Annotated in this window: 52 protein-coding genes and 1 other RNA gene (1 of these 53 cut by a window edge); 13 read left to right on the forward strand and 40 right to left on the reverse strand. The window is 67.0% G+C overall.

Features of this window, described 5'->3' with window-relative positions; genetic code table 11:
• Positions 1–127: 127 nt before the first annotated feature.
• Genes acnB through AC3A3Q_RS00255 form a run of 3 tightly spaced genes read right to left on the reverse strand, consistent with a single transcriptional unit; the run spans position 128 to position 3,481 of the window.
• Positions 128–2,728 (reverse strand): bifunctional aconitate hydratase 2/2-methylisocitrate dehydratase, encoded by a 2,601-nt coding sequence (gene acnB, locus AC3A3Q_RS00245; protein ID WP_487584361.1) that lies wholly within the window; start codon positions 2,726–2,728, stop codon positions 128–130.
• Positions 2,729–2,787: 59 nt separating this feature from the next.
• Positions 2,788–3,231, reverse strand: coding sequence for a type II toxin-antitoxin system VapC family toxin (locus AC3A3Q_RS00250; protein ID WP_487584362.1), 444 nt, complete (start codon positions 3,229–3,231; stop codon positions 2,788–2,790).
• Between the two features lie 4 nt (positions 3,232–3,235).
• Positions 3,236–3,481 (reverse strand): AbrB/MazE/SpoVT family DNA-binding domain-containing protein, encoded by a 246-nt coding sequence (locus AC3A3Q_RS00255; protein ID WP_158730873.1) that lies wholly within the window; start codon positions 3,479–3,481, stop codon positions 3,236–3,238.
• A 211-nt stretch (positions 3,482–3,692) separates the two neighbouring features.
• Here AC3A3Q_RS00255 and acnA point away from each other — a divergent pair, with 211 nt between their 5' ends.
• Complete coding sequence (gene acnA / locus AC3A3Q_RS00260; RefSeq protein WP_487584363.1) at positions 3,693–6,452, forward strand: aconitate hydratase AcnA; 2,760 nt, start codon at positions 3,693–3,695, stop codon at positions 6,450–6,452.
• A 143-nt stretch (positions 6,453–6,595) separates the two neighbouring features.
• On the opposite strand, the gene AC3A3Q_RS00265 is transcribed toward acnA, so the two are convergent.
• Positions 6,596–7,084 carry a nuclear transport factor 2 family protein gene (locus AC3A3Q_RS00265; RefSeq protein WP_487584364.1) on the reverse strand — a complete coding sequence of 163 codons (489 nt, stop codon included), beginning with the start codon at positions 7,082–7,084 and terminating at the stop codon, positions 6,596–6,598.
• A 154-nt stretch (positions 7,085–7,238) separates the two neighbouring features.
• Between AC3A3Q_RS00265 and AC3A3Q_RS00270 the strand changes: the two genes are divergently transcribed.
• Positions 7,239–8,927: a long-chain fatty acid--CoA ligase gene (locus AC3A3Q_RS00270; RefSeq protein ID WP_487584365.1), complete on the forward strand. Its 1,689-nt coding sequence runs from the start codon at positions 7,239–7,241 to the stop codon at positions 8,925–8,927.
• A 178-nt stretch (positions 8,928–9,105) separates the two neighbouring features.
• Positions 9,106–9,975 carry a crotonase/enoyl-CoA hydratase family protein gene (locus AC3A3Q_RS00275; RefSeq protein WP_200605137.1) on the forward strand — a complete coding sequence of 290 codons (870 nt, stop codon included), beginning with the start codon at positions 9,106–9,108 and terminating at the stop codon, positions 9,973–9,975.
• 169 nt (positions 9,976–10,144) lie between these two features.
• Here AC3A3Q_RS00275 and AC3A3Q_RS00280 read toward each other — a convergent pair whose 3' ends face one another.
• From AC3A3Q_RS00280 to dapB, 26 genes are all read right to left on the reverse strand, one after another.
• Complete coding sequence (locus tag AC3A3Q_RS00280) at positions 10,145–12,322, reverse strand: ATP-binding protein (protein WP_487584366.1); 2,178 nt, start codon at positions 12,320–12,322, stop codon at positions 10,145–10,147.
• Positions 12,323–12,324: 2 nt separating this feature from the next.
• The gene (rpfG, locus tag AC3A3Q_RS00285) at positions 12,325–13,392 is read right to left on the reverse strand and encodes a cyclic di-GMP phosphodiesterase response regulator RpfG (protein ID WP_200605135.1); all 1,068 of its coding nucleotides are present in this window, start codon (positions 13,390–13,392) and stop codon (positions 12,325–12,327) included.
• Positions 13,393–13,504: 112 nt separating this feature from the next.
• On the reverse strand, positions 13,505–15,055 hold the full coding sequence (gene lysS, locus AC3A3Q_RS00290) for a lysine--tRNA ligase (RefSeq protein WP_487584367.1): 1,551 nt from the start codon (positions 15,053–15,055) through the stop codon (positions 13,505–13,507).
• A gap of 162 nt (positions 15,056–15,217) precedes the next feature.
• Positions 15,218–16,346 (reverse strand): peptide chain release factor 2 gene (prfB, locus tag AC3A3Q_RS00295; RefSeq protein ID WP_158730866.1). Its coding sequence is split into 2 segments (ribosomal slippage): positions 15,218–16,270 and positions 16,272–16,346, totalling 1,128 coding nucleotides; the frame shifts between segments, so codons are not numbered across the junction.
• 109 nt (positions 16,347–16,455) lie between these two features.
• Positions 16,456–17,085, reverse strand: coding sequence for a YkvA family protein (locus tag AC3A3Q_RS00300; RefSeq protein ID WP_487584368.1), 630 nt, complete (start codon positions 17,083–17,085; stop codon positions 16,456–16,458).
• Between the two features lie 151 nt (positions 17,086–17,236).
• Positions 17,237–18,067, reverse strand: coding sequence for a 2OG-Fe(II) oxygenase (locus tag AC3A3Q_RS00305; protein WP_487584369.1), 831 nt, complete (start codon positions 18,065–18,067; stop codon positions 17,237–17,239).
• A gap of 11 nt (positions 18,068–18,078) precedes the next feature.
• The gene (locus tag AC3A3Q_RS00310; RefSeq protein ID WP_487584370.1) at positions 18,079–18,594 is read right to left on the reverse strand and encodes a hypothetical protein; all 516 of its coding nucleotides are present in this window, start codon (positions 18,592–18,594) and stop codon (positions 18,079–18,081) included.
• The gene (locus AC3A3Q_RS00315) at positions 18,569–18,937 is read right to left on the reverse strand and encodes a type II secretion system protein (RefSeq protein ID WP_487584371.1); all 369 of its coding nucleotides are present in this window, start codon (positions 18,935–18,937) and stop codon (positions 18,569–18,571) included. Before AC3A3Q_RS00315 ends, AC3A3Q_RS00310 begins: the two co-directional genes overlap by 26 nt.
• Before the next feature lie 7 nt (positions 18,938–18,944).
• Positions 18,945–19,412: a type II secretion system protein gene (locus AC3A3Q_RS00320; protein WP_487584372.1), complete on the reverse strand. Its 468-nt coding sequence runs from the start codon at positions 19,410–19,412 to the stop codon at positions 18,945–18,947.
• A gap of 8 nt (positions 19,413–19,420) precedes the next feature.
• Positions 19,421–21,343 carry a type II secretion system protein GspD gene (locus AC3A3Q_RS00325; protein ID WP_487584373.1) on the reverse strand — a complete coding sequence of 641 codons (1,923 nt, stop codon included), beginning with the start codon at positions 21,341–21,343 and terminating at the stop codon, positions 19,421–19,423.
• A 1-nt stretch (position 21,344) separates the two neighbouring features.
• The gene (locus AC3A3Q_RS00330) at positions 21,345–21,614 is read right to left on the reverse strand and encodes a hypothetical protein (protein ID WP_487584374.1); all 270 of its coding nucleotides are present in this window, start codon (positions 21,612–21,614) and stop codon (positions 21,345–21,347) included.
• 290 nt (positions 21,615–21,904) lie between these two features.
• A complete protein-coding gene (locus AC3A3Q_RS00335; protein WP_487584375.1) occupies positions 21,905–22,423 on the reverse strand; it encodes a hypothetical protein in 519 nt (172 codons plus the stop codon).
• A complete protein-coding gene (locus AC3A3Q_RS00340; RefSeq protein WP_487584376.1) occupies positions 22,420–23,007 on the reverse strand; it encodes a hypothetical protein in 588 nt (195 codons plus the stop codon). The genes AC3A3Q_RS00335 and AC3A3Q_RS00340 overlap by 4 nt, the downstream gene beginning before the upstream one ends.
• The gene (locus tag AC3A3Q_RS00345) at positions 23,004–23,810 is read right to left on the reverse strand and encodes a hypothetical protein (protein WP_487584377.1); all 807 of its coding nucleotides are present in this window, start codon (positions 23,808–23,810) and stop codon (positions 23,004–23,006) included. Before AC3A3Q_RS00345 ends, AC3A3Q_RS00340 begins: the two co-directional genes overlap by 4 nt.
• A gap of 10 nt (positions 23,811–23,820) precedes the next feature.
• Positions 23,821–25,482 (reverse strand): GspE/PulE family protein, encoded by a 1,662-nt coding sequence (locus AC3A3Q_RS00350; protein WP_487584378.1) that lies wholly within the window; start codon positions 25,480–25,482, stop codon positions 23,821–23,823.
• A 4-nt stretch (positions 25,483–25,486) separates the two neighbouring features.
• The gene (locus tag AC3A3Q_RS00355; protein WP_487584379.1) at positions 25,487–26,671 is read right to left on the reverse strand and encodes a type II secretion system F family protein; all 1,185 of its coding nucleotides are present in this window, start codon (positions 26,669–26,671) and stop codon (positions 25,487–25,489) included.
• Between the two features lie 10 nt (positions 26,672–26,681).
• Positions 26,682–27,125 carry a type II secretion system major pseudopilin GspG gene (gene gspG, locus AC3A3Q_RS00360; RefSeq protein WP_487584380.1) on the reverse strand — a complete coding sequence of 148 codons (444 nt, stop codon included), beginning with the start codon at positions 27,123–27,125 and terminating at the stop codon, positions 26,682–26,684.
• A gap of 67 nt (positions 27,126–27,192) precedes the next feature.
• Entirely contained in the window at positions 27,193–29,310 is a 2,118-nt protein-coding gene (locus AC3A3Q_RS00365; protein ID WP_487584381.1) for a glycosyl hydrolase family 18 protein, read from the reverse strand.
• A 158-nt stretch (positions 29,311–29,468) separates the two neighbouring features.
• Positions 29,469–31,184: a single-stranded-DNA-specific exonuclease RecJ gene (gene recJ / locus AC3A3Q_RS00370; RefSeq protein WP_487584382.1), complete on the reverse strand. Its 1,716-nt coding sequence runs from the start codon at positions 31,182–31,184 to the stop codon at positions 29,469–29,471.
• Positions 31,181–32,146 carry a phosphoglycerate mutase gene (locus AC3A3Q_RS00375; RefSeq protein WP_487584383.1) on the reverse strand — a complete coding sequence of 322 codons (966 nt, stop codon included), beginning with the start codon at positions 32,144–32,146 and terminating at the stop codon, positions 31,181–31,183. Before AC3A3Q_RS00375 ends, recJ begins: the two co-directional genes overlap by 4 nt.
• Positions 32,146–32,622 carry a transcription elongation factor GreA gene (gene greA / locus AC3A3Q_RS00380; RefSeq protein WP_441814564.1) on the reverse strand — a complete coding sequence of 159 codons (477 nt, stop codon included), beginning with the start codon at positions 32,620–32,622 and terminating at the stop codon, positions 32,146–32,148. Before greA ends, AC3A3Q_RS00375 begins: the two co-directional genes overlap by 1 nt.
• Before the next feature lie 216 nt (positions 32,623–32,838).
• On the reverse strand, positions 32,839–36,090 hold the full coding sequence (gene carB, locus AC3A3Q_RS00385; protein WP_487584384.1) for a carbamoyl-phosphate synthase large subunit: 3,252 nt from the start codon (positions 36,088–36,090) through the stop codon (positions 32,839–32,841).
• 7 nt (positions 36,091–36,097) lie between these two features.
• On the reverse strand, positions 36,098–36,553 hold the full coding sequence (locus AC3A3Q_RS00390) for a DUF6973 domain-containing protein (RefSeq protein WP_487584385.1): 456 nt from the start codon (positions 36,551–36,553) through the stop codon (positions 36,098–36,100).
• Positions 36,553–37,119: a hypothetical protein gene (locus tag AC3A3Q_RS00395; protein ID WP_487584386.1), complete on the reverse strand. Its 567-nt coding sequence runs from the start codon at positions 37,117–37,119 to the stop codon at positions 36,553–36,555. Before AC3A3Q_RS00395 ends, AC3A3Q_RS00390 begins: the two co-directional genes overlap by 1 nt.
• Positions 37,116–38,240, reverse strand: coding sequence for a glutamine-hydrolyzing carbamoyl-phosphate synthase small subunit (gene carA / locus AC3A3Q_RS00400; protein WP_487584387.1), 1,125 nt, complete (start codon positions 38,238–38,240; stop codon positions 37,116–37,118). The genes AC3A3Q_RS00395 and carA overlap by 4 nt, the downstream gene beginning before the upstream one ends.
• 280 nt (positions 38,241–38,520) lie before the next feature.
• Positions 38,521–39,240 (reverse strand): 4-hydroxy-tetrahydrodipicolinate reductase, encoded by a 720-nt coding sequence (dapB, locus tag AC3A3Q_RS00405; RefSeq protein WP_487584388.1) that lies wholly within the window; start codon positions 39,238–39,240, stop codon positions 38,521–38,523.
• Between the two features lie 101 nt (positions 39,241–39,341).
• On the opposite strand from dapB, the gene AC3A3Q_RS00410 reads away from it, so the two are divergent.
• Positions 39,342–40,073, forward strand: a complete 732-nt coding sequence (locus AC3A3Q_RS00410; protein WP_487584389.1) for a glutathione S-transferase N-terminal domain-containing protein — start codon at positions 39,342–39,344, stop codon at positions 40,071–40,073.
• On the opposite strand, the gene dnaJ is transcribed toward AC3A3Q_RS00410, so the two are convergent.
• The 4 genes from dnaJ to hrcA all read right to left on the reverse strand — a co-directional run bounded on the left by dnaJ (position 40,074) and on the right by hrcA (position 45,188).
• A complete protein-coding gene (gene dnaJ / locus AC3A3Q_RS00415) occupies positions 40,074–41,201 on the reverse strand; it encodes a molecular chaperone DnaJ (protein ID WP_487584390.1) in 1,128 nt (375 codons plus the stop codon).
• Between the two features lie 139 nt (positions 41,202–41,340).
• Positions 41,341–43,254 carry a molecular chaperone DnaK gene (dnaK, locus tag AC3A3Q_RS00420; RefSeq protein ID WP_487584391.1) on the reverse strand — a complete coding sequence of 638 codons (1,914 nt, stop codon included), beginning with the start codon at positions 43,252–43,254 and terminating at the stop codon, positions 41,341–41,343.
• A gap of 146 nt (positions 43,255–43,400) precedes the next feature.
• On the reverse strand, positions 43,401–43,931 hold the full coding sequence (gene grpE / locus AC3A3Q_RS00425) for a nucleotide exchange factor GrpE (RefSeq protein ID WP_487584392.1): 531 nt from the start codon (positions 43,929–43,931) through the stop codon (positions 43,401–43,403).
• A 201-nt stretch (positions 43,932–44,132) separates the two neighbouring features.
• Complete coding sequence (hrcA, locus tag AC3A3Q_RS00430; RefSeq protein ID WP_158730853.1) at positions 44,133–45,188, reverse strand: heat-inducible transcriptional repressor HrcA; 1,056 nt, start codon at positions 45,186–45,188, stop codon at positions 44,133–44,135.
• Between the two features lie 141 nt (positions 45,189–45,329).
• Here hrcA and recN point away from each other — a divergent pair, with 141 nt between their 5' ends.
• A complete protein-coding gene (recN, locus tag AC3A3Q_RS00435; RefSeq protein WP_487584393.1) occupies positions 45,330–46,994 on the forward strand; it encodes a DNA repair protein RecN in 1,665 nt (554 codons plus the stop codon).
• 16 nt (positions 46,995–47,010) lie between these two features.
• On the opposite strand, the gene AC3A3Q_RS00440 is transcribed toward recN, so the two are convergent.
• Together AC3A3Q_RS00440 and fur are read right to left on the reverse strand one after the other, a co-directional pair.
• Positions 47,011–47,445, reverse strand: a complete 435-nt coding sequence (locus AC3A3Q_RS00440; protein WP_487584394.1) for a potassium channel family protein — start codon at positions 47,443–47,445, stop codon at positions 47,011–47,013.
• Positions 47,446–47,524: 79 nt separating this feature from the next.
• Entirely contained in the window at positions 47,525–47,926 is a 402-nt protein-coding gene (fur, locus tag AC3A3Q_RS00445) for a ferric iron uptake transcriptional regulator (protein ID WP_200605112.1), read from the reverse strand.
• Between the two features lie 189 nt (positions 47,927–48,115).
• Here fur and AC3A3Q_RS00450 point away from each other — a divergent pair, with 189 nt between their 5' ends.
• The gene (locus AC3A3Q_RS00450; RefSeq protein ID WP_487584395.1) at positions 48,116–48,511 is read left to right on the forward strand and encodes an outer membrane protein assembly factor BamE; all 396 of its coding nucleotides are present in this window, start codon (positions 48,116–48,118) and stop codon (positions 48,509–48,511) included.
• Between the two features lie 50 nt (positions 48,512–48,561).
• On the opposite strand, the gene AC3A3Q_RS00455 is transcribed toward AC3A3Q_RS00450, so the two are convergent.
• Positions 48,562–48,825, reverse strand: a complete 264-nt coding sequence (locus AC3A3Q_RS00455) for an RnfH family protein (RefSeq protein WP_487584396.1) — start codon at positions 48,823–48,825, stop codon at positions 48,562–48,564.
• Positions 48,822–49,256 (reverse strand): type II toxin-antitoxin system RatA family toxin, encoded by a 435-nt coding sequence (locus AC3A3Q_RS00460; protein ID WP_487584397.1) that lies wholly within the window; start codon positions 49,254–49,256, stop codon positions 48,822–48,824. Before AC3A3Q_RS00460 ends, AC3A3Q_RS00455 begins: the two co-directional genes overlap by 4 nt.
• Before the next feature lie 73 nt (positions 49,257–49,329).
• Between AC3A3Q_RS00460 and smpB the strand changes: the two genes are divergently transcribed.
• Entirely contained in the window at positions 49,330–49,842 is a 513-nt protein-coding gene (smpB, locus tag AC3A3Q_RS00465) for an SsrA-binding protein SmpB (protein ID WP_487584398.1), read from the forward strand.
• Between the two features lie 100 nt (positions 49,843–49,942).
• Here the strand turns inward: smpB and AC3A3Q_RS00470 are convergent, their stop codons facing one another.
• On the reverse strand, positions 49,943–52,138 hold the full coding sequence (locus AC3A3Q_RS00470; RefSeq protein ID WP_487584399.1) for a CHASE domain-containing protein: 2,196 nt from the start codon (positions 52,136–52,138) through the stop codon (positions 49,943–49,945).
• Positions 52,139–52,307: 169 nt separating this feature from the next.
• Here AC3A3Q_RS00470 and ssrA point away from each other — a divergent pair.
• Positions 52,308–52,661: a transfer-messenger RNA gene (ssrA, locus tag AC3A3Q_RS00475) on the forward strand.
• Between the two features lie 45 nt (positions 52,662–52,706).
• On the opposite strand, the gene AC3A3Q_RS00480 is transcribed toward ssrA, so the two are convergent.
• Positions 52,707–53,525 carry an alpha/beta fold hydrolase gene (locus tag AC3A3Q_RS00480; protein ID WP_487584900.1) on the reverse strand — a complete coding sequence of 273 codons (819 nt, stop codon included), beginning with the start codon at positions 53,523–53,525 and terminating at the stop codon, positions 52,707–52,709.
• 177 nt (positions 53,526–53,702) lie between these two features.
• Here AC3A3Q_RS00480 and AC3A3Q_RS00485 point away from each other — a divergent pair, with 177 nt between their 5' ends.
• From AC3A3Q_RS00485 to AC3A3Q_RS00505, 5 genes are all read left to right on the forward strand, one after another.
• On the forward strand, positions 53,703–54,152 hold the full coding sequence (locus AC3A3Q_RS00485) for a helix-turn-helix transcriptional regulator (protein ID WP_200605093.1): 450 nt from the start codon (positions 53,703–53,705) through the stop codon (positions 54,150–54,152).
• 26 nt (positions 54,153–54,178) lie between these two features.
• Positions 54,179–54,589, forward strand: coding sequence for a VOC family protein (locus tag AC3A3Q_RS00490; protein WP_487584400.1), 411 nt, complete (start codon positions 54,179–54,181; stop codon positions 54,587–54,589).
• A 132-nt stretch (positions 54,590–54,721) separates the two neighbouring features.
• Positions 54,722–55,000, forward strand: a complete 279-nt coding sequence (locus tag AC3A3Q_RS00495; RefSeq protein WP_487584401.1) for a hypothetical protein — start codon at positions 54,722–54,724, stop codon at positions 54,998–55,000.
• An 18-nt stretch (positions 55,001–55,018) separates the two neighbouring features.
• On the forward strand, positions 55,019–55,828 hold the full coding sequence (gene ppk2 / locus AC3A3Q_RS00500) for a polyphosphate kinase 2 (RefSeq protein ID WP_487584402.1): 810 nt from the start codon (positions 55,019–55,021) through the stop codon (positions 55,826–55,828).
• A 61-nt stretch (positions 55,829–55,889) separates the two neighbouring features.
• Positions 55,890–56,058 carry the start of a SulP family inorganic anion transporter gene (locus tag AC3A3Q_RS00505; RefSeq protein WP_487584403.1) on the forward strand. 1,544 nt of this gene lie beyond the right edge of the window, so the window shows 169 of its 1,713 coding nt (coding positions 1–169); its start codon is at positions 55,890–55,892; its stop codon lies beyond the right edge, outside the window.

Genomic DNA, 56,058 nt, shown 5'->3' on the forward strand with positions numbered 1-56,058 from the left:
CGCGAACAGTAAACGGAGCGAAGCGGAGGTTCGCGGAATACACCCCACCTCCTCCCCCACTGACCCACGCACGCAAACAAAAACCCCGGCATGGCCGGGGTTCTTGTCCAACGCATTTCGCTACTGATCAGGCTGCGACGGTCTCCGCCACCTGGCGGTAATCCTCGATCTGGTCGAAGTTCATGTAGCGGTAGATCTCGGCGCCCTTGGCGTTGATCACGCCGATGTCCGCCATGTACTCCTCGCGGGTCGGGATGCGGCCCAGGCGCGAGCAGATCGCCGCCAGTTCCGCCGAACCCAGGTACACGTTGGTATTGCGGCCCAGGCGGTTGGGGAAGTTGCGGGTGCTGGTCGAGAACACCGTCGCGCCCTCGCGCGCCTGCGCCTGGTTGCCCATGCACAGCGAGCAGCCCGGCATTTCCATGCGCGCGCCGGCGGTGCCGAAGGTGCCGTAGTGGCCTTCCTTGGTCAGCTCGGACGCATCCATCTTGGTCGGCGGCGCGACCCACAGGCGGGTCGGGATGTCGCGCTTGCCTTCCAGCAGCTTGGCGGCGGCACGGAAGTGGCCGATGTTGGTCATGCACGAACCGATGAAGACCTCGTCGATGACCGCGCCGGCGACATCGGACAGCGTCTTCACGTCGTCCGGGTCGTTCGGGCAGGCCACGATCGGCTCGACGATCTGGTCGAGGTCGATGTCGATGACGGCGGCGTAGTCGGCGTCGGCATCGCCTTCCAGCAGCTGCGGGTTGGCCAGCCAGGCTTCCATCGCCTTGATGCGGCGCGCCAGCGAGCGCGGGTCGGCATAACCCTCGGCAATCATCCACTTCAGCAGCGTGATGTTGCTGGTGAGGTATTCGATGATCGGTTCCTTGTCGAGCTTGACCGTGCAGCCGGCCGCCGAACGCTCGGCCGAGGCGTCGGAAAGCTCGAATGCCTGCTCGACCTTGAGCTGCGGCAGGCCCTCGATCTCGAGGATGCGGCCGGAGAAGATGTTCTTCTTGCCCTGCTTGGCAACCGTCAGCATGCCCTGCTTGATTGCGGCCAGCGGGATCGCGTTGACGAGGTCACGCAGGGTCACGCCTGGCTGCATGGTGCCCTTGAAGCGCACCAGCACCGACTCGGGCATGTCCAGCGGCATCACGCCGGTGGCCGCGGCGAACGCAACCAGGCCGGAGCCTGCCGGGAACGAGATGCCCACCGGGAAGCGGGTGTGGCTGTCGCCGCCGGTGCCGACGGTGTCGGGCAGCAGCATGCGGTTGAGCCAGGAGTGGATCACGCCGTCGCCCGGACGCAGGGCGATGCCGCCGCGGTTGCTGATAAAGGCCGGCAGCTCGTGGTGGGTCTTGACGTCGACCGGCTTCGGGTACGCGGCGGTGTGGCAGAACGACTGCATCACCAGGTCGGCCGAGAAGCCCAGGCAGGCCAGATCCTTGAGCTCGTCGCGGGTCATCGGGCCGGTGGTGTCCTGCGAACCCACCGAGGTCATCTTCGGCTCGCAGTACGTGCCCGGGCGGATGCCGGTGCCGTCGGTCAAACCGCAGGCGCGGCCGACCATCTTCTGCGCCAGCGAGTAACCCTTGCCACTGTCGACCGGGTTGGACGGCAGGCGGAACAGGGTCGACGGCGCCAGGCCCAGCGCTTCACGCGCCTTCGCGGTCAGGCCGCGGCCGACGATCAGCGGGATGCGGCCGCCAGCGCGGACTTCGTCGAACAGCACGTCGGACTTCACCGAGAACTCGGCGATGACCTGGCCATCCTTGAGCGCCTTGCCTTCGTACGGACGCAGCTCGACCACGTCGCCCATGTTCATCTGCGACACGTCCAGCTCGATCGGCAGCGCGCCGGCGTCTTCCATCGTGTTGTAGAAGATCGGGGCGATCTTGCTGCCCAGGCAGACACCACCGAAACGCTTGTTCGGGATGAAGGGGATGTCCTCGCCGGTGAACCACAGCACCGAGTTGGTGGCCGACTTGCGCGAGGAACCGGTGCCGACGACGTCGCCGACGTAGGCGACCAGGTGGCCCTTGTCCTTCAGCGACTCGATGAACTTGACCGGGCCGCGCTTGCCGTCTTCTTCCGGCTCGATGCCGTCGCGGCGGTTCTTCAGCATCGCCAGGGCGTGCAGCGGGATGTCCGGGCGCGTGGTGGCATCGGGCGCCGGCGACAGGTCGTCGGTGTTGGTCTCGCCGGTCACCTTGAAAACGGTGATGGTCAGGCTGGCCGGAACTTCAGGACGGCTGGTGAACCATTCGGCGTCGGCCCAGCTCTGCAGCACGGCCTTGGCGTTGGCGTTGCCGGCCTCGGCCTTTTCCTGCACGTCGTGGAAGGCGTCGAACATCAGCAACGTCTTCTTAAGCGCTTCGGCGGCGATGACGCCGACCTGGGCGTCGTCGAGCAGGTCGACCAGCGGATGGATGTTGTAGCCGCCCAGCATGGTGCCGAGCAGTTCGGTAGCGCGCTCGCGGCTGATCAGCGCGTTGACTTCGGTACCGAAGGCCACTGCGGCCAGGTACGAGGCCTTGACCTTGGCAGCGTCGTCGACGCCTGCCGGCACGCGATTGGTGATCAGATCGATAAGGAAATTCCGTTCAGCGGCAGCACCCTCGCCCGCCGGCGGGTTCTTCAGCAGCTCGATGACGTCAGCGGTCTGCTGGGGGGTCAGCGGCAGCGGCGGGATGCCCAGCGCGGCGCGCTCGGCAACGTGGTGGCGGTAGGCTTCCAACATGGTTCTCTCCATAAAAACTGCGGCGTTGTGCTTGATTCGGTCAGACGAACTTGATGCCCCTACAAGGCTTTGGGCACGATGATCTTCAGACCCTTGAAGTAATCGCGGAAAAACCCGGCGTCGCGCGTGATCAGGCCGGCGCACTGCAGCAGTGCATGGGCGCCGACGATGAAGTCCGGTACGGTGCGCGGGGAAATCTGGGCGCCCTGCCCCGCGGCCCGACGCTGGTTGAAGCGGCGCTGCATTTCGCCGGCGCGGATGGCCGAACGGCGTTCGACGGGGAGGTAACGCATCCCCATTTCCTCGACCACGTCCATGATGTCGGTGCCATGGCCCAGTCCGGCGGTGATCTCGCTGACCACCACGTCGCACAGAACGACCGGCCCTTGCGCCAGGGCGTCGCGGACGCATTGTTCGGCGGCATCGGCCATGCTCGCGTCTTCGCCGAGCAGGTCGATCAGCACGGACGTGTCGATTGCGATGGTGTTGCCGGCGGGCGTCATGGCGTCAGACGTCCACCGGATCGCCCGGTGCGCGTCCGCGCAGCTCGCGCATGATGTCGTCGGTGGTCACGCCTTCCGGCAATTTGAAGCGGCCCCGGGCGCGCGAGATGGCGTCGTCCACGTTCTTGCGCAGGATGATGCGACCGCCTTCGAGCTCCACCTTGAGGTGGGTTCCCTTGGTGAGGCCCAGCGCATCGCGCACGGCCTTGGGCAGGGTGATCTGGCCTCGTTCGGCAACGATGGCTTCCATGGCGCACCTCCTCGGACGGACGGAACAGGTATGCATGAATGATACATACCTTCCCGCCCATACTCAATCGGACGGGACCGCACGGGCGCACAATGGGCCACGTATTCAGGTTCCGGACCATCGTCCGGTAGCCTTAACGCGAGCAGCGGATAATCGACCGGTCTCCCAGCCACATTCAGCCACAGCACGCAGCACGCCAGGAGCTTCCCCCATGTCCCATGACTCCTTCTCCACCCGCCGCCAGCTTGTCGTCAATGGCCGGACCCTCACCTACAACAGCCTGCCGGCGCTGGGTGAGAAGTTCGACATCCGCAAGCTGCCCTACTCGATGAAGATCCTGCTGGAGAACCTGTTGCGCCATGAAGACGGCGGCATCACGGTCGGCAAGGAGCACATCGAGGCGGTGGCGCGCTGGGACGCCAGCAAGGAACCCGACACAGAGATCGCCTTCATGCCCGCGCGAGTGGTGCTGCAGGACTTCACCGGCGTTCCCTGCGTGGTCGACCTGGCGGCGATGCGCGATGCGGTCAGCAAGCTCGGCGGCAACGCCGGCCAGATCAATCCGCTGATTCCCTCGGAACTGGTCATCGACCATTCGGTGCAGGTCGACGTGTTCGGTCGCGCCGACGCGCTGGACCTCAACGGCAAGATCGAGTTCGAGCGCAACATGGAGCGTTACAGCTTCCTGCGCTGGGGCCAGAAGGCCTTCCACAACTTCAAGGTGGTGCCCCCCAACACGGGCATCGTCCACCAGGTGAACCTGGAGAACCTGGCGCGCGTGGTGGTCGAACGCGAAGTCGATGGCGAGCTGCTGGCTTTCCCCGACACCGTCTTCGGCACCGACAGCCACACCACGATGATCAACGGCATCGGCGTGCTCGGCTGGGGCGTGGGCGGCATCGAGGCCGAGGCGGCGATGCTCGGCCAGCCCTCGTCGATGCTTATTCCGCAGGTGGTCGGCTTCAAGCTCACCGGCAAGCTGCCCGAGGGCACGACTGCCACCGACCTGGTGCTCACCGTCACCCAGATGCTGCGCAAGCTCGGCGTGGTCGGCAAGTTCGTCGAGTTCTTCGGCGAAGGCCTGCCGCACCTGCCACTGGCCGACCGCGCCACCATCGCCAACATGGCACCGGAGTACGGCGCGACCTGCGGAATCTTCCCGATCGATGCCGAGTCGCTGACCTACCTGCGCCTGTCCGGACGCAGCGACGAGCAGGTTGCACTGGTCGAGGCCTACGCCAGGGCACAGGGCCTGTGGCACGAGCCGGGCCAGGCCGAAGCCAACTACTCGGCCACGCTCGAACTCAACCTCGCCGACGTCAAACCGTCGCTGGCCGGCCCCAAGCGTCCGCAGGACCGGGTGCTGCTGAGCGACATGAAGTCCAACTTCACCGAGAACCTCGGCGACCTCACCGCCCACCGCGTCAACGGCAGCGTGCGGCGCATGGATGCCGAAGGCGGTCACCAGCCGCAGGCCGAGCACCTTGCGGCGCGGCCAAAATCGAAGATCCACATCCAGGACCAGGATGCGGAACTGAGCGATGGCTCGGTCGTGATCGCTGCCATCACCTCCTGCACCAATACTTCCAACCCCGCCGTCATGCTCGGCGCCGGCCTGCTCGCGCGCAACGCGGCAAAACTCGGCCTCAAGGCCAAGCCGTGGGTCAAGACCTCGCTCGGACCGGGCTCGCTGGTGGTCACCGATTACCTGAAGAAGGCCGGCGTGCTCGACGACCTGGAGAAGCTCGGCTTCTTCGTCGTCGGCTACGGCTGCACCACCTGCATCGGCAACTCCGGCCCGCTGCCGGATGAGGTGTCGCGCGGAATCGCCGAGAACGATCTCGCCGTCGCCTCGGTGCTCTCGGGCAATCGCAACTTCGAAGGCCGCGTCCACCCCGAAGTGAAGATGAACTACCTCGCCTCGCCGCCGCTGGTGGTGGCCTACGCCATCGCCGGCACGGTCGACATCGACCTGACCCGCGAACCGGTTGGTCATACGCCCGACGGCCGCGCCGTGCACCTGCGCGACATCTGGCCGAGCAACAAGGAGATCGGCGACGTCATCGCCGCCACGGTCGGGCCGGAGCTGTTCGCGCAGAACTACGCCGACGTGTTCAAGGGCGATTCGCGCTGGAACCAGATCGCCTCGCCGGAAGGCGAGTCGTTTGCCTGGGACGCTGCGTCGACCTACATCAAGAACCCGCCCTATTTCGACGGCATGAGCATGGCCGTGGGCACGATCAACGACGTCCACGGCGCACGCATCATGGGCCTGTTCGGCGACTCGATCACCACCGACCACATCTCGCCGGCGGGCAACATCAAGAAGGATTCGCCGGCGGGCCGCTTCCTGGTCTCGCGCGGCGTGCAGCCGGCCGACTTCAACAGCTACGGCAGCCGCCGCGGCAACGACGACGTCATGGTCCGCGGCACCTTCGCCAACATCCGCATCAAGAACCAGATGCTTGGCGGTGAGGAAGGCGGAAACACGCTGTACTTCGCCAAGGGCGGTGCGGCTCCGGAAAAGATGTCGATCTACGATGCGGCGATGAAGTACAAGGCCGACGGCGTGCCGCTGGTGGTGATGGCCGGCAAGGAATACGGCACCGGCTCTTCGCGCGACTGGGCAGCCAAGGGCACCAACCTGCTCGGGGTCAAGGCGGTGATCGCTGAAAGCTTCGAGCGCATCCACCGCTCCAACCTGGTCGGCATGGGCGTGTTGCCGCTGCAGTTCAAGGATGGCGAGAACGCGCGCACGCATGGCCTGGACGGCTCGGAGGAGATCAGCGTCACCGGCATCGACGATGGCCGCGCCCGCACCGCAACCGTAACCGCGCGGCGCCCTGACGGCAGCGAGAAGCGCTTCGAAGTGCGCGTGCTGTTGCTGACGCCGAAGGAAGTCGAGTACTTCCGCCACGGCGGCATCCTGCATTACGTGCTGCGGCAGCTGGCGGCGAAGAAGCCGGCGTAAGAGCGCCGACAACCCATGGGCCCGTCATCCCCGCGGAGGCGGGGATCCAGGGACGTTGCTACTCGCCGCCAAGGCGAACGTCCATGGATTCCCGCCTTCGCGGGAATGACGGACGTTTGCGATGCGCGACGTGATTGTCGTAGCTACAGCTTCGGCACCCACGCCGCACTGGTCAGCCGCCACTCCCCGCCCACTTCGCGCCAGCCGGTCTCCACCTCATAGAGTTGCGCAGCATCGGGCAGCACTTCGCCCGAACCACCCGTCAACGCCGCCGTGAATCGCGCCGTTGCATGGCCGGGCTGAAGCTGCACCGACACCGGCCCGAGCTTCACACCGATCTGGCGATGACGCAGGAACATCAGCCGCGCGATCCTGCCCGCGCCTTCGCGGTCGAGTGCATCGGGGCCGATGAAATCCTCGGCAAGCACCGCGTCCAGAGCCGAGGCATCGCGTTGCTCGATGCCCTGCTGCAACGACTCCACTGACTGACGAAGGCGTTGCTCCGGCGGCGTGCGGCTGCAACCGGACGCCAACACGACCACGAGCATCAGTGTCACGCTGCACCGCACAAACCAGTTTGTGGTCCCCATCCCCTGCCCCATGCCGATTGCCCACGCTGTCGTCGTGGCCATGCTGCCACGCCGATACGGCCGCCGTCGCCGCATCGGCACGCGCCTTGCCAGCCTTGGGGGCCTATGCTCCAATCGGTGGAAGCACCGTACGGCGGCGCATTCGCAACACGCGTCGCCGAAGGCTATCAACTGCGATTGGAGAGGGGATCGCGCGATGAGTTTTGAACGTCCTTGGCTTGCACAGTATCCGCAGGGGGTTGCGGCCGAGATCGATGTGGACGAATTCCCGTCCGTCGTCGCCGTGCTGGAAAACGCGATCGAGAAGTATCGCGATCGCCCGGCCTTCGCCAACCTCGGCAAGACCCTCACCTATGCCGAAATCGACCAGCTCAGCGCGCAGTTCGCGGCGTACCTGCTGGGCGAACTGAAGCTCAAGAAGGGCGATCGCGTCGCGATCATGATGCCCAACTGCCTGCAGTACCCGATCGCCACGTTCGGCGTGTTGCGTGCCGGCCTGACGGTGGTCAACACCAACCCGATGTACACCGCGCGCGAGCTGCGCCACCAGCTGGTCGACTCCGGCGCCAACGTGATCCTGGTGCTCGACAACTTCGCCCACACCGTCCAGGAAGTGATTGCCGACACGCAGGTCAAACAGGTAATCACCACCGGCCTGGGCGACATGCTCGGCCTCAAGGGCGCGGTGGTGAACTTCGTCCTGAAGTACGTCAAGAAGATGGTCCCGGACTACAACCTGCCCGGCGCGATCCGCTTCCGTGACGCACTGGCGCTGGGCCAGCGCCACACCCTGGCCGAGGTGGAAATTTCGCCACAGGACATCGCCTTCCTGCAGTACACCGGCGGCACCACCGGCGTTGCCAAGGGCGCGATGCTGACCCATCGCAACCTGGTCGCCAACATGCAGCAGGCGGCGATGTGGGTGGGCACCGGCGTCAAGTACGGCGAGGAAGTGATCATCACCGCGCTGCCGCTGTACCACATCTTCGCGTTGACGGCGAACGGCCTGGTCTTCATGAAGTTCGGCGGCCTGAACTACATGATCACCAACCCGCGCGACATGAAGGGCTTCGTCAAGGAGCTCAAGAGCGTGCCGTTCACCGCCATCACCGGCGTCAACACGCTGTTCAACGGCCTGCTCAACACGCCCGGCTTCGACCAGGTCGACTTCTCCAGGCTGCACCTGACCCTGGGCGGCGGCATGGCCGTGCAGCGCTCTGTCGCCGAGCGCTGGAAGCAGGTGACCGGCGTGACCCTAGTCGAGGCCTACGGCCTGACCGAGACCTCGCCGGCGGCCTGCATCAACCCGATGGACCTGAAGGACTACAACGGCTCGATCGGCCTGCCGATCTCGTCCACCGACGCCTGCGTCAAGGACGAGAACGGCGTGACGCTGCCGATGGGCGAAGTCGGCGAGCTGTGCATCAAGGGCCCGCAGGTCATGAAGGGCTACTGGCGCCGCCCGGAGGACACCGCCGCGGTGATCGATGCCGACGGCTGGCTGCACACCGGCGACATGGCGCGCATGGACGAGAACGGCTTCTTCTTCATCGTCGACCGCAAGAAGGACATGATCCTGGTCTCGGGCTTCAACGTGTACCCCAACGAGGTCGAGGACGTGATCGCGATGATGCCGGGGGTGCTGGAAGTGGCCGCCGTCGGTGTCCCGGACGAAAAGTCCGGCGAGGCGGTCAAGGTCGTCATCGTCAAGAAGGACCCGACCCTCACCGCCGAGCAGGTCAAGGCCCACGCCCGCGAGCACCTGACCGGCTACAAGCACCCGCGTTTCGTCGAGTTCCGGACCGAGCTGCCAAAGACCAATGTCGGCAAGATCCTGCGCCGCGAGCTGCGTGACAGCCCGGCCGCAAGCCCCGCCGCCCACTGATCCTGGCCGGGTTCCGGCCCGGCCAGCACCCGCCCCAGACGCCCGCAAGGCCCCACGGCCTTGCGGGCGTCTGCTTTTGTAGGCATAGAATCGAGCGGTCGGACGCACCCCCTTGATTCGCAATGCCGTCCCGAACAGCGCGACCGGCCGGACGGTTTTAATCCACGGAGGATTCGCAATGTCAGCTGTCTACCCGTTCCACCGCACTGCCACCGGCCGCAACCTGCGCGTCGTCGAAGAGACCGACCGCGGCGTTTACTGGTGCCACATGCACGCGGACGCCGTCCCGGGCCGTCGCGCCTGCTTCTCGATGGACCTGGTCGACGACATCATCCAGTACCAGCGCGGCCTGGCCGATCGCTTTCGCGCCGCCAAGGGCAGCACCCTGCCGCACGTGGTCCTGGCCTCCGACGCTGATGCCTTCAACCTTGGCGGCGACCTGGATCTGTTCTGCCGCCTGATCCGTGCCGGCGACCGCGACGGCCTGCTGACCTACGCCCGCCAGTGCGTGCGCGGCGTGCATGCCTTCCACGACGGACTCGGCGCCGGTGCGCACAGCATCGCCCTGCTCCAGGGTGACGCGCTGGGCGGAGGCTTCGAAGCGGCCCTGAGCTGCCACACCATCGTCGCCGAAGAAGATGTGCTGATGGGCCTGCCGGAAGTGCTGTTCGACCTGTTCCCGGGCATGGGCGCCTACTCGTTCCTGTGCAAGCGCGTCACTCCGCACGTGGCCGAGAAGCTGATGCTGGAAGGCAACATGTTCAGCAGCCAGGAAATGCACAAGATGGGCCTGGTCGACGTGCTGGTCCCGCGCGGTGAAGGCGTGGCGGCAGTCGAGGACGTGATCCGCGCCAACCGCCGCATCCCGCACGCACGCGCCGCGATGCACCAGGTGCGCCAGATGACCCAGGCAGTGACCCTGGACGAGATGATGCGCATTACCGAAGTCTGGGTGGACACCGCGCTGCAACTGGGCGACAAGTCGCTGCGCACGATGGACCGCCTGGTGCGGGCGCAGGAGCGACGTGCCGCGAACGGAGCTGCGTAAGCGGCAAGCAATGGCAAGGCAATGATTGACGGGGGAAACGCAGGAGCATCAGGCAGGTTCGCACCCGCCTGACAGGAAGTATCCGAAGCAATACCCGCAAGAGCCAAAGGGGAACCAGCGCCCGCAGGAGGGGAAATCCGGCGGGCCGGACCCTTTTCCGCCTGACCGTTTAGCGCTCGCCTTCTCCGCGGGAGGCCCGCTGCCGTTCGCGCGCGTCCAGCGCCGCCCTGCCCTGCGCCATGCGTTCGCCCAAGCCGTTGAGCCGGGCCTGCCATTCGCGCGCCAGCTGCCAGTCGGGCAGCCGCATGATCTCGCCGGAGACCGCGGCCAGCTTGTTCAGGCCCAGGTTGCTGGCCACGCCCTTGAGGGCGTGTGCCTGCTCGCGGGCATGGTCCCAGTCGGCCTGCTCGCCGGCCTGGCGCAACTCGACCATGCAGCCATCGGCGTCGCGCAGGCATTGGGCGATGAACTCGCGCTCGAAGCCCGCGCCCATGCCGAGTGCACCCAGTTCGTCCAGCACCGAGCTGTCGAAGGTGCCGTCGCCCGTGGGCAGCTCGCTGCGCAGCGCAACCAGCGGCGCGCCGATCCGGATGTTGGCCGCGATTTCGGCAAGCGTGTCGAGCAGCCGCACCGTCGACACCGGCTTGGCCAGGAACGCGCGCGCGCCGGCCTGCTCGCAGGCGCGGATCGACTCGGGCGTGACGTCGGCGCTGAGGATCAGCACCGGCGTGCGGCGCCCGCCGCCGGCTTCCATGACCCGCAACTGGCGCAGCAGGTCCAGGCCGCTGACGTCGGGCATGTGCAGATCGGCGATGACCGCATCGTAATCGGAGCCGGAAAGCGCATCGAGCGCATCGCCGCCGCCATCGACGCAGGTGACGCGATGGCCGGCTTTCTGCAGCAGACGCTGCAGCACCATCCGGTTGGCGACGTGATCGTCGGCGACCAGGATGCCGAGGCTGCGCACGCGGGCGCGGTGGCGCAGGAACGGATCGGAGAAGGCAATGACGTTGGGTGAGTTGCCACCCTCGGCGTCGGCCACCGCGTCGCCATCCAGCGCGACCGCACCGGCCGTGGTCGCTTCGTCGACGACACGCTCGAACGGCAGCTCCACCCAGAAGCGGCTGCCGCGCTGCTCGACGCTCTCGAAGCCGATGCTGCCGCCCATCGCCTCGGTCAGGCCCTTGGCAATCGTGGTGCCCAGTCCGGTGCCGCCATAGCGTCGGGCGAGGCTGACATCGGCCTGCTCGAAGGCCTCGAACAGGCGCTGGCGCATCGCCAGCGGCACGCCGATGCCGGTGTCGGTGACGGCAAAGCGCAGGCGCACCTTTGCCGAGCCCTGGTCGACGACGGTCACGTCGAGGCGGACCGAGCCCTTGTCGGTGAACTTGATCGCATTGCCGGCCAGGTTGATCAGCACCTGGCGCAGATGGACGACATCGCCGCACAGGCTGCCGGGCACGTCGGCGGCGATCACCGCCTCGTAGCGCAGTTCCTTGGCGCGAGCCTGCGGCTGCAGGATCAGGCCGATGCTGTCGACCAGTTCCTGCGGAATGAACTCGACCAGGTCCAGCTTGACCTTGCCGGCCTCGATCGCGGAAATGTCGAGCACGTCCTCGACCAGAGCCAGCAGGCTGCGCGTTGACGCCTGGATGGTGCTCAGGCACTCGCGCTGCTCGGCATCCAGGCGCGTGGTCGCCAGCAGCTCGGACATGCCGGCCAGGCCATTGAGCGGCGTGCGGAACTCGTGGCTCATGTTGGCCAGGAAGCGGCTCTTGGCCTCGTTGGCCTTGCGCGCGTCGTCGACCGCACGGGTCAGTGCGTTGAGCAGCGAATCGAAGTACAGCGGCACCGCGCCCAGGCCGAGCAGCAGGCCCCAGGCCAGGTACGGATTGTTGCGCCAGTACGGCGACAGCAGGATCACCGCCAGGAACGAGGCGCTGGCCAGCGCCGTGGCGATGCGCAGGTAACGGCTGCCATAGCGCATGCCGTTGCCGATCGTCACCCACAGGTACACGGCATACAGCGGCGCGGCGGGCTCGCCCTGGATGCACATGATCGCGCCCATCGCCGAGTAGTCGGTGAGCATGCCGATCCAGCGCCGCACGTGCGACACACCCGGTTCCAGCAGGATCGCAGCCAACAGGCCCAGCGCCACCAGCAGCTCGCCGAGCAGGATCATCCACGTCAGCGGCAGCGTGTTGTCGGCACCGTCCAGGTGCAGGAAACGCCAGCCCAGATACGTTGAGAACAGCGCCGTGATGACGATGCGGACCAGGTCCTGGGCGTGTTCGCTGTCGGGCCGGGTGGCCAGGCGCGTCTTCAGCTTGTTCAGGACCGAAACCATGGCTACTCCATGCCGGGGCGTGCGGAAACCGTAGAGAATCGGTTGCAGATATCCTCGAGCCGCTCGCGGGAGCGGATCAGGGCGTCGACGCAGCGCGGATCAAACAAGCGTCCACGCTGCGCGTACAGGTAGCCAAGCGCCGCATCCGCGTCCCAGGCCTTCTTGTAGGGCCGCGGCGAAATCAGCGCATCGAAGACATCCGCGACCGCCACTATCCTGGCTTCCAACGGAATTTCCTCGCCCACCAGGCCGTCAGGATAGCCGCTGCCGTCGTAACGTTCGTGATGACGCAGGGCGATCAGCGCGCCGGCCTGGATGAAACGGTTCTGGCTTCCGCTGAGCAGTTCGTAGCCGATGCGCGGGTGGCGGCGCATCACGGCGGTTTCGTCTTCCGTCAGCGGTCCGGATTTCATCAGCACGGCATCGGGGATCGCGATCTTGCCGATATCGTGCAGCGGCGCGGCCATTTCGATGACGCGAACCTCGTCCTCGAACATGCCCAGCTGTTCGGCGATCAGGCCGGCGACATGGGCCATGCGTTCCAGGTAGGCGCTCGTGCCGGCATCGCGGTACTCGATCGCGCGCGCCAGTCGCGACAGCGTCTCGCGCTCGCGTTCCTCGACCTCGTGCATGCTCGACAGCAGGCGCTGCTCCAGCGACAGCGCACGCTGCTTGACGTTCTCCGACTGTTGGCGCAGCTGCAACAGGTTGCGGCAACGCGCGCGCAGTTCGCGCGGTCGCACGGGCTTGACGAGGAAATCGATGACGCCCGCTTCCAGCGCGGCCTGGCGCACCGGCTCGTCGCCGACCACGGTCACCAGGATGATCGGGATGTCGCGGTGCATCGGCAGGCGGCGGAAGCGCCTGGCGAACTCGAGCCCGTCCAGGGCCGGCATGCGGTAGTCCAGCAGCAACAGGTCGGGCTGGTTGATTTCGCACCAGCCAAGGGCGGCTTCAGGGTCCCCGAAGTCGGAAACCCTCAGTTCGGAGGATATGTCCTCAATGATGTGGCGCAGCATGGTGCGCGCGGAGGTTTGATCATCAACGATGACGACGTTCACACCAGACATCCATTAGAGCCGCCACCCCCTGTGGTGGCCTCGGTACCGAGGATACCCCGCGGCGCGATTGTCCGCAGGGTCTGGCGCACCGGACCAGTAAGCCGACGTTGGCGGTTCAGGCTCAGCTGCCGGTCTCGGGACGCCCAGCTTCGGGACGCATGTACGGGAACAGCAGCACGTCGCGGATCGAGGTCGAGCCGGTCATCAGCATCACCAGGCGGTCGATGCCGATGCCCAGGCCGCCGGTGGGCGGCAGGCCGACCTCGAGCGCGCGGATGTAGTCGGCATCGAAGTGCATCGCCTCGTCGTCGCCGCCCTCCTTGGCCTCGACCTGGGCGCGGAAGCGCTCGGCCTGGTCCTCGGGGTCGTTGAGCTCGGAGAAGCCGTTGGCCAGCTCCTTGCCGTTGATGAACAGTTCGAAGCGGTCGGTCAGCTCCGGGTCGCGGTCGCTGGCGCGGGCCAGCGGGCTGACCTCGACCGGGTGGTCGACGATGAAGGTCGGCTGCACCAGGGTGTGCTCGACGGTCTTCTCGAAGATGTCCAGCAGCAGCTTGCCCCAGCCGTTGCCCGGCTTGGCCTGGATGCCCAGGCGGGCGCAATGCGCACGCATCTTCGCGACGTCGCGCAGGTCGTCGCGGGCGATTTCCGGGTTGTGCTCCAGCACGGCATCGGTCATCGACCAGCGACGGAAGGCCGGGCCGACGTCGATGTCGTGGCCTTCCCAGTTGAGCTTCGTGGTGCCCAGCACGCTCTGGGCGACGTCGCGGATCACGCCTTCGGTCAGGTCCATGATCTCGGTGTAGGTGGCATAGGCCTCGTACAGCTCGAGCATCGTGAACTCGGGGTTGTGACGGGTCGACACGCCCTCGTTGCGGAAGTTGCGGTTGATCTCGTAGACGCGCTCCAGGCCACCGACGACCAGGCGCTTGAGGTACAGCTCCGGCGCCACGCGCAGGTAGAGCTCCAGGTCGAGCGCGTTGTGGTGCGTGACGAACGGCTTGGCCGCGGCGCCGCCGGGGATGTAATGCATCATCGGCGTCTCGACCTCGAGGAAGCGTCGGGCGTCGAGCCAGGCGCGCATGGCGCGGATGATCTTGGAGCGCTTGACGAAGACGTCGCGTGCCTCGGGGGTCACGATCAGGTCGACATAGCGCTGGCGGTAGCGCTGCTCGACGTCGGCCATGCCGTGGAACTTGTCCGGCAGCGGGCGCAGCGCCTTGGTCAGCAGGCGCAGGCTTTCGGCCTTGAGCGACAGCTCGCCGGTGCGGGTGCGGGTGAGCTCGCCCTCGGCGGAGACGATGTCGCCCAGGTCGAGTTCCTTGAAGACCTCGTAGGCGTCGCCGAGCAGGTCCTTCTTCAGCCACAGCTGCAGGCGGCCCGACTCGTCCTGGATCTGCGCGAAACCGGCCTTGCCCATGTCGCGCTTGAGCAGCACGCGACCGGCCACGGCGACGCGGTGGCGCTTGCCGTCCAGCGCCTCGGCCGTCCACTGCTCGGCGTCGGCGTAGGCGTCCTGCAGGTCGCCGACAAAGTCGGCACGGCGGAAGTCATTGGGGAATGCGATGCCCTGCCCGCGCAGCGCCGTGAGTTTGGCGCGACGCTCGGCGATGAGCCGGTTCTCGTCCGGCGCGGTGCCGTCGGTGTGCGTCTGGGGCGTGGGCTGGTCGGTCATGGATTCTTGGTCTTGCTGAGGGTGGGAAGTCCGTCATTCCCGCGCAGGCGGGAACCCAGTGTCTTTGTTCTTTTCGGTGAAAGCAAAGTCGCTGGGTTCCCGCCTGCGCGGGAATGACGGGCAAGTGGTGCCCGGTTCCCGCTTGCGCGTTGAACCGGCGGATCAGACGGCGTCGGCGCGCTTGGAGCCTGCTTCCAGGCCCGATTTCAGGCTGGCCTCGACGAATTCGTCGAGGTCGCCGTCCAGGACCTTCTGCGTGTCGCTGCGCTCGATGCCGGTGCGCAGGTCCTTGATGCGGCTCTGGTCGAGCACGTAATTGCGGATCTGGCTGCCCCAGCCGATGTCGGACTTGGTCGCCTCGACCGCGTCGCGCTCGGCGTTGCGCTTCTGGATCTCCAGCTCATAGAGCTTTGCGGCCAGCATCTTCATCGCGTTGTCGCGGTTCTGGTGCTGGCTGCGGCCGGTCTGGCAGGCCACGACAATGCCGGACGGGATGTGCGTGATGCGCACCGCCGATTCGGTCTTGTTGACGTGCTGGCCACCGGCGCCGGAGGAGCGGTAGACGTCGGTGCGCAGGTCGGCCGGGTTGATGTCGATGTCGATGTTGTCGTCGACTTCCGGCGACACGAACACCGAGGTGAAACTGGTGTGGCGGCGGTTGTCGGAGTCGAACGGCGACTTGCGCACCAGGCGGTGCACGCCGGTTTCGGTCTTGAGCCAGCCGTAGGCGAAGTCGCCCTCGACGCGCAGCGTGGCCGACTTGATGCCGGCGACGTCGCCGCCGCTGACTTCCATCAGCTCGGTCTTCCAGCCGCGTGATTCGCACCAGCGCAGGTACATGCGCAGCAGGATCTCGGCCCAGTCCTGGGCCTCGGTGCCACCGGCGCCGGCCTGGATGTCGACGAAGGCGTTGGCCGCGTCCATCTTGCCGGAGAACATGCGACGGAACTCGAGCTTCTCGACTTCCTTGGCGTAGCGCTCGACGTCGTCGACCACCGCCAGCGCGGTGCCCTCGTCATCTTCCATTTCGGCCAGTTCCAGCAACTCGCCCGCGCCGACGAGACCGTCGGTGAGGTTACGGATGCCATCGACGACCTTTTCCAGCGAGGAGCGCTCACGGCCCAGGCCTTGGGCACGCTCGGAGTCGTTCCAGATATCGGGGCTTTCGAGTTCGCGGTTTACTTCTTCGAGACGTTCGACTTTGCTGTCGTAGTCAAAGATACCCCCTGAGCGAATCCAGCCGACCGGTGAGGTCGGCGATTCGCTGGCGGACGGGATTGAGTTCGATCATGTCCGTGCGGTGCGGTCAAAGGAACCGCAAATTGTAGCAGCCCCGGACAGGCCGGGGCCGGACCGGTCCCGCCAGGACCGACCCGCACCCTCTCCTGACGTCCCAGTGCTCAGCGGAACTTGAACGGACCCGGGCGCCAGCTGTCGTCCGAGTAGCGGCTGACCGGGCTGCCGTAGCCGCTGCTGGAGCCATAGCCCTGGCCGAAGCCACGCCCGGACTCGCGCCCGCGGCGGCGGTGCATGCGCTCCTGGAGCTCGTCCCGACGCCCCTGCAGCCAATCCGCACGGCCGACGGTTTCGGGCTTCAGGCCACGCCGCTCGGCCTCGCGCTCGCGGAAGTCGCAGAAGTCGTCATAGGCCTCGATCTCGTGCGACAACTTGCGCGCGCACAGCTCGATCATCACCGCATCGTCGAGGAAGCCGAACACCGGCACGTCGTCGGGGATGATGTCGATCGGCGCCGCCAGGTAGTTGAGGGCGGCACGCACGCGCAGCGAGTCCTCGTCCGACAGCGCCCAGGCCTCGTCGCGCAGCATCGCGATCAGCGTGCCCAGGGCCGGAAGTCGCTGTTTCACGAACGTGGGCGGATTGCCCTGCTGTGCCTTTTCCAGCAGCACGGTGGCGGCCGCCACGATCTCTTCGTTGCTTTTGCTTTCCGCGTCCTTCTTGGCGGCTTCGATCTGGCCGGTGAACCGCTCCAGGTCCTCGTCCGAGAAGTCGATCGAGAGGGTCAACGACATGGCTTGCTCCGTGGTCGGTGAAGGCGATCCAGTCAGCCTAGGGACTTGTTTGTTGAATCCGCGTCAATGCCCTCCCCGGCGGCGGCCTGTCGACGGCGCCGGCCGGCTCGGGCCGCCCCGCCCTGCTTCGCCGCCAGCGCGGACAGGGGCCTCACCGGTAAGTCTGCTGCCGCACCCATTTGGTCGCGATCCACTTCTCGCCCCGCGCCACAGGTGCACCACCGTGCAGGCTGGAGGCATCCAGTCCCCCCAGGCCATCGCAGTAGGCAAAGTACAGCGCGCTGCCACGACGCGGAACGAACGCGGCGCCCGCCAGCGGGAAAATCGTTTCGCCGCCGGCATCGGGTTCGTTGAGGTACATGATCAACGAGGCCGTCCGTTGCCCGCCGCGCGCCAGGTGCGGGGCGCTGCCGGACTGCTCCGGCGGGAAGTAGTCGTAGTGCGGCCGGTACTCGCCCCCGGCCCGGTAGTGCAGCACCTGCAGGCCTTCGCCGTGGTCGACCGGCACCTGCATCAGTTCCGCCAGCCGCGTTTCGATGGCGGCAATAGTCAGGTCATGCCCGCGGACGAACCAGGCGCCCTCGCTGCTGCGTTCTTCGATCCGGGCCATCTCGCCGGTGTCGGGCGAGACCACCGTGGACGGGCGCATCTGCTCCTTCGACAGCGTGATCAGGTAGTCGCACTCGTCCGACGACAGGACATTGTCCAGCAGCACCGCGGCAGGCCGTTGGAGCCGGGCGACCGCCTCCATCCGGCGGCCGCCGACCGTGGCCCGGTTGGCGACGCGGAACGCGAATCGATCGGGCCAGCACGACGCGCACGGGGTCTGCGCCGCGCCGATCTCCGCCAGCGCCCGGGCCACTGCCTGGCTTGCCACGGCGCCGTCGATGCGCCCGGCGAGCATCGTCCGCACCAGCGCGTCGGGAGCGCAGCCACGCTCGAGGTTCTCGCGCAGCCACGAGGTCCAGTCATCTGAAAGCATGGTCGGCACTCTCATCGTCGCATCCGTCCGGCGGACGGATAGTGGGTGAACTTCCATTCCTGGTAGCTGGACTTCATCGCGAAGCTGGCGTCCTGCGCCGGAAAACCGTGCTGCTTGAGCGGGATCCCGGGGGCCGCGCTGTTGACGCCATGGATCTCGCCTTGCGTGCCCTTGATCAGCACCCAGTCGCCACCGGTCATCGGATCGGGATGGAGCGCGCGCAGGTGACGGCGCGGATAGGGAACGCGCGGATCCGCCAGCAGATCCTGCAGGCTTGTCGGATAGACGCCGCCGCCGTCGGCCACCGCGTAGCTGCGGATCGCTTCGCGGATCGCATCGCCGTGGCGCAGCAGCTGCGCTTCCTTCGACCGTTGCACCTGCAGGCTCCAGATCGTCCCCACTTCCATCAGGTAGATCCCCACCAGCGCCACGCACAGCAGCGCGGCCAGGATGCCGAAGCCGCGTTGCGAAGCATGCCTGCCAGGGGCACGCGCGCCGGTCTTACCAGGAACTGTAGTCGCTGCCATCTTTCGACTTGCCACGGGCGCCACTGCGCACGTCGTAAATGCCTGCCTCTCCATTCGTGGGCGCCTCCAGCGTCCAGGTGGTGCGGCTGCCGGTGAGCGTGTCCATGGGGACCTCGCGCAGGTAGCGACGCTCGACCAGCTCCTGCAGCGTCTGCGGGTAGCGGCCGCGGTCGCCATGAAAGCGGTCGATCGACGCCCTGAGCACGGTCAGGTTCTCGCGCAGCACGGTTTCCTTGGCCCGCTCGGCCTGCTCGAAATAGCGCGGCACCACCAGCGTCAGCAGCGCGCCCATGATGGCCAGAACCACCAGGAGTTCGATCAGGGTGAAACCGCGTCGCTTCATCGCGTGCCTACCATTTGCGATACGCCGTGCCATCCAGCGCGGCGCCCTCCGACAGGGAGTACACGTCGTAGACGTCGAGGCCCTCGCTGGGCGCGTCCGGCGGACTGGCGTAACTGCGCAGCCCCCAGGTCTTGGCGTCGCCGCGACTCGGGCAATCGCAGGTCGGGTCGCGCGGAATGCGCCTGAGGAAGTAGATGCGCGCACCGCCCGCGCTGCCCTTGTCGACCGCGCCCTCCACCAGCACGTCCAGCGTCGGTGGGTAGCCGCTGTCGTCGACCGACTTGTCGACCCTGCCCTCGTCAGTGGCGGCCTTGTACTCGTCGATGGCATCGCGGATCTGCCACAGCGCACGCCGCAGTCCGTCCTCGCGCGAGCGCTGCGCCGCGACCTGGGTCAGCGGCAACGCCACCATCGCCAGGGTGGCCATGATCGAGAGCGTGACCAGCAGCTCGATCAACGTGAATCCACGCGGCATGGGCGGCCTCATCGGCGCCTGCCCTGTGGTGGTGACGCTTGCGGAGGTGGTGCCGGTGGTGACGACGGTGCCGGCTGAGCTGACCGTGGTGGCGCCGGTGGCAACGCAGGCGGTGGTACCACGACACTGCCGTGCGGCGCAGGCGCGGGGGCAGCACCTGCCGGCGCGTCGTCGCGCTGCGTGCCCAGGCGCGTCTCCGTGCCGGAATAGAAATCGGTGATGCTGTCGGCCGGTACGCCCTGGTTGCGCACGATGTGCGGAGTCAGCAGCAGAATCAGCTCGGTGCGTCGCTTGTCGCTGCCGCGCGTGCCGAAGATCCGGTCGAGGATGGGGATGCGGCTCAGGCCCGGCACGCCGGTGCCTCCGGCCTGCTCACTGCGCTGCAGCAGCCCGGCCAGCGCCTGGGTCTGGTTGTTGCGCACGCTCATCACCGTCTCGGCCGTGCGCGTGCCGATCTGGTAGGCGATCAGTCCGGTGCTGGTGCTGATCGTGTCGGTGACGCTCGACACCTCGAGCCGCAACTTGACCTGGACTTCGTCGTTGCTGCTGATGATCGGCTCGGCCTCCAGCGCCAGGCCGACGTCCTGGTAGTTGATGCTCTCGGTGCTGAAGTTGTCCGACAGCGTCGTCGTCACCACCGGCAGGCGATCGCCGATCAACACCTTGGCCTTCTCGCGATTGCGCACGCGGATGCGCGGATTGGCCAGCGTGTTGGTCCTGCCCTCGCGCTGGAGCATGTCCAGTGCCAGCGACGGGGCTCCCAGGCGCACCAGGATGTCGCCGCTGTTGATGCTCTTGAGCTCCTCCAGGGTCAGCAGCCCCGGCGTGTTCCGCCCCTGGCTGTCGGTGGCGGATGCGGGACTGGCGGTGAACTCGATGCGGTCCGGATACAGCAGCCCGAACTGCAACAGGTCGGTCGCCGATACTTCCAGCACCTCGGCCTCCAGCACCACTTCAGCCGGGGTCACGTCCATTGCCGCGACCAGTCGCTCGGCCACGCCGATGGCTTCGCGCGAGTCGCGCATGATGATCGCGTTGGTGCGCTCGTCCAGTACGACATCGCGGGTCTTCACCATCTGCTTGAGGGCGGCCAGCACCTGCGGCGCCTGCGCGTTCTGGAGATAGAACGTCCGTACCGCCAGGTCGCGGTACTCCATCTCCTTGTCCGGCCGGCGCGGGTAGATCAGCAGGGAGTTGCCGCTGACGACCTTGCTGGCCAGCTGGTTGGCCTCCAGCACCAGCGACAGCACCTGCTTGACCGGCGTGTTGGTGGCATAGATGGTCGTTGGCGTCGTCGTCGCCACTTCGCGATCGAAGGTGAAGTTCAGCCCGGTGATGTTGGACATCAGCTCCAGGATGCTGATCAGCGGCTGGTCGCGGAACTGCACCGTGATCGGCTGGTCGAGATCCCGCGACAGCGTCGGTCCGGCTTCTGCGCCGCCGGGCGATTGGATGGCGTCACGCAGGCGCCCGGCCCGCAGGTTGCCCGGTTGCCTGGCCAGTACCTCGGTGACGATCGCCAGCGCTTCCTTCGGCCGCTGCGCGCTGACCGACTCGGCATACTTCAGCTTCGAATCGATCTGCGCCTGGCGGTCGATCCAGTCCATCATCGCGCGCGGCGTTTCCTCCTCTGGCGCGATCGCCATGGCCTTGCCGACCCAGGCCTTTGCCTGCACCGCGTCGCCCGCTTCGTACGCGGCCACCGCCTTGCGCAGATGGTCATTGACCACTTCCCGCCGGACCTGCAGATGCCTGCTGCGCAATGCCAGGTCGTCGGGATGCGCCGCCGCCTGGCTCGACAGCCATTGCAGGGAGGTTTCCGGGGTCTGCTTGTCGAGCATCGAATCCATCTGCTGATGGCGCATGTCGCTGGCGCAGCCGATGAGCAATGCAAGTGAAGCGACGGCGACGAGTGCCCCGATCGCGCCCATGTCAGCCTCCCAGTGACATGTGCTGCCTACGCTTCATCGGCAGGTAGACGAACTGCACTTCGCGACTGGTCAGCTTCTCGATCCGGTAGGCCCCCATCAGGACATCGCCCTGCCGGTAGAAGCCGGCCTGCCGGCAGGCGACGCAGAGCGGGAAGTCACGGCCCTGCGCGTTGAGAACGGCGTAGAACGCGCCGCTGCCGTCCTGCCACAGTGCGCCGATCGAAAACGGCAACGGCGGCGGCTGCGCAGGCGGCGGTGGCACGTTCGACACGGGCGCTGGCGGTGGTGGCGGTGGTGCCCAGTCCTGGCGCGGGAACAGGTCGACGAATGTCGTCGGTTCGTGCGGCGGCGGCGGCGCTGCGGCGCCGCGCGGTCGTGCGGGGGCGCGTCGAGCGGGAACAGGAGGCCGCGCTTTCGCCGCGGTGGGTGGCGATGCGGTGGGCCGCGCCACTTCGTCGCCTTCCCAAAGACTGACGATACCCAACGTGCACAGGACCACTGTCGCGAGCCCAAGCCAGGGGGCGGCGCGCTCAACTGCCGTTCGCCACTTGCGAGCGCGCCTCACGACGCCACCTCCACCAGCAGCGAGCACTGGATCCGGATCGCCAGCTGCGTCTGACCGATGTCCTGCCGCGACAATGTCAGGAGCTCGATGCGAACGCCGGGCAGTTGCCGCAAGTCGGCAGTGAAGCCCCGGAACTGGCGATAGTCACTGTTGAACGAGGCCTCCACCAGATAGCGGCGCAAGCGGCTGCCATCGCCAGGCTCGGCCTGGTAGACGGCACTGGGGATGGTCAGGCCATGGTGGGCGGCGATGGCATGGAAGCTGTGCAGGAACGCCGAGAAGCGCTGATCGGCGCTTGCCTTGTCCAGCGCTTCTTCCGGAGTCGGCGGCGGCGCGTGGACCATGGCTGCAAGGCGCGCGTCCAGCTGCTCACGTCGTTGCGCAAGATCGCGCTGCAACGGCCAGACTTCCACGCAGACCACAACTGCGGCAATGACAAAGACCGCGACCGCCAGGCGGCCCAGGTTGCCCAGCCGCCACAGACCACGTCGCAGCTCCCATTCGAACCGTTTCATCGCTGCCCCGATGGCGGCGAAGCCGGTCGCGTCGAAGCCACCGGCGACGCGCTTTGCGTTTGCGCTCCAGCCAGCGGTCGCCAGATCACCTGCACGCGGGTCTCCACCGGACTGCCCGTTGATCCGGGCTTCGCGGTCTGCCGTTTCACCAGCACACGCTCGGCGCCGGCCTGTCGCTCCAGCCAGTCGACGTAGGCCAGCGCCTCCTGCGCCGACCGCGATTCGAACACCATGTCGATCTGGCGCGTATCCGTGGCCAGGTCCAGCAGCAGGAAGGCGATGCCCGGACGCCAGCCTCGTTCCATCAGATCGCGTGCCGGCTCCATCGCGTAACGCTGCCTGGCCATCAACTCGCGCGCCTGCGGGTCGGCGGCGCTGCGATGGGCATTGCCGATGGAGCGACGGGTGTGCTCGCTGTGGCTGATCGCCGTCTCCTGCGCATCCAGCGCAGCACCGCGATCGCGCAGCGCGTCCAGGTATTGGATCGCGGCCACCAGCGCCGTCACTGACAGCAGGAGACTGGCCATCGACACGGTTTGCGGCGGCCGGTTGGCCAGATGCAGGTCGAACCGAGGAGCCCTCATGACCCATCCCCCGGCGGCGAGGGCAACCAGCGTGCGTCGGGCAGGCCGCCCAGCACCACCTGCATGTGTGCCGGCGCAATCAGGTAGGTACGCTGCAGCGGTGCGGCACGACACAGGAATGCCGCGTCACGAAGCACGTGCGCGATCGGCGGAACCGCCGGCAGCGTGACGTAGCCCGCCCATCGTTTCTCGTGGCGGAAGCACAGGTGGGCGACCGAACGCCGGCCGGCGCGATCCTCGATGCCAACAATGGCAATCGAGCCGTCGTCGACTCGCGCCGCGTTTCGGGACAGCGCACGCGTGAATCCCGGTTCGATCCGCATCAGCTGCAACGCCTGCACCCTGCACAATCGTGCGACGCCGACGCACAGCGCTTCAGGCACCGCCGCCGCCATGCGTGCGCAGCCCCAGGGGCTGTCCTCGACACTGAACCGCCACGCCTCAGGCGCGCCGAGACCGTCGAGCACGAATCTCGTCCGCGCCGATGCCAGCCAATCGGCTGGTCGCGACATCGGCGCCCACGGCAGGATGAAATAGCAGGCGAATGCGCCGGAGACGACGACTTCGACGCGATGCAGCCCACGCCTGCGTGACCTGGGAAGTCCCGTCGCGAGCAGTGTCTCGATCGCCGCCAGTGCCGAGGCGACGTCAGCCGCACGCTCCAGCGCGACCTCCATGCGCGATTGTCCGGCGGCGTTACGGAGGATGACGCAGTCGTCGCCTATCCACAGCACGTGGCGGCTCCACACCGCCTCGACCGCCGGCGCCATCGCTGCAAGCCGGGCGGCGACTGTCGCCGGCATCGCGCGAATCCTATTCCACCAGCGTGACACGGTTCACCTCCGCCAACGTCGTGCGCCCGTCGGCCACCGCGCGCAGGGCCACTTGGCGGATGGGGATGAAGCCGCTCTCACGTGCCACCTGCCGCAACTCCAGAAGTGGCCGGCGCTCCATGAAGCACTGCCTGATCCCATCGTTGAAACGCAGCACCTCGGCGATCGGTTGCCGGCCGAGATAGCCGGTCTTTCGGCAGGCATCGCAGCCGGCACCCTTGCGGAATCTCCATCCATCGACCTGCGACCTGGTCAGTGCCGAGGCATGCAGCAAGGCTTCATCCGGCGGCGAGTCGCACAGGCAATGCGGGCAATTCAGCCGCATCAATCGTTGCGCCACCGCACCGAGCATCGAGGCGACGAAGCTGTGCATATCCACGCCCATGTGCAGGAAGCGGTCGAGCACCGCGAACACACTGTTGGCGTGGACCGAAGTCAGCACGAGGTGGCCGGTCAGCGCCGCCTGCACGGCAATAGCGGCGGTCTCGCCGTCGCGGATCTCGCCTACCAGGATCTTGTCCGGGTCGTGACGCAGGATCGAGCGCAGGCCACGTGCGAACGTCAGCCCCTTCTTGTCGTTGATCGGAATCTGCAGGACCCCCGGCAGCTCGTACTCCACCGGGTCTTCGATCGTGATGATCTTCTCCTCGCCGGTGTTGATCTCCGACAAGGTGGCATAGAGCGTCGTCGACTTGCCCGAGCCGGTGGGTCCGGTCACCAGGATCAGGCCGTATGGCTCATGGGCGATGGCACGGATCGCACTGACGATATCGGCCTCGTGCCCGATCGCGTCCAGCCGCAACGGCGCCGCGTCTCGCTGACCGCGCTGCTTGTCGAGCACGCGCAGGACCGCGTCCTCGCCGTGGATGGAGGGCATGATCGAGACGCGGAAGTCGATCTCGCGCTGGTTGATGATGGCGCGGAATCGCCCATCCTGCGGAATCCTGCGCTCGCCGATGTCGAGATCGGCCATCACCTTCAACCGTGAGAGCACCTGCTCGGCGACATCGGTTCCCGCGGCGGAGCCGGCAGCCGCGAGCACGCCGTCGATGCGGTACTTCACCACCAGCCCCGATGCCGTGCTCTCGACGTGGATGTCGGAGGCCCGCGCCTTGAGTGCGTCGTAAAGCGACGAGTTCACGAGGCGGATCACCGGATGGACGTCGGCGGCCAAAGTGGCGAGGGTGATCTTGACGCCGTCGCTGCCTGCGGCCTGCGCATGGCCCATGTCGACCTGGCCCATCGCCTGGTGCTCGACCTCGTGCGTGGCCAGGTAAGCCAGCAGTACGCCTGGCACGCAGAAGGTGAAGCGGAACGCCGAGCGCACGCGCTGCATCGCCCACGAGCGCTGGCGGGGATCGAACGGGTCGGCCAGGACCAGCAACGCCAGGCCGTCCGCGTCGCGCGCCAGCAGGCAGTTGCGCGGCATCGCCTCGGCGAATGGCAGCAGGTCGAAGCATGGCGTCAGCGCTTCCAGCTCGCTGGCGTCGAGCCCACGCAATCCGGTGAGGCGGCCGACCCGCTGCAGGTACTGATCCGGATCCTGCCCGGCCTCGTTCCACATGCGCACCTGCAGCGAGTCGTCGCCCCCCGGGGCCGGCCCTGCGTCGCGATCAAGTCTTTCGGCGGGCACGTTCGCCATCGCCCTACCCCACGCTTCCGGCGAGCTGGAAGATAGGCATGTACAGCAGGAACACGATCGTGCCGACAATCGCACCGACGACCAGCATCAGCACCGGCTCGACCATCCGCATCAGCGTGTCGATGGCGCGGTCCAGCTCGTCGTCGCAGAACTCGGCCGAGCGCGTGACCATGGCCGCGACTTCACCGCTCTGCTCGCCGACCCGGATCAGGCGCTCGGCCACTGGCGTGGTCAGGCCGGCGGCGGGCAGCGCGGTCGACAGGGCCTTGCCGGCACTGATGTCGCCCAGCGCCTGCGACAGCGACGGTTGCATCCGCACCGGCAGCAACTGCGACGACAGCTCAAGCGATGCCACAACCGACATGCCGCCCGATAGCAGCAGCCCAAGCGTGCGATAGAAGCGCGTCAACGCGAACAGGCGCTGGTACTGGCTCATGCGAGGCAACGCCCAGACCAGCCCCATCAGCTTCTCGCGCGTCCCGGCACTGCGCAGTGCCAGCACTGCCAGCACCACCGAGGCAACGATCGCGGCGAACAACACCGCGCCGTGGGCGTGAACCGTCTCGCCCCACCACAGCATCAGCCGCGCCGCCGCTGGCAGGTCCTTCATCGACGCGTAGACCTGGCTGAACTTGGGGATCACGTAGAACGCCAGGAACAGGATGATCATCGCCCCGGTCGCGATCACCACCATCGGATACACCATCGACGCGACCACCTTCTTGCGCACCACCGCGAGCCTGGCGTCGTAGTGGTGATAGCGCTTGAGTGCTTCGGCCAGGTGACCGGTGCGTTCGGCCGAGGCGACCGTGGCCACGTACAGCGCGGGGAACGCGTCCGGCTGGCGCTCCAGCGCCTTCGACAGTGGCAGCCCTTCGCACAAGGCGTCGACGATGCCGGCCAGCACGCTCCGGTTGATGCCCTCGCCACTCTTGTCGCGCAGCGTCTCCATTGTTTCGATCAGGCTCAGGCCTGCCTCCAGCAGTGCGATCAGTTCCTGCGTGAACAACGACCGGTCGAAGCGCGGCTTGCGTAACACCAGGCCCATCCGGCGCCTTGGCATCGGCGCCACATCGACCACTCCCAGGCCCATTGCCTGCACCATCTGCCGCAGCTGCGGTTCGTCCGCCGCCTCCAGCTCGATCTGTCTCGGGCCGTCACCGGCACGAAAGCGCACCAGGAAGCGCATGCCATCGGCCCTACTTGGCGACGATGTCGGCGTCTTCGCCGGTTCCGCCGGCTTTGCCGTCGGCGCCGAGCGTCAGCAGGTCGTAGTCCTTGCCACTCTCGCCGGGCATGCGGAACACGTACTGCGCGCCCCACGGATCGGGCGGCACGTCGTTGTTCATGTAGGGCCCGGCCCAGCCGTGCAGATTCCCGGGATTGACCGAGAGTGCCCGCAGGCCCTCGTCAGTGGAGGGAAACCGACCGGTGTCGAGGCGATAGCGATCGAGCGCGTCGGCGATCGATTTCATCTGCGACGCGGCGGTCTTGCTCCTGGCCTTGCCAATCTCGCCAAACAGCTTCGGCCCGACGTAACCCGCCAGCAGCGCGATGATCAGCAGGACCACCAGCAGTTCCAGCAAGGTGAACCCACCCGCCCTGCGGCGGGTGGAGGCGACAGCGAGGGAAGCAGCGTGCATGGTCGACTCCGATGATTGACGGATCCGGGAGCGGTGAAGCGCGCGGACCCTCGCGCCGACTCGCCAGCTACTTGTTGATCTCTCCCATCACCTTGGTCAGTTCGGCGCCGTCCGCGTCACCGTCAAGCTCCCAGCTGAAGACGCCGCGCAGGTTGTTCTTGCGCACGTAGTCGAGCTTTTCGCGAACGGTGGCCGGCGTGTCGTACGACCAGAAGGTCGTGCCGTCGTACTTCCAGGCCTGCTTGCTGACCGGATGCTCGCGCACGATGCCCGGTGCGTTCTTGAGGATCTTGTAGTCCTCGACGCCGGCTTCGTAGCTGCCTGGCGCCTGCTTGCTGGCAGGCTGGTAGAGCCCGTCGCCCTTCGACCCGGCAGCCACGCCGGTCCAGCCGCGGCCGTAGAACGGGATGCCGACGACGATCTTCGAAGGCGCGACGCCACCTTGCAGCAGCGCCTTGATCGCGCTGTCGACGTTGAACGTTGCGCCGTTGCCCTTCGCGTTCGGGCTTTCCGGATCGATGTACAGGTTGGACTGGAAATCGGTCGGCCCGGTGGCCTCCCAGCCGCCGTGGAAGTCATAGGACATGACGTTGATCCAGTCGAGCGACTTGCTGTACTCGCCAGGTTCGGTGTTGGCGATCTTGTCGCCACCGGATCCGATTGCCACCGTCAGCAGATAGTGCTTGCCGTTCTGCTGGCCGATCGCATCGAGCTGCTTGCGGAACTCCGCCAGCAACAGCGTGTAGTTGCGCTTGTCGTCCGCTTCGACCGCGTTGTAGGGCATTCCGCCACCACCCGGGAACTCCCAGTCGATGTCGATGCCGTCGAACACACCGGCCGCGGCGCCGTCACCGCCGGCATTGCTGGCCTGGTCGAACGGCAGGTTGCCCTTGATGTAGACGTTGATGCACGAGCTCGCCAGCTGCTTGCGCAGCGCATCGGTCGCCGCCGCCTTGGCGAACCACCGCGACCAGGTCCAGCCGCCCAGCGAGATCATGACCTTCATCCCTGGGTACTTGGCCTTGAGCTTCTTGAACTGGTTGAAGTTGCCTTTGAGCGGACCTGCCTTGCCACTGCGCGGATCGTCCCAGGCGAAGCCCCACGAGTCGGCGGCGCCATCGACGGACTCGGGCGCGGTGAAGCCCTTCTGGTAGTCGGCCCAGCCATCACCGCCGCTGCCGGCTTGCGGGCTGTTGGAATCGCTTGGTTCGGCCTTGGTGATGATGTCGCACTCGTAGCCACCATTCTTCGGGTAGAGGTTGCCGAAGGCGTAGTTGACGAAGGTCAGGTGCTGCGCTGCGCCACTGTTGGCGATGTCCTTGACCTGGTAGTTGCGCCCATAGATGCCCCACTGCGCGAAGTAGCCGCCGACTTCCTTGCCTGAGGACGGGCCGGAACCTGTGACGGTTCCTGGAGCTGGGGATGGCGCGGGTGCGGGTGCGGGTGTAGGAGTTGGTGCTAGTGCTGGTGCTGGAGTCGGAGTCGGAGTCGGAGTCGGAGTTGGTGCCGGTGTCGGAGCTGGCGTCGGAGTTGGCGTCGGCGTAGGCGTAGGAGCCGGTGCCGGTGCCGGTGCCGGTGCTGGTGTTGGTGTTGGTGTTGGTGTTGGTGTTGGTGTTGGTGTTGGTGTTGGTGCGGGAGTCGGAGTCGGAGTCGGAGTCGGAGTCGGAGTCGGAGTCGGCGTAGGTGTCGGTGCAGGTGCCGGTGTCGCAGTGCCTGCGCCACCCGAGCAAGCGCCCATGTCCTGCCACACGCCCCACTCACCGGACTGCGACGGACTGTCGCCCTGTGTCCACCACTTGTTCTGGTAGACACGACCACCACTGGTCACTCTCGTGCCGGCGTTGGCATAGGTTGCACTGGAAGACCAGGCCGCTCCGCAGCTTCCCGTAGACGGACTCGGTGTCGGCGCCGGTGCCGGTGCGGGAGATGGTGTCGGAGTCGGTGTCGGCGAGCCGGTAGCGGCTCCCGTGTCGCGCCAAAGTGTCGGGCTGGCTTTGGGCGTCCAACCGGCACCGGCGTGGGCCGTATGCGCCTGCAGCGCCTGGTAGGTTCGCCCTTCGTAGGTGACCGTCGTGCCTGTGCTGTAGGTGGCACCTTCGCGCCACTCCGCGGAGATCGCGGCAGACGAATAAGCAGCGAACAGCGCCGCTGCCAATAGTGACGCGCGATACTTTTCCATATTCATGAATGCCACCGCCGTGTGCTTGCAGTGTCTGAACAAATGTTCAGATTCGGCGTCGACGCTATAGGCAGGTACCGCCTCAGTCTTTAAGAATTGTCTGAAAGTCTGGAACGAAAAAATCCGAGTTCCTCGTCAGTCATTCCCCACAACGCGGCAGCAGCCTATGCAGGCTCTCTGTGCACGACGACCAGTTGCACGGCATCGCCGCCGCGGTAGTCATCGGGTTCGAGACGGTACGCGATGCGCAGACGATCCGGCGGCGCATGGCCAAGCCAGCCGCCGAACTCGATCGCATTCAACTGCACACCGGCAAAACGCAGCACCAGCTTGAGGTGGCGTTCGCCGACGACGCGCCAGCTCACTACATCGAACTCGCCATCGAACTGCGGCTCCGCGAAGCCCTGCCCCCACGGACCACCGTCACGCAGCACCTCGGCGCTGGTGCGATTGAAATCGGCAACGCCCAGCTCACCATCGCTGAGCACGTCGGCCTGCAACAACTCCGGCGTCAGCGCTGCCTGTGCGATCTGCTCGAATGCACTCGCGAACGCCGGATAGGCTTCGGCACGCAGGGACAGGCCGGCCGCCATCGCATGGCCGCCGAAACGCTCGATCAGCGCCGGATGGCGCGCGGCGACATCGGCCAGCGCATCGCGGATATGGAATCCCGGGATCGATCGCGCCGAACCACGCAACGTGTCGCTGCCCGGTTCGGCCGGTGCGAAGGCGATGACCGGACGATGCAGCCGCTCCTTCATCTTCGACGCCACCAGCCCGACCACGCCCGGATGCCATTGAGCGTCGTAGAGACAAACCGCGCTGCGCGTGCCCTGCTCAAGCACGCTCACGCGCGCCAGCGCCTGCTCGGCCTCGTCGGTCATCTGCTGCTGCACGGCGCGACGTTCGCTGTTGATCTCGTTCAACGTCGCGGCGATGTCGCGCGCCCGCGCCAGGTCGTCGGTCAACAGGCATTCGATGCCGAGCGTCATGTCCTCCAGGCGCCCGGCCGCATTGAGTCGCGGGGCCACGGCATAGCCGATGTCGGAGGCGGTCAGGCGACTGGCGTCGCGCTGCGCCACTTCGATCAGCGCCCGAAGTCCGACGCTGCCCTGCCCCGCACGCAGCCGGCGCAGACCGGCGGCGACAAGCGCGCGATTGTTCGCGTCCAGCGGCACCAGGTCGGCGACGGTGCCGACAGCGACCAGGTCGAGCAGCGTTGTCAGATCCGGCCCTTGGCCGGCAAACGCCCCCTGCACGCGCAGGTGACGTCGAAGCGCCAGCAGCACGTAGAACATCACGCCGACACCGGCCAGCACCTTGCTCGGGAATGGATCGCCGTGCAGGTTCGGATCGACGATGGCGTCGGCCGGCGGCAACTGCTCACCGGGAAGGTGATGGTCGGTGACCAGCACCTTCCAGCCGCGCGCCTTCGCCGCGGCGATGCCGGCATGGCAGGCAATGCCGTGATCGACCGTCACCAGCAGCTCGGGCTGCAGCGCCGCCAGCTCCTCCACCAGCGCCGGTGACAATCCATACCCATGGACCATGCGATTGGGCACCGCGTGCGAGACACGACGAGCACCGAGCATGCGCAGGCCACGCACGCCGACGGCGCAGGCGGTAGCGCCATCGCAATCGAAATCGCCGACAACGACGATGTGGCGATCTTCCGCAATCGCGGCCGACAACAGCGACACGGCCGCATCGAGGCCGCCCAGGTCATCGGGTGCCAGCAGATTGGCCAGGCGCGGCTGCGCCTGCTCGATGCTCATCGCTCCGCGTGCGGCATACAGGCGGCGCAGTAGCGGCGACAAGGTGTCAGGCCATTGACCGGCCTGCTCGTATTCGCGCCGGCGCAATCTGGCTTGCGGCTTCATGCAGCGTTGCCGGCCGCGCCGGCAATGAACGAGTGCAACGGCTTGCGCCAGAAGCGCCAGCGCTGACTGCGTGCAAGGTCGTAGAGGGCGCCATCGGCGAAGTCGAACTGCAGGCGATCGATGTCGCCATGCGCAAGCGCCGAAACCAGCGGTGCGAACCAGTCGCGCTCCAGCAGCGCCAGGTCGCGCGCATCGCGCAGGTCGAACAACGCGTTGCCGTCACCGCCGGGCCACGAAGTCGGACGTCCATCGACCCTTGCGCCAGCCATCGCGGCCAGCGCCGTAAGTGCCTCGTCGTCGCTGGCAACGTGGGCAAAGGCGGTGCGGACGTGGTCGGGCAGGATCCCGGCGCCCCAGAACCAGAGCGAGTTGACCGGGGCCAGGCCGGCCGCGGCGCGCTCGGCATTGAGCGGGTGATTGTGCAGCACGACCTGGGCTTCGCTCAGCAGGGCGCGCCAGCGGCGACCTTCGTTGCCTTCCGGCAACTGGTCGAACATGTCAGCGCCGAGCGCCTGCTCAGGCGAGGTGAACTCGGGGAGCTTCGCGCCCAGCGGCAGGCGCAGGTACCAGCGCGACGAAACCGGCGCATCGATCGGGAAGCCGGCGTCGCCAAACAATGGCTTCAAGGGGCGCAGCAGCGTGGCCGCATCGGCGGCCGTCAGGCCCAGGGCCTGGCCGTACGAGAGCAGTCGCGCACCGTTGATGTCCGGCTGCACGTAGGCGGGATCGGCGCGCAGCCAGACCGCGTTGGCGGCATCGCCGGCGTCACGCTGGCGCGCGGCAGCGGCAACCGGCCAGCCGCGGGGAAGCACGTCGAGCACGCGCGCCATCTGCGCGCGTCCGTCCGGGGACGGATCTGCTGCCGCCTGGCTGCGGTCGGCGCGGGCCAGGGCCTTGCCCGTGACGGGCGAGAGCCGCTGTCCGCCGAAGCGATCGCGTGCCGGCAGCAGCAGCGTGATCATCAGCCGGCGTAACTGACGCCGATGATCTCGTACTCGCGGATACCGCCGGGCGCTTCGATGGTGACCGTGTCGCCCTCATGCTTGCCGATCAGCGCACGCGCCACCGGCGACGAAATCGCGATCAGGCCCTGCTTGATGTCCGCCTCCAGGTCGCCAACGATCTGGTAGCTGCGCTCTTCGTCGGTCTCGCTGTCGGCCAGCTCGACCTTGGCGCCGAACACGACCCGCGAACCGGCATTCAACGAGGCCACGTCGATGATCTGCGCATGCGACAGCTCGGCTTCGAGCTGCTTGATGCGGCCTTCGATGAAGCCCTGCTGCTCGCGCGCGGCGTGGTATTCGGCGTTCTCCTTGAGATCGCCATGGGCGCGCGCCTCGGAGATCGCATTGATCACGGCCGGCCGCTTGACCGACTTCAGTTCTTCAAGCTCGGCGCGCAGGCGCTGGGCGCCGTGCAGGGTGATGGGTGCTCGCATTGCTGTTTCCTTTGGATCCGGCCCAACGGCCGGCTACGGCTTCGATAGCCGGATTCTCTATCAGATGGTGTCAGTCCGTCATCCCCGCGCAGGCGGGAATGTCGTGATTGGCCCGTCATTCCCGCGAAGGCGGGAACCCAGGGACGTTCGCTGTTGCCCGGAAGCCCAAGACGCTGGGTCCCCGCCTTCGCGGGGATGAGGATGCCGGGCGCGGCTTCAGGCCGCGCCGTCGATTTCCTTGTGCAGTTCCTGCAGCGACCACACCGGACCCGTGCCGCGGTACTCGAGCGAGTTGACCAGCGCACGCGCGCCGGACACCGTCGTCGAATAAGTCACGCGATGCTGCAGCGCTTCGCGGCGGATCGAGAACGAGTCGTTGATCGCCTGGCGGCCTTCGGTGGTGTTGACGATGTAGACCAGCTCGCCGTTCTTGATCAGGTCGACCACGTGCGGGCGGCCTTCGGTGACCTTGTTGATGCGCTCGCAGCTGATGCCCTGCGCGGTCAGGAAGGCATGCGTGCCCTCGGTGGCGACCAGGCTGTAGCCACGCTTGACCAGGTCCTGTGCGACCGGCAACACGCGGGTCTTGTCCGGATCGCGAACCGACACGAACACCTTGCCGCCCTGCGGCAGCGCCTTGATGCCGCCGGCTTCCTGCGCGCGCGCCATCGCCGCGCCGAAGTTGCGGCCCACGCCCATCACCTCACCGGTGGAACGCATCTCCGGCCCGAGGATCGGGTCGACGCCCTGGAACTTGGCGAACGGGAAGATCGCTTCCTTGACCGAGTAGTACTCCGGGATGATCTCCCTGGTGGCGCCCTGCGACGCCAGGGTCTGGCCGACCATGCAGCGCGCCGCGATCTTGGCCAGCGCCATGCCGGTCGCCTTGGACACGAACGGCACGGTGCGCGAGGCACGCGGGTTCACTTCGATCAGGTAGATCGTTTCCTTGCCCTGCTCGTCGAAGGTGATCGCGAACTGGGTGTTCATCAGGCCAACGACCTTGAGCGACTTGGCCAGCGCCCGCACCTGGTCGCGCAACTTGTCCTGCACGGCCGGGGTCAGCGAGTACGGCGGCAGCGAGCACGAGGAGTCGCCCGAGTGCACGCCGGCCTCTTCGATGTGCTCCATCACGCCGCCGATCAGGACGTTGCCATCCTTGTCGGCGATGACATCGACGTCGACTTCGACGGCGTTGTCGAGGAAGCGGTCGAGCAGCACCGGCGAGTCGTTGGACACCTTGACCGCGTCGCGGATGTAGCGCGTCAGGTCGGAGTCGCCGTAGACGATTTCCATCGCGCGGCCGCCGAGCACGTAGCTCGGGCGCACCACCAGCGGGTAGCCGATCTGCGAGGCGAGCAGAAGCGCTTCGTCCGGGTTGCGCGCGGTGCGGTTGAGCGGCTGCGCCAGGCCCAGGTCCTGCACCAGCTTCTGGAAGCGCTCGCGGTCCTCGGCCAGGTCGATGCTGTCCGGGCTGGTGCCGACGATCGGCACGCCATTGGCTTCCAGTGCGCGCGCAAGCTTCAGCGGCGTCTGGCCGCCGTACTGGACGATCACGCCCTTGGGCTTCTCCAGGTCGGCGATTTCGAGCACGTCCTCGAGCGTGAGCGGCTCGAAGTACAGGCGATCGGAGGTGTCGTAGTCGGTTGAGACCGTCTCCGGGTTGCAGTTGACCATGATGGTTTCATAGCCGTCCTCGCGCAGGGCGAGCGCGGCGTGCACGCAGCAGTAGTCGAACTCGATGCCCTGGCCGATGCGGTTGGGACCGCCGCCAAGCACGATGATCTTGTCGCGGTTGGTCGGGTTGGCTTCGCACTCGTCCTCGTAGGTCGAGTACATGTAGGCGGTGGTGGTGGCGAACTCGGCCGCGCAGGAGTCCACGCGCTTGTACACCGGGCGCACGCCGAAGGCGCGACGCAGCGTGCGGACGGCGGTCTCGTCGGTGCCGGTCAGCTGCGCCAGGCGCGCGTCGGAGAAGCCCATGCGCTTGAGCGCGCGCATGCGGCTCTTGTCGAGCGCGGACAGGCCGGCTTCGGCGACCTGCTTCTCGGCGGCGATGAGTTCTTCGATCTGGTCGAGGAACCACGGGTCCACGAACGACATCGCGTGGACGTCTTCGACGCTCATGCCGGCGCGGAAGGCGTCGCCGATGAAGAACATGCGCTCCGGGCCCGGTTCCTTCAGTTCGCGGCGCAGCGTTGCCAGGTCTTGCTCGCTGGACAGGTCCAGGCCGGTGGGGTCGAGGCCGACCTTGCCCGTCTCCAGGCCACGCAGGGCCTTGTGCAGCGATTCCTGGAAGGTGCGGCCCATCGCCATCACCTCGCCCACCGACTTCATCTGCGTGGTCAGGCGGGCGTCGGCCTGCGGGAACTTCTCGAAGGCGAAGCGCGGGATCTTGGTGACGACGTAGTCGATCGTCGGCTCGAACGAGGCCGGGGTGGCGCCGCCGGTGATCTCGTTGCGCAACTCGTCCAGCGTGTAGCCGACGGCGAGCTTGGCGGCGATCTTGGCGATCGGGAAGCCGGTGGCCTTGGACGCCAGCGCCGAGGAGCGCGACACGCGCGGGTTCATCTCGATGACGACGACGCGACCGTCCTTGGCGTTGATGCCGAACTGCACGTTCGAACCGCCGGTGTCGACGCCGATCTTGCGCAGCACCGCGATGGAGGCATCGCGCAGGCGCTGGTATTCCTTGTCGGTCAGGGTCTGCGCCGGGGCGACGGTGATCGAGTCACCGGTGTGCACACCCATCGCGTCGAAGTTCTCGATCGAGCACACGATGATGCAGTTGTCCGCCTTGTCGCGGACCACTTCCATCTCGAATTCCTTCCAGCCAAGCACCGATTCCTCGACGAGGATTTCGTGTACCGGCGACAGCTCGAGGCCGCGCTTGGCGATGTCCTCGAACTCTTCCTTGTTGTAGGCGATGCCGCCACCGGTGCCACCGAGGGTGAACGACGGACGGATGATGGTCGGGTAGCCGACGCGCGTCTGGATGTCGACCGCCTGCTCGAAGCTGCGTGCGACTTCCGCCTTCGGGCACTCCAGGCCGATCTCGGCCATGGCGACGCGGAACAGCTCGCGGTCTTCGGCCATGCGGATCGCATCGCGCGAGGCGCCGATCAGCTCGACGTTGTACTTCTCCAGCACGCCGTTGTCGGCCAGGTCGAGCGCGCAGTTCAGCGCGGTCTGGCCGCCCATCGTCGGCAGCAGCGCGTCCGGGCGTTCCTTGGCGATGATCTTCTCGACCGTCTGCCAGTTGATCGGCTCGATGTACACGGCATCGGCCATGTTCGGGTCGGTCATGATGGTCGCGGGGTTGGAATTGACCAGCACCACGCGGTAGCCCTCGTCACGCAGGGCCTTGCATGCCTGGGCGCCTGAATAATCGAATTCGCAGGCCTGGCCGATCACGATCGGGCCAGCGCCGATGATCAGGACGGTCTTGATGTCGGTGCGCTTGGGCATGGTGTCCTCAGTAAAGTCGTTCCTGCCACGCGGGGGGCGCGAGCCAGGTGATCTGCTCGGCGGATCGGGCATCGACCGCGCCGTTGTGAATCGCAGCAAGCACGGCCTGCTGCATCGAATTCCAGCTGCCGGCGGTGGCGCCGATGCGCGCACCGATCCGGTTGTTGTGCGCATCCATCGCACGTGCGGCATTTCCCTGCCCGCCCCGCTCCATCACCTGCGTCACCCAGTCGACGCAGCGCGGCGACAGCGTGTAGGCCACGATCGCGCTGGCCAGCGTGTGCCGGTAGGCATCGGCCGGGCCATTGCGACCGCCGGGAAGGCCGACCGCGAAGAACTGCGCGTACACGGCGACCATCACGAACACCGGATACGCACCCAACACAGCCGCCGCCAGGAACCAGCGACGCCAGCGGCGGCGCTCAGGGCTCGCGACGACGTTGCTGGCGACGACGGCGCCCATCACGCCTTGGGCAACTCCACACCGCACTGCGACTGCACTTTCGCCGCCAGCGTTGCCTGCTGCTCCTGCGGCAGGTCCACTTCCGGGAAATCGCGCTTGAGCACGGCCGCCGCCGGACTGGACATGAACTTGGCCACGTCATCCAGCTGCGTCGGCGTCAGTCCGTCCATGAACTCTTCCGGCTCCGGGCGCGGCTGATTGCGCACGGTCGCGACCACGCCACTGCGGACGAACTCCATGAAGCGCGCACCGCCCGGCGTCTGCGAGAAGCGTTCCCAGTCCTCGACCACCGCGGCATCGCCGAACAGGTCGCGGAAGGCATTGTTCATTGCACCGGCGAACGCCGGCCGGACCAGTCCGCTGACGCAGGTGCGCTCGCGGTCGCTGTAGTGCGACAGCTCCGGCGAGCGGTCGAACTTCTCGTCCATGGTCAGCGCGAACGCTTCGTCGAAACCCAGCAACTGCTGGACCCGCACCACCTGGCTGTCGGACGGCACGGCTGCCGCGGCCACGACGGGCAGCAGCATCAGTGCGACCGCAGCCACGCGGCGCAGCGCCTGGGTCACTTGGCCTGCTCCATCATCGCCACGAAGCGATCGAACAGCGGAGCGACGTCGTGCGGGCCGGGGCTCGCTTCCGGGTGACCCTGGAAACTGAAGGCCGGGGCATCGGTCAGGGCGATGCCCTGGTTGGTGCCGTCGAACAGCGAACGGTGAGTCACGCGCACGTTGGCCGGCAGCGTCGGCTCATCGACCGCGAAGCCGTGGTTCTGCGAGGTGATCATCACCCGGCCGCTGTCGAGGTCCTGGACCGGATGGTTGGCGCCGTGGTGGCCGGTGCCCATCTTCATGGTCTTCGCACCGCTGGCCAGCGCCAGCAGCTGGTGGCCCAGGCAGATGCCGAAGGTCGGGATCTTCGCCTTGATGAATTCACCGATCGCCTTGATCGCGTAGTCGCACGGCTCCGGATCGCCCGGGCCGTTGGACAGGAACACGCCGTCGGGCTTGAGCGCGAACACATCCGCGGCCGGCGTCTGAGCCGGCACCACGGTCAGGCGGCAGCCGCGCTCGGCGAGCATGCGCAGGATGTTGTGCTTGACGCCGTAGTCGTAGGCGACGACGTGGAAACGCGGCGGCGCCTTGACGAACTCGTTGCGGTCCAGGTCGAGCTGGCCGTCGGTCCACTCGTAGCTCTTGGCCGTGGTCACTTCCTTGGCCAGGTCCATGCCCTTGAGGCCGGGGAACTTGCGCGCGGCTTCCAGTGCCTTCTCTACGTTGATCTCTCCAGCCATCAGCGCACCGTTCTGCGCACCCTTCTCGCGCAGGATGCGGGTCAGCTTGCGCGTGTCGATGTCGGCGATGGCGACGATGCCGCGCTTGGCCAGCCATTCCGGCAGCGACACCTGGCTGCGCCAGTTGCTCGGGCGACGCGGCACGTCGCGCACGATCAGGCCGGCAGCCCAGGCCTGTGCGGCCTCGTCGTCCTGGTCGGTGCAGCCGGTGTTGCCGATGTGCGGGTACGTCAGCGTCACCATCTGGCGCGCATACGACGGGTCGGTGAGGATTTCCTGGTAGCCGGTGATGGCCGTGTTGAACACGACTTCGCCGACCGAAAGGCCGGGCGCGCCTACGGAAACGCCCTCGAAGATGGTGCCGTCTTCGAGTGCGAGGATTGCGGGTTGGGTCACGGGGATCGCCTTGGCTGCCGGGGGGTGCTGACACCCCCACCGCTGCGCATCCGCCGGAATGCCTGAGTCGGCAAAAACCGGCCTGCAGCAAAGCGCGGACGCGGTGCGGGACCGGTCCGACGGAAGGGGTTCAGGCGAGCGGGAATTCTAGCGGTCCGCGGCCCCGGGCGCCAGCCTTGAATGAATGGCGGCCAGAGATTCTTCAGGCTCGTACAGGCCTGGCGGGAGCCCGTAGCGGGGCTTGCGGCCCTCCGGAGCGCTCACCCACGCCATTGTCGGCTCAGAGCAAATCGCGCAGGCGGTACTGACCGGGCGCCTTCGCCGCCAGCCTGGCCGCGGCGTGCAACGCGCCGCGGGCGAAGATGTCGCGGTTGGTCGCCCGGTGCACCAGTTCGATGCGCTCTCCAGGCGCTGCGAACTGCACCAGGTGTTCGCCGACGATGTCGCCGGCGCGCAGCGAGGCGTAGCGCGGCTGTGCCCCACCCTGCTCCGCGCTCGCACCCAAGGCCAGGGCCGTGCCTGACGGCGCGTCTTTCTTGTGCACGTGATGCGATTCGACGATGTCGCAATCCCAGCCCGGCAGCGCGGCCGCGGCCCGCTCGACCAGTTCGCTGAGCACCGCCACGCCGAGGCTGAAGTTCGCCGCCCACAGCAGCGCGATGCGCCCGGCCGCCGCGTCCAGGGCGTGGCGCTGTGCGTCTTCCAGTCCGGTCGTGCCCGAGACCAGCGCCGTACCGCGATGCGCGCACAGATCGAGGATGGCGTCGAAACCCTGCGGCAGGCTGAAATCGATGGCGACGTCGAACGGCGGCACGCCGGGCAGTTCCGCCGCGGCGAAATGCGGTACGCCATCGACCACGCGCTGCGAAGGTTGCGAGCGCGACACCGCGGCAACCACGACGACATCGTCGCGCTCGGCGGCAAGGCGTAGCAGGGCCTGGCCCATGCGGCCGGTGACGCCGTGGATCAGCACACGGACGGGCGGGTTCGATTCATTCATGCGCGCAGGCTAATCGCAACACGGCCGCGTGGACAAGCGAACTGCCCGAATGGCGATGGCGAATGGTAATAATCCGCCAGCGTCCATGCCGGAGCACGACCGTGTCGTCACCCCAGGCACTACTGATTGGCGAAGCCTTCTCGCCGTGGACGCAGAAGGCGCGCTGGGCGCTGCAGGTCTGCGCTGTCGACTTTGCGTACCGCGAGTACACGCCCACGCTGAGCGAGCCCTGGCTGCGCTGGCGGATGCGGCAATGGACGGGGACGGTGTCGGTCCCCGTCCTGCTGGCTGGATCAGAGGTGATTCGCGGCTCGTGGGATATCGCCCGCTTCGCCGCCGCTCGCGCCGGCGACGACCGGCTCGGTGACTTCGACGCGATCGCACCGTGGAACGAACTCAGCGAGGCCGCACTGGCCGAGGCCCGCAGCCGCGTCGTGCGTTGCGTGCTGGCCGATCCGCAGGCGCTCGATGAGGCGTCCGCTTCGGTGCTGCCGCCGCCGTTGCGGCAACCATTGCGCTTCGTCGCACGCGACGCCGCGCGCCGGCTCGATCGCAAATACCGGCACCTGCTCGTGCCCGGATCGCTGCGGATTGCATTGCAGCGCACGCGCGCTGGCCTGCAGGCGTCGGGTTGCGACTACCTGCTGGGCAGCTTCAGTTACGCCGACATCGCCATGGCCGTCGTGCTGGAGGGCATCGCGCCCGCCGCGAAGATCGAGCCGCCACTTGGCCCGGCCACCCGCCGCTGCTGGAGCGACGCGGCGCTGGCCACGGAATTCGAGGATCTGCTGCGATGGCGGGAGCGGCTCGTTGCAAGCCACTCCCACCCATGATCAGGACGTCATCCGGTCCCAGAAGCCCTTCACTCCGTCCAGAAAGGTGGAGGCGCGCGGCGAATGTCGACGGGCTCCCTCCCCGACGAACGTCGCTTCGAACTTCTCCAGCAGCTCGCGCTGCTCGGGGGTCAGGTTGACCGGCGTTTCGACCACGATCCTGCAATACAGGTCGCCCGGGGCGCGGCTGCGTACCGATTTGACGCCCTTGTCGCGCAGGCGGAACAGCTTTCCGGTCTGACTCTCGGCCGGGATGCGCAGCTCGACGTCGCCATCGAGCGTAGGCACGCGGATCGTGTCGCCCAGTGCTGCCTGCGAGATGCGAACAGGCACTTCGCAGTGCAGGTCGTCGCCGTCGCGCTGGAAGATCTCGTGCTCGCGCACGCGCACGTCGACATACAGGTCGCCCGGCGGGGAACCGGCCGGCCCTGCTTCGCCTTCGCCGGTGAGGCGGATGCGATCGCCGTTGTCGACGCCGGCGGGAATCTTCACCTGCAAGGTCTTGGTGCGCTCCACGCGCCCCTGGCCGTTGCAGTCGCCACACGGATTGGCGATGGTCTTGCCGCGACCGCCGCAGTGCGGGCAGGCCTGCTGCATCGAGAAGATGCCGCGCTGGAACCGTACCTGGCCACGACCCTGGCAGGTCGAGCAGGTCTCGAGGTTGCCATCGGCCGAACCGGTGCCGTCGCAGGTGTCGCACTCGTCGAGGGTCGGAATCTCGATCGTCTTCTCGATGCCGCCAACCGCCTCTTCCAGCGTCAGCTCCATCACGTAACCGATGTCGGCACCGCGACGCGGACCTCGCGCACCGCCGCCTCCGCCGAAGATGTTGCCGAAGATGTCGCCGAAGATGTCGCCCATGTCGGCGTAGCCGGCACCGCCACCACCACCGCCCATGCCATGTTCGAAGGCTGCATGGCCGTGCTGGTCGTAGGCGCGTCGGCGATTGCCGTCGGTGAGGACCTCGTAGGCCTCCTTGCATTCCTTGAACGACGCTTCGGAAGCGGCGTCACCCGGATTGCGGTCCGGGTGGTATTTCATCGCGCAGCGGCGATAGGCCTTCTTCAGGTCTTCGTCGCTGGCGTCACGGGCCACGCCCAGGACTTCGTAGTAATCGCGCTTGCTCATTTGCCGGGGTTGACTCGGTGACTCGGTAAGGGGGAAACGTCAAAGCGAAGATCGAACACAAGAAAGGGGAACCGGCTGCGGAAGCACTGCCGTTGGCTGCGCTGTCCTCATTCCGGCTCCCCGTTCTTCGGTTTCCGCCTTACTTCTTGTCGTCCTTGACTTCAGTGAACTCAGCGTCCACGACGTCATCGGACTTCGGCGCGCTGCCACCGCCGCCTTCCTGGCCCGGCTGCGACGCGGCTGCGGCAGCGGCGAACAGCGACTGCGCCGCTTCCTCCAGCGCCTTCGACTTGGCCTCGATCTGGCCCTTGTCGTCGCCCTTCATCGCCGTCTCGAGCTCGGCAATCGCGCCTTCGGTGCGGCCGATCACGTCGCCGGCGACCTTGTCGCCGTTGTCCTTGATCGCGCTGCGGGCGTTGTGGATCAACGCGTCGGCGTGGTTGCGGGCCTGGACCAGCTCGTGGAACTTCTGGTCTTCCTCGCGGTTGGCTTCCGCGTCGGCGACCATCTTGGCGATCTCGTCCTCGGACAGACCGGAACCGGCCTTGATCTCGACCTTCTGTTCCTTGTTGGTCTTCTTGTCCTTGGCCGACACGTGCAGGATGCCGTTGGCGTCGATGTCGAACGACACCTCCACCTGCGGCATGCCGCGCGGCGCGGCCTCGATGCCGGTCAGGTCGAAGCGGGCCAGCGACTTGTTGTAGCGGGCCTGCTCGCGCTCACCCTGCAGCACGTGCACGGTCACCGCGGACTGGTTGTCCTCGGCGGTGCTGAAGGTCTGCGAGGCCTTGGTCGGGATGGTGGTGTTCTTCTCGATGATCTTGGTGAACACGCCACCCAGGGTCTCGATGCCGAGCGACAGCGGGGTCACGTCGAGCAGCAGCACGTCCTTGACGTCGCCGGCCAGCACGCCGCCCTGGATCGCGGCGCCCACGGCCACGGCCTCGTCGGGGTTGACGTCCTTGCGCGGTTCCTTGCCGAAGAACTCGGCCACGGCCTGCTGCACCTTCGGCATGCGGGTCTGGCCGCCGACCAGGATCACTTCGCTGATCTCGCTGGCACGCAGGCCGGCGTCGTTCAGGGCGATGCGGCACGGCTCGATGGTGCGCTTGACCAGGTCTTCGACCAGGGCTTCGAGCTTGGCGCGGGTCAGCTTGATGTTGAGGTGCTTCGGACCGGAGGCGTCAGCGGTGACGTACGGCAGGTTGACCTCGGTCTGCTGCGCGCTCGACAGCTCGATCTTGGCGCGCTCGGCGGCGTCCTTCAGGCGCTGCAGGGCCAGCGGATCCTTGCGCAGGTCGATGCCCTGGTCCTTCTGGAACTCTTCCACCAAATAGTCGATGACGCGCTTGTCGAAATCCTCGCCACCCAGGAAGGTGTCGCCGTTGGTGGCCAGCACTTCGACCTGCATCTCGCCGTCGACCGACGCGATCTCGATGATCGACACGTCGAACGTACCGCCGCCCAGGTCGTAGACCGCGACCTTGCGGTCGCCGCCCTTCTTGTCCATGCCGTAGGCCAGCGCGGCCGCGGTCGGCTCGTTGATGATGCGCTTGACGTCGAGGCCGGCGATCTTGCCGGCGTCCTTGGTCGCCTGGCGCTGGCTGTCGTTGAAGTAGGCCGGCACGGTGATCACGGCCTCGGTGACCGTCTCGCCCAGGTAGGCCTCGGCGGTCTTCTTCATCTTCGCCAGCACTTCAGCGGAGATCTGCTGCGGCGCCATGTTCTTGCCGTCGGCCGTGGCGACCCAGGCGTCGCCGTTCTCGTGCTGCACGATCGAGTACGGCACCAGGTCGAGGTCCTTCTGGACTTCGGCGTCGGTGAACTTGCGGCCGATCAGGCGCTTGACCGCGAAAAAGGTGTTCTTGGGGTTGGTGACGGCCTGGCGCTTGGCCGAGGCGCCGACCAGGACTTCGCCGTCCTTGGTGAAGGCCACGATTGAAGGCGTGGTGCGGTCGCCTTCGGCGTTCTCGATGACCTTGGCCTTGCCGCCTTCCATGATCGCGACGCACGAATTGGTCGTGCCCAGATCGATACCGATGATCTTGCCCATGTGTGTAGCTCCCTCGCTAATGCTTGAAATGGTGTGGCGCCGAATCTGTGGTGGCGCCGATGTGCGTTATCTGGGGGCCGGCAGTTGCCTCTTCAAGCGACCGCGTTGGCAAAGTCGCTCGCCTGGCGCCGCCCTGCCCCGATCGTTCAGTCGTGCTTGGCCACCACCACCAGCGCAGGGCGCAGCAGGCGGTCGTTGAGCAGCCAGCCCTTCTGGTAGACCTGGACCACGTCGCCCGGCGCATGCCCGGCGCTCTCGACCATGCTCATCGCCTGGTGGTGCTCCGGGTTGAAGGCCTTGCCGGCCGGGTCGATCGCAACCAGGCCGTTGTCGGTGACGACCTTGAGCAGCTGGCGCAGGGTCAGTTCCATGCCTTCGCGCAGGTGCTGGGCGGTGTCGGCCTGGATGGTTAGGCCAGCCTCGAGGCTGTCGATCACCGGCAGCAGGTCGCCGAGCACGCGCTCGTTGGCGAACTTGCGCGCCATGTCGATGTCGCGGGCCATGCGCTTGCGCTGGTTCTCGAGCTCGGCGCGTTCGCGCAGCGAATCCTCGCGCAGCTGCGTCAATTCGGCGCGGGCGGCCTGCAGTTGCGCGGCGAGCGATTCGCCGCCGTCGGCGTCGCTGGCCATGTCCAGGGTGTCGTTGTCGGGGGTGTCTTGCGGATCGATCTGGGTCATGCGGTGCTCCATCCCTGCGCCAAGGGCGCCAAACAATTCGGAAATCCGCGCTCAAGGCGCGACAGGGCAGCAATGGGGCCGCCCTGCGAGGTTTCAAGACGAACTGCGCCGTTGGCGACGGCCAGATGCCTTCCCGGCCGGCCAGGAGGCGTTCCCGGTTTCAGGCGTGGTAGGCCAGGCCGGGCCTCGGGACCCAGGCCGTCAGGATTCGGAGTGGATCGCGGCCCCGAGCGCATCGGCGGCGGCCTGGACCACCGGAATCACCCGCTCGTAGGCCATCCGGGTCGGCCCGATCACCCCCAGCACGCCCAATACCTGCCCACTGCCGCCACCGGCCACGTAAGGGGCGGTGACGAGCGACATCCCCTCCAGCGGCGCCAGGCCGGTCTCCTCGCCGATGAAGATGCGAACGCCGGGCGCCTGCACCGTGCGCTCGAGCAGCTGCAGGATCTCGCGCTTGCGGGCGAAGGCGTCGAACAGGTCACGCAGGCGGTCCAGGTCGGCCAGCTCCTGCACCCCCATCAGGCGGGTCTGCCCGGCCAGCACCATGTCGTCGCCGCCCGGGGCCAGGGCCTGTTCGGCCAGCTCGACCGACTGCGTCAGCAGCGACTGCATCTCGGTCTGGGCCGTGCGCAGCTCGCGCAGGAGGGTGGCGCGGATGTCGGCCACGGTGCGCCCGGCGAAGTGGGCATTCAGGTAATTGGCGACGCGCTCGAGCTCACCACTGTCGAACGGGCGGCGGGTCTGCACGATCCGGTTCTGCACTTCGTTGTCGGCGAATACCAGGATCGCCAGCACGCGCGCGCCGTCGAGCGGAACGAAATCGATGCGGCGGAACGCGAACTGCTCGCGCCGCGGCACGCTGACCACGCCGACGAAGTGGGTCATCGCCGACAGCAGCTCCGAGGCACTGCCGAGCAGGGCCTGGGTGCCGGAGCCGGCCGGCAGTTCACCGCGCAGGCGGGCCAGGTCGGAGTCCGGGAGCGGTCGCACCTGCAGCAGCGAGTCGACGAACAGGCGGTAGCCCTGGGCCGTCGGGATTCGCCCGGCCGAGCTGTGAGGGGCGCTGAGCAGGCCAGCGTCTTCCAGGTCGGCCAGGATGTTGCGGATGGTTGCCGCGCTGACATCCAGGCCGGCGTGCCGCGCCAGCGTCTGCGAGCCGATCGGCTCGCCGCTGTTGATGTAGCGGCCGATCAAGGTGCGCAACAGCTGCCGTGCACGCGGGTCGAGGCTGGGATCGGCAGGTTTGCGGTTCATGACGGGCATATTGATAGGTCGCGGCCCGATCCGGTGCAAGGGCTTTCGGCGCCGGCCATTGCGGCCGATGCCGCAGATCTGAACCTGCGAGACGCTCCCCCGCTATCACGCCGCAACCTACACAAGGCACAATCGCGCTCCATGCTCGTCCACCTCTCCCTCAAGCAGTTCGCCGTGGTCAGTGAAGCCGAGCTCGGCTTCGGACCCGGCCTGACCGTCATCTCCGGCGAGACCGGCGCCGGCAAATCGTTGCTGGTCGACGCGCTGGGCCTGATCTCGGGCCTGCGCGCCGACAGCGGCGTGGTCCGCCACGGCGCCGACCGCGCCGAACTGGTCGCCGGCTTCAGCCTCGACGACGTTCCGCTGGCCGGTGCCTGGCTGCGCGACAACGAGCTCGACGAAGACGAAGCCTGCCAGATCCGGCGCGTGATTCGCGCCGACGGCGGCTCGCGCGCCTGGGTGAACGGCCGCCCGGTCACCCTGGGCCAGCTCAGCGAGCTGTCCACGCTGCTGGTCGAGATCCATGGCCAGCACGAACACCAGGCGCTGCTGTCGCGCCCCAGCCAGCTGGCGTTGCTGGATGCCTTTGGCCGCACCCAGGCCGAACTGGCCGCCGTCGGCGCCGCAGCGACCCGCTGGAGCGCATTGCTGGCCGAGCGCGACGAACTGTCAGCCAAGGGCGACGTCTCCGACCGCATCAGCTGGCTCGAACACCAGCATGGCGAACTGGATCGCGAAGACCTCGAGGCCGACGCGATCGCGCGCCTGCAGGACGACCATCGCCGCCATGCCCATGCCGCTGACCTGATCGCTGCCTGCGAAGGTGCTTTCGCCCGCCTCGGCGGTGAGGAAGGCCCCTCGCTCTCGCGCAGCCTGCAACAGGTTCGCAGCGACCTGCAGCGCGTTGTGGAACACGAGCCGCGCCTGGGCGATGTCGACGGCATGCTCGACGCCGCCGCGATCCAGGTCGACGAGGCCCTTGCCCTGCTCGACCGCGTTCGCAGCGATCTCGACCTGGACCCGTCGGCCCTGGAAGTCATCGAGCAGCGGCTGACCCGCATCCACGAGCTGGCGCGCAAGCATCGCGTGCCGCCCGAGCAGCTGGGCGCGCAGCGCGATGCGATCGCGTCCGAACTGGAATCGCTGCAGGGCGCCGGCGCGCGCCTGGCCCGTCTCGATACCGAGATCGAAGCCGCCCGTCGCGACTGGCGCCAGGCCGCCGACGCGCTCGGCCGCCTGCGCCGCGAGGCCGCGGCCAAGCTGTCGGCCAGCACCACCGCGCTGATTTCCGAACTGGGCATGGGCGGCGGCCGCTTCGACGTCCAGATCGAACCGGTCGAAGCCGACCGGCCCGACCCGCAGGGCGGCGAGCGCGTGGAGTTCCTGGTCGCCGCCAATCCGGGCCAGCCGGCGCGCGCGCTGCGCAAGGTTGCTTCCGGCGGCGAACTGTCGCGCATCTCGCTGGCGATCGAAGTCGCCGCGCTGGGACTGGACGCGGTACCGACGATGGTCTTCGACGAAGTCGATACCGGCATCGGCGGCGCCGTGGCCGAGATCGTCGGCCAGAAGCTGCGCGCGCTGGGCGCCAGCCGCCAGGTGCTGTGCGTCACTCACCTGCCGCAGGTCGCCGCGCAGGGCCATGCCCATTACCGGGTCAGCAAGGCAGCCAGCGAAGGCGTCACCCAGAGCGCGGTGCAGTTGCTCAATGACAAGCAGCGCGAGGAAGAACTGGCGCGCATGCTCGGCGGCGTGGAGCTCACGCGCGAAGCGCGGGCGGCAGCCAAGCGCCTGCTCGCCGACGTGTAGCGCAGGCGCAGACCCCCTATTTCTGGGGAATCCGGTCTTCGATGGCCTTCTTGCGCAGTGTCGACTGCAACACGGCCACGATCAAAGCCACCGACCAGCCGGCGAGCAACACGCCGACCAGGCTTTGCAGTGCGCCGACCAGACGCCATTCCGGCGGCAGCAGTACGTCGCCGTAACCGAGCGTGGCGTAGCTGACCACCGAGAAATACAGCGAAGTGTTCCAGTCCCAGTCGGCGTTCTTCCACTCATAGAAGGCCGCCCAGACAATGGTTTCGGCGCTGTGCAGCAGTATCAGCTCGATCACCACCCGGACCATGAAGAAATGCAGGTAGCGGCCCTGGCGCGGTCGCTGCTGCCTGGCGAGCAGCCTGATGGTGATGGCGCTGTAACCGCTGTGCATCACCACGGTAATGGCGGTCAGCAGCAACGCCCAGAGCAACTGGTTGAGCATGGCTTTCTTCCTTGTGATGGGCCGCCATGGTGGCGGCGATGCTTGCTCTTCAGGCCTGCCTTGGCCTGGCTCTCACTTCTCAGCGCTTCTTGCGCACGTACAGCACCAGCGAGTGCTCTTCGATTTCGTAACCGTGCTTGGCAGCGATCTTGCGCTGCAGTTCCTCGATCTCCGGGCTTTCGAACTCGGTGATCTTGCCGGTGTCGACGTCGACCATGTGGTCGTGGTGATGGCCACGGTCGAGTTCGTACACCGACTGCCCGGCCTCGAAGTTGTGCTTGAGCACCAGGCCGGCGGCCTCGAACTGGGTCAACACGCGGTACACCGTGGCCAGACCGATGTCCTCGCCATGCTCGAGCAGGTGGCGATAGATGTCTTCGGCGGTCATGTGGCGCGGCTTGGACTGCTCCAGCAGTTCCAGGATCCGCAGGCGCGGGTGGGTGACCTTCAGTCCGGCGTTGCGCAGGTCTTGCGATTCCATCTGGGTTCCTCGGGTCAAGCTTTGCCGGACGGGTGTGGCGGCCGCGTATGGGCCTGCTGGTCGGGCGCCGGAACGCCCGATGAACGCTGCCGGGCCGCCGCCGCCTGCCCCCGCGCTTGGTGGATGCGGGCTTCAGTGTATCATCGCCGCGTTATCCGCCTGTCGTAGACACCGATGCCGAAGCACACGATGCACAAGCTCCTGTTGGTCCTTTCCATCGCCATGGTCACCGGCGGGTGCGGCATCCTCTACAAGCAGCCGATCTACCAGGGCAACCTGCTGGAGAAGGCCAATGTCGACCAGCTGCAGGCCGGCATGAGCAAGCAACAGGTTTCCCTGCTGCTGGGCTCGCCGTCGATCGAGGACCCGTTCCACCACAACCGTTGGGACTACACCTCGACCCAGCGCACCGATCGCGTTGGCCACACCGAGATCAAGAACCTCACCCTGTGGTTCGAGAACGACACCCTGGCCAAGTGGGAAGGCGATTACTTCCCGGAGCAGGACGAGGACCTGGCCAAGGCCGCGCCGAAGCAGTTCGGTCGCAACCTGCCCAAGGAAAAGGACAAGCGCCGCGGGCGCTGAGTCCGGTCGCAGCGCGGTACCCGCGCTGCCCTGCCCCTCGACATCCAGAGCTACTTGCGCGGCACCTGCTGCGCACGCCGGCGGCGTGACTCTTTCGGGTCCGCCTGCAGCGGCCTGAGCAGTTCCAGACGGTCACCATCGCGCAGTCGCGTGTCGACCGCCACGCGCACGCCGAACACCGCATAGCCGGTCGTTTCCGGATCGTCCGCCAGGCCTGCGGCCTGCAGCGCATCGCCAACGCAGGCGCCGTCGCCCAACTCCAGCGCCATCGCTTCGAACCGGCGAGGCCATGCGCGGACGACTTCGACCTTCATGCGTCCTCGCCGCGGTCGGCCACCTTGATGAAATCGTCGACCATCCGGTCGGCCAGTCCCTGGAAGCCGATCGCCATCGCCGGGCCGAGCAGCTTGACCTTCGGTTCGAACGACAGCGTCAACGTGACCTTGCAGGCCGACTCGTCCAGGGCATGGAACTCCCAGCGACCGACGAGACTGCGAAACGGGCCATCGACCAGCTTGAGCTCGATGTGGTGTGGCGGCGACATGGTGTTTTCGGTGGTGAACCACGTGCGCAGCGCGCCGAAACCGATATCGAGGCGGGCGACCATGCGGCCTTCCCCGGCCTCCAGCACCTGCGCGGCCTCGCACCAGTCGAAGCGGCGCGGATAGGCGGCCACGTCGTTGACCAGCGCGAACATGCGCGCGGCGGAGTGCTCGACAAGGGCGGTGCGGCGGATGGTCTGCATGGTCTGGGCTGGGCTTCGCGCCTGGGCTCTGGGCCTGGTATCGCCCAGGCCCCGGTTCGGGGACAATGGCGCGATGTCCAAGAATTCCAACAACAAGACCGGCAAGGATAAGGGAAAGGGCGGCGCAGGCGGCACCATCGCGCTTAACAAGCGCGCCCGCCACGACTACCTCCTCGAGCAGAAGTTCGAAGCCGGGCTCTCCCTGCAGGGCTGGGAGCTGAAAGCGATCCGCGCCGGCCGCGCCAACATCATCGAAGGCTACGCGGTCGTGCGTAACGGCGAGATGTTCCTGCACGGCGTGCAGATCACCCCGCTGATCTCGGCCTCGACCCACGTCATCCCCGAAGAGCGCCGCACCCGCAAGCTGCTGATGCACCGCCACGAGATCGACAACCTGATCGGCCGCATCCAGCGCGACGGCTACACCGTCGTCCCGACCGCGCTGTACTGGAAAGGCAACAAGGTCAAATGCGAGATCGCACTGGCCAAGGGCAAGCAGGCGCACGACAAGCGCCAGGCCAGCAAGGAACAGGACTGGCAGCGCGAGAAGCAGCGCGTGATGCGCGGGCACAACAAGAACGCGTAATCGCTGCCCTCCCCCGTCATTCCGGCGAACGCCGGAATCCAGGCCCTCAGCACATCACACAACTCACCGTCATCCCGGCGAAAGCCGGGACGACGGGCAGTTAGTCGATCAGCTTCTCGCGCGGCAGCGTGAACCAGAACGTCGCACCACGGCCCACTTCGCCTTCGGCGCGGATTGTTCCGCCGTGGCGCTCGACGATGCGCTTGACCGACGCCAGGCCGATGCCGTGACCGGCGAAGTCCTCGTTCTGGTGCAGGCGCTGGAAAGGCCGGAACAGCTTGTCGACATACTCCTGCGAGAACCCGGCACCGTTGTCGCGGACGAAGTACTCCGGGCCGGTCTCGCGCAGCACGGCACCGAACTCGATCTGCGCGCCGACGCGGTCGCGGGTGAACTTCCAGGCATTGCCCAACAAGTTGCCAAGCAGGTTGCGCAACAACGTCGCATCGCCGATCACGAACAGGTCCGGTTCGATCTGGATGTCGACCTGGCGCTTGCCGTCGCCGACCCTGAGTTCTTCCAGCACCTCGCTGGCCAGGCGACTGAGATCGACACGCTCCAGTTTCAGTTCGCCACGGCTCAGGCGCGACATCTTCAGCAGCGCGTCGATCAGCTCGCCCATGCGCGCGGCGGCGCGGCGCACGCGCACCAGGTAGCCCTTGCCGGCATCGTCGAGCCCGCTGGAATGGCGCTCGACCAGGATCCGGCTGAAGCCATCGATCGCCCGCAACGGCGCGCGCAAGTCATGCGAGATGCTGTAGGCGAACGCCTCCAGCTCCTGGTTGGCCTGGCTTAGTTCGCGCGTGCGCAGTGCAACGCGCGCTTCCAGCGTGCGATTGAGCGCATGCACGCGCGCCTCGGCGCGCAGGCGCTCGGTGACGTCCTCGACCTGCACCAGGCCGGCGATGTCCTGGCCGATATTGCCCGGCACCGGTGAGTAGGTCAGTTGCGCCTGGCGCGGCTCCCCGCCCTCGCGGTGCAGGCGACGCGTGGCACGGTGGATGCCCTGCGCGTCGGTGCTGCCGGTTGCGTGCGCGATCATTTCCGGCTCGTCGCTTTCGAACAGCGAATCGAAGCGCACGCCTACCAGTGCCTCCGGCGTCAGGCCGACAATCATCCCCAGCGCCGGGTTCGCTTCGACGATCTGCCCTTCACTGTCGAGCAGTGCCTTGCCGATCGCCGAGTACAGCATCGCGCTGCGGAATCGCATCTCGCTGCGGCGGAAGTCTTCGGTCATGCGCACCGCGATCCGGTACGCCTGGGCCTCGGTGCGCGCCAGCATCCAGGCGATGGCATACAGCAGCAGCGAGGAGAACAAGCCCAGCGCGAGCAGGTTCTGCAATCCCTGCAGGCGCGGCGCGGCCACCGCCAGCGGCGCCGACTCGAAATCCACGCGCCAACGGCGCCCGTACTGGTTGAAGCGCTCGCTGTGGCGGAACGCAGGCGGGCGCTTGTCGCTGCCGACAGGAGTGGCGAACAGGATGCTTTCCTCGCCGCCCTCGTCGACGACGCGGAAGCGGGCGCTGCCATGCACTGCCCCGAGGGCGTTGCGCACGAATCCGTCGACGCGCAACGGCACGTACGCCCAGCCCTGGATCTCGGCCCGGCGCAGCCCGGTCGTCGCCGGCCGGCCGCCGCCGCGATAGACCGGCAGGTACAGCAGCAGCCCGGTGCCCTGCAGTGGGCCGTCCTGGATCAGGTGCACGGGGCCTGACAGGTAGGTGTTGCCGGTGTCCATGGCGGCAGTCATCGCCGCCCGCCGCACCGGCTCGGAGTACATGTCGAAACCGACCGCGGCCACGTTCGCCGGCGTCTTCGGCTCCAGGTAGAGGATCGGTCCGTAGTCCGCACGTTCACCGCGCGGCCACACCTCGAGCATGCCGTAGCCAGCATCGCGCCATTGCAGCTGCACCTCCGGCAGGCGCGTGGCCGTCACGTACTCGGCGAAACCCAGGCCGACCATGCCGGCGAAACGCTCCTGGATGTCCATGCCGTCGACATAGGCCTTCCACTGCGCCGGTGTTGGCCGCTCCCGCGTCACGGTGGCGAACATCGACACGCCGCCGCGGGCGACCAGTTCGTACTTGATCATGCCCTGGCGCAGCAGCTCGGTGACTTCCGCGCTCTTGCTGATGAACTCCGCCTCGGCCGCGCGCAGTTCGCGCTCGCGTGCCGCGCGCCAGGCGGTGAACACCAGCACCAGCGAACCGACCAGCACGATCAACGCCAGCAGGTAGCCCCGCCGCGGAGACAGCTCCGCAAGCTCGGGGGAACGGGGGCCGGCGGCGTCGGTCATTCCCCCAAGCATACAAAGCCCGGGCGCCGAACGGAGCATTGCCCCCGGGACCAGCCCGCGCCTGTGCCCTCGCCCGCCGCTTGAATGCCGGCTGCCTGGCAGAACAGCACAGCGCTTGTGCCGGGGCGATGCGCCCCTATACTGGCTGGGTCAGCGAACAGCTGTCCCCGGGGGTGCACTGGCTTCGACGGGGGTTGCGAAATCGCCTGGCGCATGCCGAGGGGGTAGCTTTCCTCGTAAATCCAGCTGCAAACTTCTAGTTGCCAACGACGACAACTACGCTCTCGCCGCTTAAGGCGTAAGCCCCGAAACTGCTTGTGTCCGTGCTCGCAGTGTAGGGTCATCATCACGGAATCGCCGGGGACGGTTGCCTGTCAATCCCTGGTTAACCTAAAGCAGGCTGGTTCCCGGATGCGCTTTGCGCGCCGTGCTGTTCGGGGACGAGATCCAACGGAGCGCTAAGCATGTAGTGCCGGGGATGGAGTGCCTTCGGACGGGGGTTCAATTCCCCCCACCTCCACCATTCAAGCAAAAGCCCGCCTTGTGCGGGCTTTTTGCTTCTGGGCGATCAGTTCCCCGGTTTGGACGACGACACCACAGCGCGAATCGCGTCGGCAACCGCCTTCGGATCTTCCCGGTGGATGTTGTGGCCCGTCGCCAGATAGCGGTGCGTTCCTCGCGAGAAGCTCGCGAACAGGACGCCATGCTGGGCCTTCCAGATGGCTTTGCCCTGGGCTGTTTCCTCGAACACCATCGGATCCGCCGCGACCTGCGTCGATGTCAGCAGAGCCACTGGGACGTCGGGCATCGCGCGTGCGGACGTGGCGTCCGGGCTGTCCAGTTGCTTGATGAGCATCTGGTAATCCGCGCCCATCGCCGCCGGCAGCATGCCCATCAGCGCCTTGTCGTCGGCGAGCACGCGGGCGCGGTCGGCCGCAATGTACGCGTGGCGCTGGCTGATCGTCGCCGGGTCGACCAGGACGAGCCCGGCAATGCGATCGGGGTGCTGCCGGGCGAGCTCGGTCGCGAGCAAACCGCCGTAAGAGTGACCGACGAGCACGACCTTGCGGCCCGGTGCGAGCGAGTCGATCACCGCACCCAGGTCATCGACGTGTGCCTGGATGGTCTTGGGCTTGCCGTCCGTTACGGACTTGCCCAGTCCGGCGCGCGCGTACGCGATGCAATGGCACTGCTCGCCGAGATCGGCGATGACCGCTTTCCACACGCCTGCGCCCTGGCCGAAGCCGGACTCGAAGACGATGTCCATCGGACCGTTGCCGGCCTGCTCGGCTTGCAACACGTAACCCTGGCGCTGTACTTGCGCCTCACCGGCATGCACGACCGTCGCGGCCATCGTCGCCACTGCCAGCAGCACTGCCTTGATCATTGAACTCATGCGTTGCTTCCCTGTGATCGCACGAGCCGGAGTGCTAGTGCATATGGAGAGTCTATGGACGGACCACGCGTTCCTCGCATGCCATCCGACACGGGCTGGCGGACCGCAGACAGTGGAATGCCGAGTGCGAACTTGAGCACCGCCTGCGCCGGTGGCACGATCCCGTCCGTGACCATCCGACCTGCCGAAGCAGTCCACCTGCGCGACCTCGCACGCCTTCGCCGCGTGCGCGATCGCATCGACCGCGAGTTCGCGCAGCCGCTGGACGTGGAGGCGCTCGCCCTTGGCGTGCACATGTCGGCCGGGCATCTCAGCCGCCAGTTCAAGCTGGCCTATGGCGAGTCGCCCTACTCCTATCTGATGACCCGCCGCATCGAGCGCGCGATGGCGCTGCTGCGCGGTGGCGAACTCAGCGTCACCGAGGTCTGCTTCGCGGTCGGCTGCTCGTCGCTGGGCACCTTCAGCACCCGCTTCACCGAACTGGTCGGCGTGCCGCCCAGCGTCTATCGGCGCCAGCTGGAAGGCGCCGAGCCGGGCATTCCGTCGTGCGTCGAGAAGCAGGTGACCAGACCGGTCAGGAATCGAGAAGCCAAGCGCACCGACCCCGACCTAGCATGACCGCTCGACCAACAAGGACGACTGCAATGAACATCACCATCCACGCCAGCTTTCTCCCCCATAACGACCCGGACGCCGCGCTGGCGTTCTACCGCGACACGCTCGGCTTCGAGGTCCGCAAGGACGTCGGCTACAACGGCCTGCGCTGGATCACGGTCGGCCCGCCCGGCCAGCCTGAGACCTCCATCGTGCTGCACCCGCCCGCCGCGACCCCGGGCGTCACCGAGGAGGAGCGCCGCACCATCGCCGAGATGATGGCCAAGGGCACGTACGGCATCATCCTGCTGGCCACCAAGGACCTCGACGGCGCCTTCGAGAAGCTGCAGGCCAGCGGCGCCGAGATCGTCCAGGAGCCGACCGACCAGCCGTATGGCGTGCGCGACTGCGCGGTCCGCGACCCGTCAGGCAACATGATGCGGATCCAGCAGCTGGGCTAGTCCGCACAAGGGCAAGGATCTACAAGAGGCCCGCCCCGTGCGGGCCTTTTGCTGGGCCACGTCACCGGCCGTGATCCCGGCGTAACAAGGTGCGAGCGCAGAATGACGCCTCCCCACGCAAGGACGGCGACGATGGCCGACGAAACCGACGACACCGGCACCCTCAAGGCCCTGCTCGACCGGCTGAACAATTTCCGCCTGCCACGCACGATGGCGGTGAAAAAGCGCGTCGACGCCGGCGAGCGCCTGACCGACGAAGACATCACCTTCCTCAAGGGCGCACTCGAAGATGCGCAGCGTGGCCAGCAGGTGTGGGCGCGCAATCCGGACATGCACAAGATCGGCGTGCAGATCGTCGAGCTCTACGACGACATCATCAGCAAGGCGGTCGAGAACGAGAAGAAGGCGTAACGCTGCCCGGAGCAAGCCATGAAAGCCGAAAAACACTCGGCGCCCGCCGAACCCGAGAAGATGAAGCGCAAGGACTACGAGGCGGAGCTGGAGAAGCTGCACGTCGAACTGGTCAAGCTGCAGATGTGGCTGGTGGCGAAGAAGATGAAGGTCTGCGTCGTGTTCGAAGGACGCGACACCGCCGGCAAGGGTGGGACGATCAAGGCCATCACCGAGCGGGTCAGCCCGCGCGTCTTCCGCGTAGTGGCGCTGCCGGCGCCGACGGACCGTGAGAAGAGCCAGATGTACTTCCAGCGCTACATGCGCCACCTGCCGGCGGCAGGCGAATTCGTGATCTTCGACCGCAGCTGGTACAACCGCGCCGGCGTCGAGCGGGTGATGGGGTTCACCTCGGAAGCCCAGGTGCGCAAGTTCCTGCGGACCACGCCACTGGTGGAGGCCGCGATCGTGCAGTCGGGGATCATCCTGCTCAAGTACTGGCTGGAAGTCAGCGACGAGGAGCAGACCCGGCGCCTGAAGGAGCGCGCCACCGACGGACGCAAGTTGTGGAAGCTCTCGCCGATGGACCTCAAGTCGTACGGCCGCTGGTACGACTATTCACGCGCACGCGACGACATGTTCACCGCCACCGACTCGCCGCAGGCGCCGTGGTACGTGGCGCGCACCGATGACAAGCGACGCGGCCGCCTCAACATCATCCGCCACATGCTCGACAAGATTCCCTATGAGGATCTGCCGCGCGAGAAGTTCAGCCTGCCAAAGCGGCAGAAGCGCGGCGACTATGTCGAACCGGACTATCCTTTCAAGTTCATCAAGGAGCAGTACTGATACCGTTGCCCGGGCCGGACTGGTCGCCCAGGGCATGACAGAGACGACAGGGAGCTGACGGATGAACGGCTGGATGCGTTGGCTGCCCGGACTGCAGATCATCAGGCGCTACGAAGCGGCCTGGCTGCCGAACGACGTGATGGCCGGCCTGGTGCTGACCACGATGCTGGTGCCGGTCGGTATCGCCTACGCCGTGGCCTCGGGCGTTCCGGGTATCTACGGCCTGTACG

The sequence above is a fragment of the Lysobacter sp. Soil_C_59 genome, assembly GCF_057656415.1.

Bases quoted from the DNA above. Each gene is read 5' to 3' on its own strand.
- hrcA (WP_158730853.1), bottom strand. From the start codon at position 45,188: ATGAACCGCAAACCTGCCGATCCCAGCCTCGACCCGCGTGCACGGCAG.
- recN (WP_487584393.1), top strand. From the start codon at position 45,330: ATGCTCGTCCACCTCTCCCTCAAGCAGTTCGCCGTGGTCAGTGAAGCC.
- AC3A3Q_RS00315 (WP_487584371.1), bottom strand. From the start codon at position 18,937: ATGAAGCGACGCGGTTTCACCCTGATCGAACTCCTGGTGGTTCTGGCC.
- fur (WP_200605112.1), bottom strand. From the start codon at position 47,926: ATGGAATCGCAAGACCTGCGCAACGCCGGACTGAAGGTCACCCACCCG.
- AC3A3Q_RS00305 (WP_487584369.1), bottom strand. From the start codon at position 18,067: ATGCTTTCAGATGACTGGACCTCGTGGCTGCGCGAGAACCTCGAGCGT.
- lysS (WP_487584367.1), bottom strand. From the start codon at position 15,055: ATGACCGACCAGCCCACGCCCCAGACGCACACCGACGGCACCGCGCCG.
- acnA (WP_487584363.1), top strand. From the start codon at position 3,693: ATGTCCCATGACTCCTTCTCCACCCGCCGCCAGCTTGTCGTCAATGGC.
- AC3A3Q_RS00280 (WP_487584366.1), bottom strand. From the start codon at position 12,322: ATGGTTTCGGTCCTGAACAAGCTGAAGACGCGCCTGGCCACCCGGCCC.
- AC3A3Q_RS00460 (WP_487584397.1), bottom strand. From the start codon at position 49,256: ATGCAGACCATCCGCCGCACCGCCCTTGTCGAGCACTCCGCCGCGCGC.
- ppk2 (WP_487584402.1), top strand. From the start codon at position 55,019: ATGAAAGCCGAAAAACACTCGGCGCCCGCCGAACCCGAGAAGATGAAG.
- AC3A3Q_RS00265 (WP_487584364.1), bottom strand. From the start codon at position 7,084: ATGGCCACGACGACAGCGTGGGCAATCGGCATGGGGCAGGGGATGGGG.
- rpfG (WP_200605135.1), bottom strand. From the start codon at position 13,392: ATGTCTGGTGTGAACGTCGTCATCGTTGATGATCAAACCTCCGCGCGC.
- grpE (WP_487584392.1), bottom strand. From the start codon at position 43,931: ATGACCCAGATCGATCCGCAAGACACCCCCGACAACGACACCCTGGAC.
- AC3A3Q_RS00355 (WP_487584379.1), bottom strand. From the start codon at position 26,671: ATGCGCTTCCTGGTGCGCTTTCGTGCCGGTGACGGCCCGAGACAGATC.
- AC3A3Q_RS00300 (WP_487584368.1), bottom strand. From the start codon at position 17,085: ATGTCGTTGACCCTCTCGATCGACTTCTCGGACGAGGACCTGGAGCGG.
- AC3A3Q_RS00480 (WP_487584900.1), bottom strand. From the start codon at position 53,525: ATGATCAAGGCAGTGCTGCTGGCAGTGGCGACGATGGCCGCGACGGTC.
- dnaK (WP_487584391.1), bottom strand. From the start codon at position 43,254: ATGGGCAAGATCATCGGTATCGATCTGGGCACGACCAATTCGTGCGTC.
- AC3A3Q_RS00490 (WP_487584400.1), top strand. From the start codon at position 54,179: ATGAACATCACCATCCACGCCAGCTTTCTCCCCCATAACGACCCGGAC.
- AC3A3Q_RS00325 (WP_487584373.1), bottom strand. From the start codon at position 21,343: ATGGGCGCGATCGGGGCACTCGTCGCCGTCGCTTCACTTGCATTGCTC.
- AC3A3Q_RS00310 (WP_487584370.1), bottom strand. From the start codon at position 18,594: ATGGCAGCGACTACAGTTCCTGGTAAGACCGGCGCGCGTGCCCCTGGC.
- AC3A3Q_RS00365 (WP_487584381.1), bottom strand. From the start codon at position 29,310: ATGAATATGGAAAAGTATCGCGCGTCACTATTGGCAGCGGCGCTGTTC.
- AC3A3Q_RS00455 (WP_487584396.1), bottom strand. From the start codon at position 48,825: ATGAAGGTCGAAGTCGTCCGCGCATGGCCTCGCCGGTTCGAAGCGATG.
- AC3A3Q_RS00470 (WP_487584399.1), bottom strand. From the start codon at position 52,138: ATGACCGACGCCGCCGGCCCCCGTTCCCCCGAGCTTGCGGAGCTGTCT.
- AC3A3Q_RS00255 (WP_158730873.1), bottom strand. From the start codon at position 3,481: ATGGAAGCCATCGTTGCCGAACGAGGCCAGATCACCCTGCCCAAGGCC.
- AC3A3Q_RS00340 (WP_487584376.1), bottom strand. From the start codon at position 23,007: ATGAGGGCTCCTCGGTTCGACCTGCATCTGGCCAACCGGCCGCCGCAA.
- AC3A3Q_RS00335 (WP_487584375.1), bottom strand. From the start codon at position 22,423: ATGAAACGGTTCGAATGGGAGCTGCGACGTGGTCTGTGGCGGCTGGGC.
- smpB (WP_487584398.1), top strand. From the start codon at position 49,330: ATGTCCAAGAATTCCAACAACAAGACCGGCAAGGATAAGGGAAAGGGC.
- gspG (WP_487584380.1), bottom strand. From the start codon at position 27,125: ATGCACGCTGCTTCCCTCGCTGTCGCCTCCACCCGCCGCAGGGCGGGT.
- AC3A3Q_RS00495 (WP_487584401.1), top strand. From the start codon at position 54,722: ATGGCCGACGAAACCGACGACACCGGCACCCTCAAGGCCCTGCTCGAC.
- AC3A3Q_RS00350 (WP_487584378.1), bottom strand. From the start codon at position 25,482: ATGGCGAACGTGCCCGCCGAAAGACTTGATCGCGACGCAGGGCCGGCC.
- AC3A3Q_RS00320 (WP_487584372.1), bottom strand. From the start codon at position 19,412: ATGCCGCGTGGATTCACGTTGATCGAGCTGCTGGTCACGCTCTCGATC.
- AC3A3Q_RS00270 (WP_487584365.1), top strand. From the start codon at position 7,239: ATGAGTTTTGAACGTCCTTGGCTTGCACAGTATCCGCAGGGGGTTGCG.
- AC3A3Q_RS00390 (WP_487584385.1), bottom strand. From the start codon at position 36,553: ATGGGCGCCGTCGTCGCCAGCAACGTCGTCGCGAGCCCTGAGCGCCGC.
- greA (WP_441814564.1), bottom strand. From the start codon at position 32,622: ATGCGAGCACCCATCACCCTGCACGGCGCCCAGCGCCTGCGCGCCGAG.
- dnaJ (WP_487584390.1), bottom strand. From the start codon at position 41,201: ATGAGCAAGCGCGATTACTACGAAGTCCTGGGCGTGGCCCGTGACGCC.
- dapB (WP_487584388.1), bottom strand. From the start codon at position 39,240: ATGAATGAATCGAACCCGCCCGTCCGTGTGCTGATCCACGGCGTCACC.
- AC3A3Q_RS00440 (WP_487584394.1), bottom strand. From the start codon at position 47,445: ATGCTCAACCAGTTGCTCTGGGCGTTGCTGCTGACCGCCATTACCGTG.
- AC3A3Q_RS00450 (WP_487584395.1), top strand. From the start codon at position 48,116: ATGCACAAGCTCCTGTTGGTCCTTTCCATCGCCATGGTCACCGGCGGG.
- AC3A3Q_RS00275 (WP_200605137.1), top strand. From the start codon at position 9,106: ATGTCAGCTGTCTACCCGTTCCACCGCACTGCCACCGGCCGCAACCTG.
- recJ (WP_487584382.1), bottom strand. From the start codon at position 31,184: ATGAAGCCGCAAGCCAGATTGCGCCGGCGCGAATACGAGCAGGCCGGT.
- AC3A3Q_RS00345 (WP_487584377.1), bottom strand. From the start codon at position 23,810: ATGCCGGCGACAGTCGCCGCCCGGCTTGCAGCGATGGCGCCGGCGGTC.
- AC3A3Q_RS00375 (WP_487584383.1), bottom strand. From the start codon at position 32,146: ATGATCACGCTGCTGCTGCCGGCACGCGATCGCTTCGGCGGACAGCGG.
- acnB (WP_487584361.1), bottom strand. From the start codon at position 2,728: ATGTTGGAAGCCTACCGCCACCACGTTGCCGAGCGCGCCGCGCTGGGC.
- AC3A3Q_RS00250 (WP_487584362.1), bottom strand. From the start codon at position 3,231: ATGACGCCCGCCGGCAACACCATCGCAATCGACACGTCCGTGCTGATC.
- carB (WP_487584384.1), bottom strand. From the start codon at position 36,090: ATGCCCAAGCGCACCGACATCAAGACCGTCCTGATCATCGGCGCTGGC.